At 61.6% G+C, this 57671-nt stretch carries 46 protein-coding genes (2 of these 46 only partly in view); 11 read left to right on the top strand and 35 right to left on the bottom strand.

Translation table 11 applies throughout. The features are described 5' to 3' along the window. The 3 genes from ileS to MON38_RS12815 all read right to left on the bottom strand — a co-directional run. On the bottom strand, positions 1-2324 hold the 5' portion of the coding sequence (ileS, locus tag MON38_RS12805; RefSeq protein WP_241936565.1) for an isoleucine--tRNA ligase. The gene continues 1258 nt to the left of window position 1, outside the view; 2324 of the gene's 3582 nt are visible here — the first part of the coding sequence; the start codon lies at positions 2322-2324; the stop codon falls past the left edge of the window. Positions 2325-2491: 167 nt separating this feature from the next. Next, positions 2492-4936, bottom strand: coding sequence for an efflux RND transporter permease subunit (locus tag MON38_RS12810; protein ID WP_241936566.1), 2445 nt, complete (start codon positions 4934-4936; stop codon positions 2492-2494). A gap of 241 nt (positions 4937-5177) precedes the next feature. After that, complete coding sequence (locus MON38_RS12815; protein WP_241936567.1) at positions 5178-6680, bottom strand: glycine--tRNA ligase; 1503 nt, start codon at positions 6678-6680, stop codon at positions 5178-5180. 167 nt (positions 6681-6847) lie between these two features. Between MON38_RS12815 and MON38_RS12820 the strand changes: the two genes are divergently transcribed. Next, complete coding sequence (locus tag MON38_RS12820; RefSeq protein ID WP_241936568.1) at positions 6848-8248, top strand: inorganic phosphate transporter; 1401 nt, start codon at positions 6848-6850, stop codon at positions 8246-8248. 186 nt (positions 8249-8434) lie between these two features. Here the strand turns inward: MON38_RS12820 and MON38_RS12825 are convergent, their stop codons facing one another. The 16 genes from MON38_RS12825 to MON38_RS12900 form a co-directional block, all read right to left on the bottom strand. Continuing rightward, on the bottom strand, positions 8435-8920 hold the full coding sequence (locus tag MON38_RS12825) for a hypothetical protein (protein ID WP_241936569.1): 486 nt from the start codon (positions 8918-8920) through the stop codon (positions 8435-8437). A 121-nt stretch (positions 8921-9041) separates the two neighbouring features. Continuing rightward, positions 9042-9536, bottom strand: a complete 495-nt coding sequence (locus MON38_RS12830; protein ID WP_241936570.1) for a DUF4385 domain-containing protein — start codon at positions 9534-9536, stop codon at positions 9042-9044. Between the two features lie 882 nt (positions 9537-10418). Beyond that, positions 10419-12053, bottom strand: coding sequence for an Ig-like domain-containing protein (locus tag MON38_RS12835; protein WP_241936571.1), 1635 nt, complete (start codon positions 12051-12053; stop codon positions 10419-10421). After that, a complete protein-coding gene (locus tag MON38_RS12840; RefSeq protein WP_241936572.1) occupies positions 12037-12303 on the bottom strand; it encodes a hypothetical protein in 267 nt (88 codons plus the stop codon). The genes MON38_RS12835 and MON38_RS12840 overlap by 17 nt, the downstream gene beginning before the upstream one ends. Continuing rightward, complete coding sequence (locus MON38_RS12845) at positions 12303-13211, bottom strand: class I SAM-dependent methyltransferase (protein ID WP_241936573.1); 909 nt, start codon at positions 13209-13211, stop codon at positions 12303-12305. The genes MON38_RS12840 and MON38_RS12845 overlap by 1 nt, the downstream gene beginning before the upstream one ends. A gap of 91 nt (positions 13212-13302) precedes the next feature. Beyond that, complete coding sequence (mnmG, locus tag MON38_RS12850; RefSeq protein WP_241936574.1) at positions 13303-15171, bottom strand: tRNA uridine-5-carboxymethylaminomethyl(34) synthesis enzyme MnmG; 1869 nt, start codon at positions 15169-15171, stop codon at positions 13303-13305. A 261-nt stretch (positions 15172-15432) separates the two neighbouring features. Next, complete coding sequence (locus tag MON38_RS12855) at positions 15433-16179, bottom strand: GNAT family N-acetyltransferase (protein WP_241936575.1); 747 nt, start codon at positions 16177-16179, stop codon at positions 15433-15435. A 148-nt stretch (positions 16180-16327) separates the two neighbouring features. After that, on the bottom strand, positions 16328-16825 hold the full coding sequence (gene ybeY / locus MON38_RS12860; protein WP_241936576.1) for an rRNA maturation RNase YbeY: 498 nt from the start codon (positions 16823-16825) through the stop codon (positions 16328-16330). Positions 16826-16853: 28 nt separating this feature from the next. Continuing rightward, positions 16854-17300: an ATP-binding protein gene (locus MON38_RS12865; RefSeq protein WP_241936577.1), complete on the bottom strand. Its 447-nt coding sequence runs from the start codon at positions 17298-17300 to the stop codon at positions 16854-16856. Positions 17301-17462: 162 nt separating this feature from the next. After that, positions 17463-20999 (bottom strand): DUF4175 family protein, encoded by a 3537-nt coding sequence (locus MON38_RS12870; RefSeq protein WP_241936578.1) that lies wholly within the window; start codon positions 20997-20999, stop codon positions 17463-17465. Positions 21000-21122: 123 nt separating this feature from the next. Next, positions 21123-21893: an exodeoxyribonuclease III gene (locus MON38_RS12875; protein WP_241936579.1), complete on the bottom strand. Its 771-nt coding sequence runs from the start codon at positions 21891-21893 to the stop codon at positions 21123-21125. Between the two features lie 115 nt (positions 21894-22008). Then, on the bottom strand, positions 22009-23556 hold the full coding sequence (locus tag MON38_RS12880; protein ID WP_241936580.1) for a TolC family protein: 1548 nt from the start codon (positions 23554-23556) through the stop codon (positions 22009-22011). 156 nt (positions 23557-23712) lie between these two features. After that, complete coding sequence (locus MON38_RS12885; RefSeq protein ID WP_241936581.1) at positions 23713-25074, bottom strand: HlyD family secretion protein; 1362 nt, start codon at positions 25072-25074, stop codon at positions 23713-23715. Then, positions 25067-26080 (bottom strand): ABC transporter transmembrane domain-containing protein, encoded by a 1014-nt coding sequence (locus MON38_RS12890; protein WP_241936582.1) that lies wholly within the window; start codon positions 26078-26080, stop codon positions 25067-25069. The genes MON38_RS12885 and MON38_RS12890 overlap by 8 nt, the downstream gene beginning before the upstream one ends. 269 nt (positions 26081-26349) lie before the next feature. Next, a complete protein-coding gene (locus tag MON38_RS12895) occupies positions 26350-26736 on the bottom strand; it encodes a hypothetical protein (protein WP_241936583.1) in 387 nt (128 codons plus the stop codon). Next, a complete protein-coding gene (locus MON38_RS12900; RefSeq protein ID WP_241936584.1) occupies positions 26733-27152 on the bottom strand; it encodes a carboxymuconolactone decarboxylase family protein in 420 nt (139 codons plus the stop codon). The genes MON38_RS12895 and MON38_RS12900 overlap by 4 nt, the downstream gene beginning before the upstream one ends. A gap of 198 nt (positions 27153-27350) precedes the next feature. Between MON38_RS12900 and MON38_RS12905 the strand changes: the two genes are divergently transcribed. Further along, positions 27351-28046 (top strand): ComF family protein, encoded by a 696-nt coding sequence (locus MON38_RS12905; protein WP_241936585.1) that lies wholly within the window; start codon positions 27351-27353, stop codon positions 28044-28046. A gap of 67 nt (positions 28047-28113) precedes the next feature. Here the strand turns inward: MON38_RS12905 and MON38_RS12910 are convergent, their stop codons facing one another. From MON38_RS12910 to MON38_RS12920, 3 genes are all read right to left on the bottom strand, one after another. Beyond that, the gene (locus MON38_RS12910) at positions 28114-29382 is read right to left on the bottom strand and encodes an SUMF1/EgtB/PvdO family nonheme iron enzyme (protein ID WP_241936586.1); all 1269 of its coding nucleotides are present in this window, start codon (positions 29380-29382) and stop codon (positions 28114-28116) included. Between the two features lie 69 nt (positions 29383-29451). Beyond that, on the bottom strand, positions 29452-30513 hold the full coding sequence (locus MON38_RS12915; protein WP_241936587.1) for a PorP/SprF family type IX secretion system membrane protein: 1062 nt from the start codon (positions 30511-30513) through the stop codon (positions 29452-29454). A gap of 87 nt (positions 30514-30600) precedes the next feature. Then, on the bottom strand, positions 30601-31818 hold the full coding sequence (locus MON38_RS12920; protein ID WP_241936588.1) for an OmpA family protein: 1218 nt from the start codon (positions 31816-31818) through the stop codon (positions 30601-30603). Positions 31819-32191: 373 nt separating this feature from the next. Between MON38_RS12920 and MON38_RS12925 the strand changes: the two genes are divergently transcribed. Together MON38_RS12925 and MON38_RS12930 are read left to right on the top strand one after the other, a co-directional pair. Further along, on the top strand, positions 32192-35230 hold the full coding sequence (locus MON38_RS12925) for an AsmA family protein (protein WP_241936589.1): 3039 nt from the start codon (positions 32192-32194) through the stop codon (positions 35228-35230). Positions 35231-35331: 101 nt separating this feature from the next. Then, complete coding sequence (locus MON38_RS12930) at positions 35332-36171, top strand: DUF4382 domain-containing protein (RefSeq protein WP_241936590.1); 840 nt, start codon at positions 35332-35334, stop codon at positions 36169-36171. A 106-nt stretch (positions 36172-36277) separates the two neighbouring features. Here the strand turns inward: MON38_RS12930 and MON38_RS12935 are convergent, their stop codons facing one another. The 6 genes from MON38_RS12935 to fumC all read right to left on the bottom strand — a co-directional run bounded on the left by MON38_RS12935 (position 36278) and on the right by fumC (position 40507). Further along, on the bottom strand, positions 36278-36802 hold the full coding sequence (locus tag MON38_RS12935) for a gluconokinase (RefSeq protein WP_241936591.1): 525 nt from the start codon (positions 36800-36802) through the stop codon (positions 36278-36280). Positions 36803-36838: 36 nt separating this feature from the next. Beyond that, positions 36839-37330, bottom strand: coding sequence for a DinB family protein (locus tag MON38_RS12940; RefSeq protein ID WP_241936592.1), 492 nt, complete (start codon positions 37328-37330; stop codon positions 36839-36841). Between the two features lie 93 nt (positions 37331-37423). Next, positions 37424-37882 (bottom strand): DUF6970 domain-containing protein, encoded by a 459-nt coding sequence (locus MON38_RS12945; protein ID WP_241936593.1) that lies wholly within the window; start codon positions 37880-37882, stop codon positions 37424-37426. Positions 37883-37966: 84 nt separating this feature from the next. Beyond that, the gene (locus MON38_RS12950; protein ID WP_241936594.1) at positions 37967-38368 is read right to left on the bottom strand and encodes a diacylglycerol kinase family protein; all 402 of its coding nucleotides are present in this window, start codon (positions 38366-38368) and stop codon (positions 37967-37969) included. Beyond that, complete coding sequence (locus MON38_RS12955; protein WP_241936595.1) at positions 38361-38954, bottom strand: GNAT family N-acetyltransferase; 594 nt, start codon at positions 38952-38954, stop codon at positions 38361-38363. The genes MON38_RS12950 and MON38_RS12955 overlap by 8 nt, the downstream gene beginning before the upstream one ends. A 152-nt stretch (positions 38955-39106) precedes the next feature. Then, positions 39107-40507, bottom strand: coding sequence for a class II fumarate hydratase (fumC, locus tag MON38_RS12960; RefSeq protein ID WP_241936596.1), 1401 nt, complete (start codon positions 40505-40507; stop codon positions 39107-39109). A 197-nt stretch (positions 40508-40704) separates the two neighbouring features. Between fumC and MON38_RS12965 the strand changes: the two genes are divergently transcribed. Together MON38_RS12965 and MON38_RS12970 are read left to right on the top strand one after the other, a co-directional pair. Then, positions 40705-41079 carry a dodecin family protein gene (locus MON38_RS12965; RefSeq protein ID WP_241936597.1) on the top strand — a complete coding sequence of 125 codons (375 nt, stop codon included), beginning with the start codon at positions 40705-40707 and terminating at the stop codon, positions 41077-41079. 139 nt (positions 41080-41218) lie between these two features. Next, positions 41219-42301: a proline iminopeptidase-family hydrolase gene (locus MON38_RS12970; protein ID WP_241936598.1), complete on the top strand. Its 1083-nt coding sequence runs from the start codon at positions 41219-41221 to the stop codon at positions 42299-42301. A gap of 60 nt (positions 42302-42361) precedes the next feature. Here the strand turns inward: MON38_RS12970 and MON38_RS12975 are convergent, their stop codons facing one another. From MON38_RS12975 to treF, 7 genes are all read right to left on the bottom strand, one after another. Beyond that, positions 42362-43588: an energy transducer TonB gene (locus MON38_RS12975; RefSeq protein WP_241936599.1), complete on the bottom strand. Its 1227-nt coding sequence runs from the start codon at positions 43586-43588 to the stop codon at positions 42362-42364. Further along, the gene (locus tag MON38_RS12980; RefSeq protein ID WP_241936600.1) at positions 43575-44273 is read right to left on the bottom strand and encodes an RNA polymerase sigma factor; all 699 of its coding nucleotides are present in this window, start codon (positions 44271-44273) and stop codon (positions 43575-43577) included. Before MON38_RS12980 ends, MON38_RS12975 begins: the two co-directional genes overlap by 14 nt. 234 nt (positions 44274-44507) lie before the next feature. Continuing rightward, the gene (locus MON38_RS12985; RefSeq protein WP_241936601.1) at positions 44508-45335 is read right to left on the bottom strand and encodes a porin family protein; all 828 of its coding nucleotides are present in this window, start codon (positions 45333-45335) and stop codon (positions 44508-44510) included. Between the two features lie 287 nt (positions 45336-45622). Continuing rightward, positions 45623-48409: a T9SS type A sorting domain-containing protein gene (locus MON38_RS12990; RefSeq protein ID WP_241936602.1), complete on the bottom strand. Its 2787-nt coding sequence runs from the start codon at positions 48407-48409 to the stop codon at positions 45623-45625. A gap of 148 nt (positions 48410-48557) precedes the next feature. Beyond that, positions 48558-49778 (bottom strand): hypothetical protein, encoded by a 1221-nt coding sequence (locus MON38_RS12995; protein ID WP_241936603.1) that lies wholly within the window; start codon positions 49776-49778, stop codon positions 48558-48560. A gap of 575 nt (positions 49779-50353) precedes the next feature. Further along, a complete protein-coding gene (locus tag MON38_RS13000) occupies positions 50354-50908 on the bottom strand; it encodes an RNA polymerase sigma factor (protein WP_241936604.1) in 555 nt (184 codons plus the stop codon). Between the two features lie 246 nt (positions 50909-51154). Continuing rightward, positions 51155-52801, bottom strand: a complete 1647-nt coding sequence (treF, locus tag MON38_RS13005) for an alpha,alpha-trehalase TreF (protein WP_241936605.1) — start codon at positions 52799-52801, stop codon at positions 51155-51157. A 198-nt stretch (positions 52802-52999) separates the two neighbouring features. Here treF and MON38_RS13010 point away from each other — a divergent pair, with 198 nt between their 5' ends. The 5 genes from MON38_RS13010 to MON38_RS13030 all read left to right on the top strand — a co-directional run. Next, on the top strand, positions 53000-53407 hold the full coding sequence (locus MON38_RS13010) for a BlaI/MecI/CopY family transcriptional regulator (RefSeq protein WP_241936606.1): 408 nt from the start codon (positions 53000-53002) through the stop codon (positions 53405-53407). After that, a complete protein-coding gene (locus tag MON38_RS13015) occupies positions 53385-54758 on the top strand; it encodes a M56 family metallopeptidase (RefSeq protein ID WP_241936607.1) in 1374 nt (457 codons plus the stop codon). Before MON38_RS13010 ends, MON38_RS13015 begins: the two co-directional genes overlap by 23 nt. 201 nt (positions 54759-54959) lie before the next feature. Continuing rightward, entirely contained in the window at positions 54960-55778 is an 819-nt protein-coding gene (locus MON38_RS13020) for a class I SAM-dependent methyltransferase (RefSeq protein WP_241936608.1), read from the top strand. Between the two features lie 211 nt (positions 55779-55989). Next, positions 55990-57015, top strand: coding sequence for a hypothetical protein (locus MON38_RS13025; RefSeq protein ID WP_241936609.1), 1026 nt, complete (start codon positions 55990-55992; stop codon positions 57013-57015). A gap of 211 nt (positions 57016-57226) precedes the next feature. Further along, positions 57227-57671 carry the beginning of an acyl-CoA dehydrogenase gene (locus MON38_RS13030; protein ID WP_241936610.1) on the top strand. The gene runs 716 nt beyond the window's last position, so only the first 445 of its 1161 coding nucleotides appear in the window; it begins with the start codon at positions 57227-57229; its stop codon lies off the right edge, out of view.

The following is a 57671-nucleotide window of genomic DNA, read 5'->3' on the forward strand; positions in this document are numbered from 1 at the left end:
AGATTCGCGTAAAGCGCATAGAACGAGTACGTATTGAAGAGCGTGCCGAAGAAACGGCGCTGCACTTCGGTCACGCCGGCGGGGTCGAACTTGAGGTTGTCCCACGGTGGCGCGTTGGCAATCATGTACCAGCGGGTGGCATCGGGGCCGAACTGCTTGATGGTGGCAAACGGGTCGACGGCGTTGCCGAGGCGCTTGCTCATCTTGTTGCCGTTCTTGTCGAGCACCAAGCCGTTGGCAATCACGTTTTTGAAGGCCACCGAGTCTTCCAGCATCACGGCCAGGGCGTGCAGCGTAAAGAACCAGCCGCGGGTTTGGTCCACGCCTTCGGCGATGAAATCGGCGGGGAAATTCTTCTGGAATTGGCCCTCATTTTCGAGCGGATAGTGCCACTGCGCGTAGGGCATAGCGCCGCTGTCGAACCACACGTCGATGAGGTCGGGCTCGCGGTACATGGGCTGGCCAGTGGGCGAGACAAGGAAAATATCGTCGACGTAGGGCCGGTGCAGGTCCACTTTTTCGCCGTTGGCGTAGGGGTTGTGGGTCATGACTTCGGCCGCCACGGCCTTGTCAATCTCCGCCTTGAGCTCGGCGATGCTCCCGATGCAGATTTCCTCCGTCCGGTCCTGGGTGCGCCAGATGGGCAGCGGCGTGCCCCAGTAGCGCGAGCGGCTTAAGTTCCAGTCTACCAGGTTTTCCAGCCAGTTGCCGAAGCGGCCGGTGCCGGTGCTTTCGGGCTTCCAGTTGATGGTTTTGTTGAGCTCGATGAGCCGGTCCTTCACCGCCGTGGTCTTGATGAACCAGGAATCGAGCGGGTAGTAGAGCACGGGCTTGTCGGTGCGCCAGCAGTGCGGGTAGGTGTGCTCGTACTTCTCCACTTTGAAGGCTCGGCTGCGCTCCTTCAGGCGTACGCTGATGTCCACGTCGAGAGTACGATAGTCGGCAGCGGTATCGTCGTGGCCATCGTAGTTTTTCACCCAACGGCTGCCAAATTCACCCATTTGGGTCACGTAGCGGCCGGTGCGGTCTACAATGGGGCTCAGCTTGCCTTGGTCATCCATGACCATGAGCGCTGGGATGTTGTTTTGCTGCGCTACGCGGAAGTCATCGGCGCCAAACGTAGGAGAGATGTGTACGATGCCAGTACCGTCCTCCGTGGTCACGAAGTCGCCGGGGATAACTCGGAAGGCGCGCTCCTCCCCTTCAAAAGCCGGGAAACCAGCTTCTTGACCGAATAGACGCTCGTAGTGAAGACCAACTAGGTCAGCCCCAGTAAATTCTTCAACAACTTCCCAGACAGTAAGCTTATTCTTAGCAAGAACCTCATTCTTCTGGTCCTCATTCAATTCATTACCCAAGAGGAAGTGTCTTGGAGTGTTGCCGACAGCTACTTCCGCTGGGTCAATTCCTCTTGCCCAAGCATGACTGCCTACCCCAACCGTTTCCTCCATACCCATCAAATCAAAGAATGAGGTAAACCTATCCTTTGCTAAGACGACAATTTGCCGTTTCAGAGTGTATGGGTTATACGTGTTGACTGCCACGTATTTAATTTTAGAACCAACTGCTAAAGCTGTGTTAGCTGGTAATGTCCAAGGAGTGGTCGTCCAAGCCATGATGAATATCTCATCAGACTCATCACCACCAGCAAACAGTTGCTTAGCTTTTTCATCCCAAACCACCTTGAACTCAGCCACGATTGTCGTGTCCTTCACGTCCTTGTAGGTGCCGGGCTGGTTCAGCTCGTGCGACGACAGGCCGGTGCCGGCGGCCGGCGAGTACGGCTGGATGGTGTAGCCCTTGTAGAGCAAGCCTTTGTCGTAGAGCTTCTTGAGCAGCGCCCAGCAGCTCTCGATGTACTCCGGCTCGAAGGTCACGTAGGGGTCGTTGAGGTCGACCCAGTAGCCCATTTTTTCGGTCAGGTCGTCCCACTGCGCCTTGAAGCGCATAACGGTTTCCTTGCAGCGCTGGTTGTAGTCCTCCACGCTGATTTTCTTGCCGATATCCTCCTTCGTGATGCCCAGCTCCTTCTCCACCTGCAGCTCGATGGGCAGGCCGTGGGTATCCCAGCCGCCCTTGCGGGGCACTTGCTTGCCCAGCAGCGTCTGGTAGCGGCCGAAGATGTCCTTCACCGTGCGCGCCATCACGTGGTGGATGCCGGGCGCGCCGTTGGCCGACGGGGGGCCTTCGTAAAACACGAACGTGGGCTGGCCTTCGCGGCTGCTCACGCTCTTTTCAAAGATGCCGTGCTCCTTCCACCAGGCGAGGATGTCCTCGCCGAGCTGGCCGTAGTTGAGAGGCTGCTTGTATTCGGGGTATTTCATGAATTGGGTTATTATCAATTCTTTAGAACGTCATGCTGAGCGGAGTCGAAGCATCTCTACCGTAACAGTAAACCCAATCGTCGGGATTAGTTGCGCGGTAGAGATGCTTCGACTCCGCTCAGCATGACGTTCCTTGTTTGACGTTCTTTAGGAGTCCGCTAGTTCAGTTAAATCGAGTAATCGCCTTCGTAATCAGAGGCTTTGTGCATTTCTTTCAGGTTCAGGTCGGCATCATCGTCCTCCTCGTGGTACGACTCATCGTAGTGGCGAATGAGGGCGTTGGTGTCCGTGTCGCCCTTGCCGTGCTCAAACGTCACGAGCAGCGAAGGGAGCAGTATTAGGTTGGAGAAGTTGGTTATCAACAGCGACGCCGACATTAGCATTCCCAGCGCCTTGGTGCCGCCAAATTCGCTGAAGGCGAAGATGCTGAAGCCCACGAACAACACGATGCTCGTGTATATCATGCTGGTGCCCGCCTCGCTCAGCGTCACCGATACGGCCTCGCGCACCCGGCCGCCGTTCAAGGCCATTTCCTGGCGGAATTTGGCCAGCAAATGGATGGAATTATCCCCATCAATCCCCAGCGCAATCACGAAAATCAGGGCCGTACTGGGTTTGAGCGCAATGTTGAAATAACCCATAATGCCAGCCGTGAGGATAAGCGTGACGGCATTGGGGATAAGCGCAAAAAGTACAGTTTTGAACGAGCGGAAGAGGATGAGCACCACCAAACCCACGAGCCCGAAGGCCATGAACAGGCTGTCGCGCAGGGTGTGAATGACGTATTCGTTACCCTTGGTGAAGATGATGGTCGTGCCCGTGGGCCTGATGTCCATCCCTGTGCCTTTGAAGATGCGATTCATCTCCGGGATGATTTTCGTGTTCATCAGCGTGTCCAGATTCTGGGAGCCGATATCCGCGATTTTCAGACTGATACGCGCCTTCTGGCTGGTACTATCGATGAAGGAACGGAGCAGCTTGCTGTTCATTCCCGCGCCGCCGGCCGAGCCACCCGAGTTAGCCAAGGCACTCAGGATGAAGTTCTTTTCCGAGTTGTCGGGCAGGCGGTAGAATGACGGATTGCCGTTATAGAACGCCTGGGTGCTGGCCTTGAGAAAGGTAACCAAGCTCACAGGCGGCGACAGCTCCGGCTGCGTCCGCAAGTACTTCTCGAACTGGTCGATTTTCTCCAGGTTTTTCAGCTTGAACAGGCCCTTTTTCTTGTGGGTATCTACCTCGAATTCCAGCGGCATCACGCCGTTGAAGTGGCTTTCGAAGAAGGCCAAATCGGAGTTCACGGAGCTTTTCTTGGGCAAATCATCCACCATGTACGACACAGCTTCGATGCGTGAAATGCCGATGGCGGCGCCCGCTACCAGCACCAGCGCGGCGATGTAGACGGTGGGCCGGCGGTCGAGCACGAGGTAGTCGAAGAACTCCAGCAGCTTGGTGAGGGGCGCGGCGTCGAGGTGTTCCAGCTGCTTGGGCGTGGGCGGCGGCAGGTAGGTGAAAGCGGCCGGAATCAGGATGAAGCTGATGATGAAGGCCGCGAAAATGTTGATGGTGGCGACCAGGCCGAACTGGTAAAGAATGGCGATATCAGTGAAGGCAAACACGATGAAGCCCACGGCCGTGGTCGTGTTATTCATCAGCGTGACGAGGCCGATTTTGCGGATTACCCGCGTCATGGCCAGCATCTGGTTGCCCGATTTTCGGTAGTCGTAATGGTAGCGCGAGAGCAGGTAGGTGCAGTTCGGAATGCCGATTACGATGATGATACTCGGAATCAGACCAGTCAACAGATTGATTTTAAAGCCCAGCAGCACAATCGAGCCAATGCACCAGATAACGGTGACGCCCACCACAATGAGCGGAAACACCACCGCCGACCACGTCCGGAAGAACACCAGCAGCGTGATGCCGGTCACAATCATGGCCAGAATGGTGAAGAATTTCATCTCCCCGGCCACTTTGCTCGTCATCGTCGAGCGCACGTAGGGCAGGCCCGCGTAGTGCAGTTTGATGCTGGTTTTCTTCTCAAACTGCGCCGCAAAGCCCAGTATGTTGTTCATCACCGCCTGCCGCTTCGAGGAGTTCAGGTACTTCGGGTCCATCGTGAGGGCCAGCAGCGTGGCCCCGGTGTTCGGACTGATAAGCTGGCCCTTGTAAAACTCCACGCTGTTCACCACGCGCATCAGGCTGTCGAGTTCCTTCTGGCTGCGCGGTGGGGCTTTGAAGATGGGCGCGGCCTTGAAACTGTTGCTGGCGGTGTCCTTGCTGATATTGAGCAGCTTGCTTACACTAAGCACACCGTTCACACCCTGCACTTTGGCAAGCGTATCGGTTAGCTGGCGGAATTCGTTGAAGTTACCCAGCTTATAAATGGAGCTGTCCTGCAGGCCGATAACCAGCACGTTGCCATCTTCCCCAAATGTCCGCTTGAACTGCTTGAAATAGAGCATGTCCGGGTCCTTCTCGCTCACCACCTGGGCGAAGTCGTAGGTCATTTCCACGTCCTTGGCCTTGTAGGCCATGAAGACGGTGATAACGGCTAGTATTGCGACCAGCGAGAGACGGAAACGGATGATGAAGACGGCGAGCTTTTCCCACATAAAATCCTGCTTAAGAGGCAAAGTTACGTACGCCCGGCGCGGACAGTCTGTCATTGCGAGCGGAACGCAGTAGAGCGTGGCAATCCGTCCTCGCGATGCGGCCACACCTGAAGTGTGATGAAGCCAACGAAAAGCCCCGGCTCTGAACGAGGCCGGGGCTTTTTGTAGCGTGGACTCTGCGAGTCCGCGCATATCAGAACGTGCTGCCGGGCGCGGACTCGCAGAGTCCACGCTACAGCTGCTACAGCTGCTCGAAGATGCGGCGGAAGCTCACCGCCTCGCCGATGTAGCTGCGCAGCTCCGCAATGGGCATGCGGGTTTGCTCGCGGGAGTCGCGGTGGCGCACGGTCACGGTTTCGTCTTCCAGCGTCTGGCCATCGACCACGATGCAGAAGGGCGTACCGATGAGGTCCTGACGGGTGTAGCGTTTGCCAATGGCGTCACGCTCTTCCAGCACGAGGCGGAAATCGAACTTCAGGGCGTCGAAGATTTCCTGGGCTTTCTCTGGCATGCCGTCTTTGCGGACGAGCGGGAAGATGGCGGCTTTTACCGGGGCCACGGCCGGGTGCAGCTTCAGCACGGTGCGGGTTTTGGTGGTTTGGGCGTCGCCCTCCCCTTCCGTGATGGTTTCCTCTTGGTAGGCGTTGCAGAGCGTGGCCAGGAAGAGGCGGTCGGCACCCACCGAGGTTTCGACCACGAAGGGCACGTAGTTGCCGTAGGCTTTGCCGGTGGCGGGGTCGATGTCAGCGTCGAAATATTGCTGCTTTTTGCGGCTCAGGTTCTGGTGCTGGGTCAGGTCGAAGTCGGAGCGCGAGTGAATGCCCTCGATTTCCTTGAAGCCGAAGGGAAATTCAAATTCGATATCGACGGCGGCCTTGGCGTAGTGGGCTAGCTTGTCGTGGTCGTGGAAGCGCAGCTTGGCGGCGGGCAGGCCCAGCGCCTCGTGGAACTTGCGGCGGGCGGCTTTCCAAGTGTCGTACCACTCGCCTTCGGTGCCGGGGCGCACGAAGAATTGCATCTCCATTTGCTCAAACTCCCGCATGCGGAAGATGAACTGGCGGGCCACAATCTCATTCCGGAAAGCCTTGCCGATTTGGGCGATGCCGAATGGAATCTTCATGCGGGCCGATTTCTGCACGTTCAGGAAGTTCACGAAAATGCCCTGGGCGGTTTCGGGGCGCAGGTACACGGGCGGCGCGTCCGAATCCACGGCCGAGCCCTGGGTCGAGAACATCAGGTTGAACTGGCGCACCTCGGTCCAGTTGCCGGTTTTCGAGATGGGGCAGAGAATTTGCTCGTCGATGATGAGCTGGCGCACGCCGGCCAGGTCGTTGGCCGTGAGCAGACGGCCCATTTCGGCCAGCAGGGTTTCGGCGCGGGCCAGCTCGTTGTTCTTCTCGTATTCGGCGGCTTTTTCTTCGAGCAGCACGTCGGCGCGGTAGCGCTTCTTGCTATCGAGGTTGTCAATCAGCGGGTCGTTGAAACCGGCGATGTGGCCACTGGCTTCCCAGGTGCGTGGGTCCATGAAAATGGCCGCGTCGATGCCCACCACGTTGCCGTGCAGCTGGGTCATGGCGTCCCACCACAGGCGCTTGAGGTTGTTTTTCAGCTCCACGCCGTTGGGGCCGTAGTCGTACACGGCGGCCAGGCCGTCGTAGATTTCCGATGACTGAAATACGAAGCCGTATTCCTTGGCGTGGGCCACAATGTCCTTGAGTTGCGCGGGTTCAGATGCTGGGTTCATACCCACAAAAGTAGGCCGGTCCGGCGGAAGCCGAAACTTGCCCGTACAAGGCGCGAATTCCAGCACGGCTTTCGCAATCCCATCACAATTCGGTAACATATCCACTGCGGACCATATTCCTACCTTTGACCTATGATTACATCCAATTTCCCACAAAACCGCCTTTTATGTTTGGTTTAGAACCTCACGTACTTCTGCTTCTCGGCCTGTGCCTGCTGGCGGCCTGCGCGTTCGAGTTCGTGAATGGCTTTCACGACACGGCTAATGCCGTGGCCACCGTCATCTACACCAACGCCCTGCGGCCTTGGGTCGCGGTGGTGTGGTCGGCGTTCTGGAACTTCATCGGCGTGTTCTCCGGCGGTATCGGCGTGGCCATGGGCATCGTCTACCTATTGCCCGTCGAAAGTCTGGTCGATGCCAACGTGTACCACGGCATTGCCATGGTGGGCGCACTCATTCTGGCCGCCATTATCTGGAACATCGGCACGTGGTACTACGGCATTCCGGCGTCGAGCTCGCACGCGCTCATCGGCTCTATTCTGGGCGTGGGCATTGCGTTTTCGCTGCTGCCCGAGTCGCGCGGCGCGGCCGTGAACTGGAGCAAGGCCAGCGAGACCGGCGTGGCGCTGCTAGTCGGTCCGCTGCTGGGCTTTGCGCTTACCATCGGCATGATGTTCCTGTTCAAGCGCTTTTCGCCCAGCAAGGCCATTTTCAAGGAGCCGCACAAGCGAAAGCCCCCACCCCTCTGGATTCGCCTGCTGCTCATCACAACCTGTACGCTGGTGAGCTTTTTCCACGGCTCGAACGACGGCCAGAAAGGTGTGGGCCTCGTGATGCTGATTCTGATTGGCATCGTGCCTTTCCGTTTTGCGCTCGACGAAAGTAAAAACCCGCTCGACCTGCGCGAGTCGCTGAGCAAGGTCGAGTACGTCATCAACCGCGTGAACCGGGCCGACCTCAGCCCCAACGACCAGAAGGACTTGGCCGACATCCAGGCCAAAACCGCCGACCTCGACCGCATTTTCGCCGGCAAAACCCAGGTGAAAGACCTGCCCCAGCAAACCCGCTTCGAGATTCGTCGCGACGTGCTGCTGCTCTCCAACCGCGCCAAAAAGCTGCTGGCCTCGCCCAACGTGAGCCTGAGCACGCAGGACCGCAGCATCTACGACAAGGCCGTGGAAAACATGAAAACCTTCACCGACTACGCCCCCTGGTGGGTGCTGCTAATGGTGAGCCTCTCGCTGGCCTGCGGCACCATGATTGGCTGGCAGCGCATCGTGAAAACCATCGGCGAGCGCATCGGCAAAGAGCACCTGAGCTACGCCCAGGGCGCCAGCTCGGAGCTGGTAGCCGCCGCCATGATTGGCGCCAGCACCTGGCTGAAACTGCCGTCGTCGACCACGCACGTGCTCACCTCCAGCATCGCTGGCAGCATGGTGGCCAGCCGCGGCGTGAAGAACATCAACCCCGGTATGGTGCGCAACATTGCCCTCGCTTGGGTGCTCACGCTGCCCGTCACGATGGTACTGTCGGGCCTGTTGTTCCTGCTGTTCCGCGCAGTGCTCTAAGCAAGGCCGACTGGCTAAAACACAAAAAAGGCTGTTCCACAACGGAACAGCCTTTTTTTATGCAATTGATTGCGCCAGGAATTTCAGGTTGGGAATTGCGTCCCGAAACGGGGATAAAGTGCCCGTTTTCATATCCTTATCCACTTATCCACAGCTAAAAACAGTCAAAATGTGGATAAACTCAAATTACTTAGGCCACTGCACTTCCATGTCGTCGTTGATAAACACGCCGAAATTGACGAACTGTAGCTCGCCTTCTTCGAAGTATAAGTCAATCATCGACTTTTCGTAGGACAGGCGCACGGCGCCTTCTTCCATGGTTTCCGTCTCGGGCTCAGTTTGATTATGACGGGCCATCAGGGCCTTCACCTGGTCGATGCTCAGGCCGTGGATGGCCTCGCCGTAGAGGCGCATGCCGGGGTTATCGGTTTCGATGCAGCTCAGGCGGAAATCGTCTTCGCGGTCGAAGTAGAGCGAGAGCAGGTAGTCTTCTTCGTGGTAGTTCCAAGCCTGGTGCTCAAAGTCGTCGTCCTCGTCCGACTCTTCAATTTCCTCGGGCTCGCCCACGAGGGTGCGCACCTCGTCCATGGTCGCGCCGAAGCGCAGTGGGCCCATGCCGGTGCCCAGAATGATTTCGTTTTCCTCGATGCTGGAGGGTTGGGGAGTGCTCATGCGGTTGGGGTGAAGGATAGGTAACAAAGGTAGGCAGCGGGCTAGTTGTTCGTTGCTAGTTGTCAGTTGTTAGGCTGGTACGAATGCTGACAACTAGCAACGAACAACTGACAACTAAATCCTATTTGCCATACTTTTCCACAAACGCTTCCTTCTGGCGGATGTATTCGGGGTTGGCTTTGGCCTCGTCCCACTTGCGTTTGAAAATAGCGGCGGCTTCCACTTTATCCACATCGGGGTGTGCAGTACGGGGCAGTTCGGCCCGGCCGTGCGCGCCGCTCTGGCCTTTTTTGTCGTCGGGCACGGGGCCGGCGTACTTCTTGCCGCCTTTGTGGTTGGCGTAGCGCCGGGCCCGGGTGAAACCCATCTGGATGAATTTGCGGGCCATGTCGGCCCCCACAAAGTCGTGGGCCTTCAAATACGCCTCAAACAGGCCGTAAATCGTCTCGGACGACTCCCGGGCCGCAGCGGCATCTTTGAAGCGCCAGTGGGGCAGGATTTCGCCCTTGTAGGGCTGCACCAGCAGCACGCCCTGTTCGCCCCGGCCCACGCGGTACAGTTCGGGATGCTGGCGGAAATCGACGGAATGAAAATCGAGGGTGTAATCGAACGGCATGGGGAAACCTGAATCAACGGTTTGGAAGGTGCGGGAGATTGTTCATAACCCATACGGATTCGCGCAAAAACCGAAAGCCCACTTTTCAAAAATCCGAAAACGTGTTGGCTAAAAATTCCGGCAGCCGGCTTTTCTGAAGCTCGATTCTGATTTTCTTTTCCCGTCCAGGTTTTCCCCAGTCTTACTTTTTGATTAAATTTTTTTCTTAAAAAGATTTTTTATTTCCACTCATTAGGTCGGTTGATAAGTGGAAAAGCCGGCCGGGTTATCCCCAGCGTGGATAACGTGGGGGTAAGCGCCGCCTTTTCCACCGGCTATACACCGGCAATGTGGAAAATATTTAGCTGTTTATCAGTTGGTTGATGCGATTTTCAACATCTCCACCACCTTTCCCCAAAAGTATTTCCCCACTGAAAACGGAGGTGTGGGAAGGCGTTTTGGCTGGGGGAAGTTATCCCCGGTTATCCCCGGCCGATTTGCCCTGCCACGGCAGCCTTCCAGCCAAAAAAACTTCTGCCCCACTTATCCCCGGGAGTAGTCGGTGTTTCCCCCAGGTTATCCCCGAGTTTATCCGCATTCAATAATCGATGTGGAAAACCTCGTGGAAAAGCGGTGGATTAAGCCAAAAAACGCGCGTCATTAACTGGAAATAAGGGTTAGTTATCCACTAATGTGGACAGTCTAAGGGTTTTTAACTGATTCTGCGGGCAGAGTCAAGCGCATCGAAAGGAGCGAAACCGAGGGAGAAAAAAGCGCAGGCCGCTGCTAACCGGTGCGTCCCGCGGGCGAAATGCCAATCTGAATAGCAAGGCCGGAAGGCCAAAAAAGCCACCAGTGGCCAAACCTGACAGATTGGCGCGCCACCATAAACGTGGGGTGGCGCTAGAATTTCAAGGCTTCGACCACATCGAAGCCCGCGCGGATTTGCACGGACTTGGGCACGAGGAATACGGGCTCGGGAGCCAGCAGCAGGTTAGGGTCGCCGCCACGCCAGCGGCCGTCGCCGTCGGCATCGATGAGCACGCGCAGGCGGTAGGTACCGGGCGGCATGTCGGAGAAAGAATAAGTGCCCTTGGGCGATTTGAGGCTGGCAATCACCTGGAATTTCTCGTCGAGCAGCTGCAGCTCGAAGCTTTTTTCGGCGGTGCTGATGGTGCCCGACAGGCTGGTGGATACGTCCTGTTCGCTCAAACCGAGGCGTAGTGGTTTCAGGCGGAGGCTTTGGCCGGTGATGGTGGTGACGGCGGTGCTGTCGAGGATGATGTCGAAACGGTTTTTAGCCTTGGTGTTGAAGCGCACGGCCAGCTGGGTGCGGTCGGGGTTGAGGGTGCCATCGGCGGGCAGGCGCAACGGGCGGCGGCGCAGCGAGTCTTCCACCAGCGTGCCGAAGGGCTTATCGGTGGCCACCCGCACTGGGACGGCAAACTGATATTTTACCTGCCCCTCAGGAAACACTGTGCGCGGGCTGCCTTCTACGGTATAGAGCGGCGGAACGGCCGCCTTCTTGGCCGCCGTGGGCGGGGCGGGAAACTTCAATTGCAGCGTGTCGCGGCTGCTGTTGCCGGTGCTGTCGGTGGCCGTGAGCAGGTAGCGGCCATCGCCTACGGTGGGCGTTTTATACACTACCACAGTACGGCCGCGCTCCACCAGCTGCGTGGCTTCGGCCACGGCCGCGGCGTTGGGAGCGGCCGGCAGCGGCGCCAGGCTGGCGGTGCGAAGGCCCTCGCTGTAGCTTAAGCGCACCTGGGTGGGGCTGGGCGTGCGAGTAGTGAGCAACGGCGGGCGCTGGTCGGGCTGCGTGAGCACGAGGGGCACAGTCGCGCCGGTGCTGCCAGCAATGGTGATGGGCGCCGGCAAGTAGGCAATTTTCTCGCCCTCGTCATAGCGGCCGTTGTTGTTCTTGTCGGCTACCGCATACAGCTTGTAGTCGCCGGCCTTGAGGAAATTCAGGCTGAATTTGCCCTCTTTGTCCGTAAGTACCGTGTAGTAGGGCCGGCCCTTACGCACGCCGGCGGTATCGGCCACGCGGTAGAGGCCAATGCTGGCTCCTTCCACGGCCCGGGCCGTGAGCACGTCGGTGAGCGAACCGCTCACACGGCCCGAATCGAGCTCGGGGCCGGTACTGAAAGTGAGGGCCGCATTTTTGGCCGGCAGGCCTTCGGTGATGTCGACGATGCCTTCGCGGAAATTGAAGCTGTAGGTAGTGTTGGCATCCAGCGGCTTGTCGAACAGCAGGGTGATGGCGCTGCGGTCTTCGCGCAGCTTGTAGGGGTTGTCTTCGGGCAGCTGGGGCGTGATGAGCAGGTTTTTGTTCAGGTCCTTGGTGACGACGGGCTCCGAGAAGTTGAGGCGCACGAACTGCTGCTTCACGTTGCGCGCGGCGCTGTCGGGCGAGCTGCTGATGCGGCGCGGTGGGGTGCGGTCGCGCGGGCCTCCTAGGGGCGGGGCCACGGCAGCGCAGCTTTCAAGCAAGGCAACCAGCGCCAGCAAAGCCAGCAATTCAGCGCGAACGGACATTATACAACAGCAGCGTGGTGAGCGTAAGAACAACAATGGCCGCTCCGATGCGCAGCCCCGTGCGGCGCGTCACTTCGTTGGTCGGCTCGGCAGGGCTAACGACCACAACGCGCCGGGCGGTATCGGCCACAAAGGTCGGCGCTGGTTTTTTGACGGAATCGGGCGGCGGCGCGGGCACGGTTTGGGCGCGGGCCACGGTGGCCAGCACGCCCACCGCCAGCATCAGCCGCCACCGGGCCGCCGGCCGCATCAGGCCCCTGCCGGCGTGCGCCGCCCGGCCACATAGAGCAGGCTCGAATATTGCCCCTCGTGCTGCTCAGCGTACTGGTTCGACTTGTAGCCGGCCTTCAGCACCGTGAGCAGGCCGCCGGCCCGCTCGGCCTTGTGCTTTTCGCTGAGCATGCTCACATAGTAGGCATCGAGCGGCATGGGCAAGGTCTGGCGGATGACCAGCTTGTGCTTTTTGAGCAGCTGGGCCATGGTTTTGGGCGCGAAGTGGTAGAGGTGGCGCGGTACATCGTAGGCCGCCCATAGCTCGCGGTAGTGCTGGGCGTCGAGGCTCTCCACGTTGGGCACGGCGATGAGCAGCACGCCGTCGGGTTTCAGCAAAGCCACCAGCTGGGCCAGCGTTTCGTTCAGGGTGTGAATATGCTCCAGCACGTGCCAAAGCGTAATTGCATCGAAGGTGCCGGGCTGAAACTGGGCCAGGCTCTCCTGCCCTATCGGCTGGCCGAGGCGCTGGCTGGCTTCCTCGCGGGCGCGGGCGTTGGGCTCGAGGCCGGCTACCTGCCAGCGCGCGGCTTTGGCGGCGGCCAGGAAATGGCCCGTGCCGCAGCCGTAATCCAATAATTTTCCCCGGCGCGGGGCCAGCTTGTTCAGCAAGCTCACCTTGCGGCGCATGGTGAAAAACCGGGCGACTTTGTAGGCCTGGTTCACGAATCCCTGCGCGGCGCTGTTGTGCGAAACGTAGGCGTCGGACTCGTAATACTTGCCGATTTCGGCCTCATTCGGCCGCGGGTTGGTGAACTGGAAGCTGCAGCCCGCGCACTGCACAATGGCAAAGCTTTCGTGGCTCACCGTGCGGTCTTCCACCACCAGCTTATTGCGGAATTCGGTTTTGCCGCAAACCGGGCAATTATCTAAACGTTCGTAGGACACGCAGGAATTATAAGTTTTGAGGGTTGAATGTTGAGTTGACCTTTGGAGCTTCCAAGAGAATCACTCAACATTCAACCCTCAAAATTCAACATTATCGGCCAAGGTACACCATCAGCACCGACACATCGGCGGGCGAAATGCCGCTGATGCGCGAGGCCTGCCCAATGGTTTCGGGCTGAATCTTGAGGAGCTTTTCGCGGGCCTCGTGCGAGAGGGCGGGCATGGCGCGGTAGTCGAGCCGGCCCTGAATCACGAAGTTTTCCAGCTCCTGCATGCGCTCGGCCTGCTGCTGCTCTTTCTGCAGGTAGGTTTCGTACTTGATGTTGATGATGGCCTGCTCCAGCGCCTCGGCGTCGTAAGCAGCCAGGGCTTCATCCAGCATGGGCAGGGCGCGGCGCAGGTCAGCCAACTCCACATTGGGGCGGCGCAGCAGGTTCACGGCGCGGGTTTTTTCGTGGATTTCGGCCGAGCCCAACTCCACCATGAGCGGGTTGATTTCGGCGGTTTCGATGGCGAATTTCTGAAACAGCGTGCCGATTTCGGCCGTTTGCGCTTCCTTCATTCGCACGCGCTCCAGGCGCTCATCCGAAGCCAGGCCCAGCTCGTGGCCCAGCGGCGTGAGGCGCAAATCCGCGTTGTCCTGGCGCAGCAGAATGCGGTGCTCGGCGCGGCTCGTGAACATGCGGTAGGGCTCGTCGGTGCCTTTGTTCACCAGGTCATCGATGAGCACGCCGATGTAAGCCTCGCTCCTTTTCAAAACGAACGGCTGCTTGCCGTGCACTTTGTTGTGCGCGTTGATGCCGGCCATCAGGCCCTGGCAGGCGGCTTCCTCGTAGCCAGTGGTGCCATTAATCTGGCCCGCGAAGTACAGCCCCGCAATAAGCTTGGTTTCGAGCGTGAGTGCCAGCTGCGTGGGCGGGAAAAAGTCGTACTCGATGGCGTAGCCGGGACGGAACATCTTGGCGTTCTCGAAGCCCGCGATTTCGCGCAGGGCGCGGTACTGCACGTCCTCGGGCAGCGAGCTGCTGAAGCCGTTGATGTAGCATTCCACGGTGCTCCAGCCTTCGGGCTCCACGAAAATCTGGTGGCGGTCCTTGTCGGCGAAGCGGTTGATTTTGTCCTCCACGCTGGGGCAGTAGCGCGGCCCCAGGCCCTTGATGCGGCCCTGAAACATGGGCGACTTCTCGAAGCCCTCGCGCAGGATGTCGTGCACCCGCTCGTTGGTATAGGTGATGTAGCAGGGGCGCTGCCGCGTCAGGCGCGGCGTATCGAGATAGGAGAATTTGCTGGGCACCTCGTCGCCGCCCTGCGCTTCCATTTTGGAGTAGTCGAGGCTGCGGCCGTCCACGCGGGGTGGGGTGCCGGTTTTCATGCGCCCGGCTTCAAAGCCCAACTCCACCAGTTGCTCGGTGATGCCGCGGCTGCCCTTCTCGGCCGCCCGGCCACCGCCGAAATTCTTCTCGCCGATGTGGATGAGGCCGTTCAGGAAGGTGCCGTTGGTCAGCACTACTGACTTACCCCGAAACTCAATGCCGAGGGCGGTTTTCACGCCCACCGCCGTGTCGTTTTCCACCACGATGCCGGTCACGGCTTCCTGCCAGAAATCCACGTTGGCGATGCCTTCCAGGGTCAGGCGCCAGGCTTCGGCGAAGCGCATGCGGTCGCTCTGTGCGCGCGGGCTCCACATAGCGGGGCCTTTCGAACGGTTCAGCATGCGGAACTGAATCATGGTCTGGTCGGTGATGATGCCCGACTGGCCGCCCAACGCGTCGATTTCGCGCACAATCTGGCCCTTGGCCACGCCGCCCATGGCCGGGTTGCACGACATCTGGGCGATGGTGTTCATATTCATCGTCACCAGCAGCACTTTCGAGCCCAGGTTGGCGGCGGCGGCGGCGGCTTCGCAGCCGGCGTGGCCCGCACCTACTACAATGACGTCGTATTCAGTGGTTTGAAACATAATCGTAGGAACACGCCAGGGGGCGCGGGAGGGGCCGCGCTGGCAAAACGGATAATAATAAATCGGGTAACGACGAACGCACCGTGGTGCGTTCCTACAAAATTACGCAATTCGGCCCCGGCGGCCATTGCCTGTGAAACGGTTAGCAGCCAGGGTTGCGGGACTGCTGTGGAGACGCGACACTTCGCGTCTCATCGTCCGCGCCGAGACAGCACCATTTAACCTAGCCCGTTCAACGACGAGACGCGAAGTGTCGCGTCTCTACAATTGTTCTGGCTCGCCAGTCGTCATGCCCTGCAAATCCTCCGGCAGCCACTCGGCAAAAAGCTCGGCCGAATTGGCCCGCACGGCTTCCCACGAAAACGGCAGCCACTGTCCGCTGATGCTGTCGAACACTTCCGTCGCGGCGGCGCAGGCGAAGAGCTTGTAGTCGAATTTGGGGTAGTCATTCACCAGGTAGCCGGGGTAGTAATAGTCGAGGTGCAGCCGGCGGGCGTAGTCGGTTTTCAGCAACAGTAAGTACTTGCCGAGGCTGTGCTTATGGTAAGCTGGGTCGTAGAAGTTGAGAATGCCGGCCAGCGTGCGTTCGCCATAATCGAGGATGCCAGCGGCAATGAGGCGGCCTTCGTCGCGCAACTCGATGATTTGGGTGTTGAACACGTTGTGCGTGGCGCCGCCCAATAGCACTGCCTCAATGGTCGGCGCGGCATCGAAGGTGATGGCAGCGCGGTAGCGGGCATACAACTCCTCGTATTCCTCGGTGAGGCGAAAAGTCCGGATAGTGGCTTTGAAGCGCGCATTGCGGCGCAGCAGGCGGCGCTGCTCCGGCCCCCACTCCACGTGTGGCAGGTCGATACGCAGCCAGTGGGCGGTGTAGAGCCGGCCGTCGAAGGGCACGAACTGGCAGGTGAACAGGTCCTGCTGCATCCGATAGTAGCCCTGGGCGAGGTAGAAATCCAGCGCATCGCCCCGGATAATGGGGAACTCGGCAGAAGAAGAGGCGGCCATAGATGGAAGCAGCAGCGAATAAACAGAACGTCATGCTGAGCTTGTCGAAGCATCTCTACCGCAGTAGTAAATAATTACTTACACGGTAGAGATGCTTCGACAAGCTCAGCATGACGTTTGTTGGTTATTTGTCTCGGACAAAGCCGGACTAGAACTTGCGCAGCGCCAGGCAGTAGTCTTCCTTGGCGCGCATGGCCGTCTGGCTCAGCAAGTCCTTATCGTGGTAGCCGAGCAGGTGCAGCACGCCGTGAATCATGACGCGGTGCAGCTCGTCGCGGAACGGGATGCCGAGGTCGTGGGCATTGTCGCGCACGCGCTCCACGCTGATGAAAATATCGCCTTCCAGAATGTCGGCGTCGTCGGAGTTATCGAAGGTGATGACGTCCGTCAGCGTGTCGTGGTCGAGGTACTGGATGTTGAGCCGGTGCAGGTAGTCGTCGGAGCAGAAGATGTACGTGAGCTGCACGATGCGGTGCTCGTGCACCTTGGCCACGCGCTCAATCCATTCCAACAGGCTTTCGGCGTCGGAAAGCTCAAAATCAGGCGCATCCTCCACCATGAACTCGATGCCGGGGGCCTCGTGGTGCAGCTCGCCGGGCGGAAAATTTTCGTGGTGGGGCGGGCCCATCGGCGGGGTGCTGTTCATGCGGAATCAGGCAGCCTATGGGGCTGAATTAGGCGGCAATGTGGTCGGCGGTCGAAGCTTCGTCGGCGGGCGCGGGCGCGAGCTGGAAGGTGAGCAGCAGGCAGCGGCCCTCCTTGCTGAACTCTACTTCATCGGCCAGGTGGCGGATGAGGAAGATGCCGCGGCCCCCCGGGTTCTCCAGGTTTTCGGGCGCCGTGGGGTCGTCGAGGTTGTCGTAGTTGAAGCCGGTGCCTTCGTCCTCAATCTCGAATTTAAGCTGTTGGGGCTCCACGTACAGCGACAGGTAGACGTTTTTGTCTTTGTCGAACTTGTTGCCGTGCCGGATGGCGTTGTTCACCGCTTCGGTCACGGCCACCATGATGTTGCCGTAGATATCGTCCTCAATCTGAAAGGTATCCTTCGAATTGTCGATGAAGCTTTCAACGACGCGGATGTTCTCAACGAGCGACGGAATCTGAATTTTTACCTGCTTCATAAGGTGATTTGATGGGAAGAGCGGCAGCGGTTTGGGGCGGCAAAAATAGTCTTTTAGCGCCAAAGCGCCACAACTATTTCTGCAGCATTCAAATGCCTGGTTCTAGCAGTACACTAATTGGTTAACGAAACTGCCGCCCGCTTGGATGGAAAGCCGTTCGGATTATTTGATTTTCTGGAAATATTCGCCCACTTCGCGTTGGTAGTACGGAGTCAGGTTCGGGGGTGTACTACGTAGCAATTCGGTCTGGCGTTCCTTGCTGGCCTTGTATTTATCGAACGCCGGCGGGAAAACCGGAGGCTTGTTCTGGGCGGCCTGGGCCTCGCGCTTGGTGTCCTGGTCGCGCTCGCGGGCCGACTTTTCCACCTCCAACAGGCGGGTGAGGATTTGCTGCTGGCGCATCATCGTTTCCTCGGTCAGGCGCTTGTTCACGAGGTCGGTTTCGGTTTGCTCCATCATTTTCTTGATGTCGCCGGTGCCGCCGCCGCCCTGGTCGCCTTTGCCATCCTTGCCGTTCTGGCCGCCTTCTTTGCCGTCTTTCCCATCCTTGCTCTGGCCCTGACCGGGCTGGCCGCCGCCCTGGCCCTGCGAGCCGCCGGGCTTGCCCCCCTGCTGCAGCTTATCGAGCTGCTGCATGGCCTGGCGCAGCATCTGCTGCTGGCCAGCCAGCTTGGCCAGCTCCTGCGACATTTCGCGGCCCGACTTGCCCGACTTCGACAGCTGCTGAATCTGCTCGTTGAGCTGCTGCTGCATCTTGCCCATGTTGCCGGGGCCGGGCTTACTGCCCTGGCCCTGCCCTTTGCCCTTGCCTTTTTTCTTGCCGGGCTTGCCCTGGCCGTCCTGCGGCTGGCCTTTGCCCGACTGGGCTTCCTGCTGCATCTGGTCGAGGGAGCTTTGCAGCATCAGGGCCAGGTTATTCATGCTGGTCATGGCCTGCTGCTCGGTAGCGGTGGCGCGGCCCAGGTCGCGCTGCTGAATATGGGTGAGCGACTCGTCCATGCGGCCGTTCATCTCGCCCACCTCGCGGGTCACGAAGCTCTGAATTTTGGGCTCTTTCTTGGCCAGGGCATAGAGCGAATCCTGAATGATTTTGGCATCGTCGCGCAGCTTGCGCTGCGTCTGGCCCAGCTGCACGAAGCGCGGGTCGGACTGGTCGACTTTGCGGAAATCCTTCATCAGCTGCTCCTGGTCGAAGCTTAACGTGAGGAGGTTATCAAGAATGTCGCGCAGGTCGTCGATGTTCTGCTGGGCCTGGTCGCTCTCCTCCTCGCTCATCTGGTCGCGCATTTTCTGCGCCATTTTCTTCATGCGGGAGGCGGCGCTTTTCTGCTGACCGGCGGCCTTTTTGTTCTGGTTTTTGCTCAGGCTCTGCTGGCTTTCCTGCATGTCCTGGTCGGTCTGTTCCTGGTCGGGCTTCTGCTCGTCCATGCCGTTCTGGTCGCCCAGCTCCTTGTCCATCTGCTTCAGGTCCTGCAGCTCCTTTTTCAGGTCTTCGAATTCCTTCTGGTTTTCGGCCTGCTCCTGCTTCAGCTGCTCCTGCTTGGCTTTCTGGTCTTGGTTAGAGAGCTTATTATCCGGGTTTTCCTTGTCGTTCTGCGCGGTTTTTTCGGCCAGCTTATCTTCCTGCTTGGCCAGCTCCTCCAGTTTGTTGGCGGTTTCCTCGGCCTTCTGTTCCAGCTGCATCTGCTTAAACATTTCAAGGGCACGGTCGAGCTCCTTTTGCAGGGTATCTTCCTTGTTCTCGAGCTGCTGCAGCAGCTTCTGCATCTCGGCGTCGGGCATCTTCTGCTCTTCCAGCAGCTTGCGCAGCTTCTCGTAGAGCTTCTTGGTTTCGGGGTCAAGCAGGTCGGCCATCAGCTTTTTTAGCTCCTCAGCCTTCTTGGCCAGCTCCTCGCTTTTGGGGCTGAGTTGGTCCTGTTTCTGCTGCAGCTGCTCGAACATCTTCTGCATCTGCTCCATCTGCTGGTTCAGCTGGTTTTTCTCGTCCAGCATGTTTTCCAGCTGCTTGCGGTCCTGGAAGCTCAGGTCGCGCTTGGTCTTCAGCTTGTCCTGCGACTTCGCCAACTCGCGCTCCAGCTTCTCACTCTGCTTGGCGGCCTGGCTCATCTGGCTGGCCACCGACTGTGCCTGGGCCTGCATCTCCTGGCGCAACTCGCGACGGCTGGGCAGGCGGAACTCCACCGGGCGCGTGCGGGTGGCCTTGGGGCCGTGCACACCGTCGTTGTCCCAGGCCTCCACGAAGTATTCGAGGCGGTCACCAGGCTGCATATTCAGCGCGCCCAGGTTCCAGGTGTAGGCGTAGGTGCCGGCGCTTTCGCGGGGCAAGCCCAGCGGCGTAGCGCCCGCGCGGCTGGGAGCCGAATTCGGACCCTGCCCGGCGCGGCGCAGCGCGTAGTGCAGTTCCAGCCGTGTCAAGCCGTAGTCGTCGCGCACGGTGCCGCCCAGCGCCAGAAAGCGCCGCGTCACGGTATCCGAAAAAGCTTCCAGCGTGAGCGCAGGCGGCAAATCGGGCACCGCCGTGAGTTGGTAAGAAATGGGGTCGCGGTTGAGGCTGGCTGGGTTTTTCAGGCGCAACAAGTACGGTTGCGAGCGCATGATGCGCCGCTCGGCGGTGAAGGTGCCATCATCGCCGGTGGCCGCCAGCGTTTCATCGGGGTTCTGAAAAACCAAGGCCAGTTCATCTGTAGCAGCTGTAGCAAACTCCCAGCGCACCGTACTGCCCTCGGGCACCGTCATGTTGCCACCGTTCTCAATGGTTTCGGCCGGCTTACCGGTGTAGGGCGGGTAGGTGATGTTGACTTTGAAATCGCGCAGATTGGGCCGTTCCAGCACCGTGAGCTGGTATTCGGGCGAAGCAAACCCCGCCCCTTTCAGCTGAAACGTCACGTCGCCCTGCGGCTGCTCAAAGGTGTAGCGGAACTGGTCACCCCGGCCTGCCACCTTGCTTAGCTTCCGCTCACCTTCGTCGAAGGCAATGCTCACGTCGGCCGGCAGCGCGTTGCCCGCCACGCCTACGTCCAGCGTAAAATCCTCGCCTTTGAAAGCGGTTAGCTTCGGGTTTTTAATCAGAAACTGAAAAGGCGCCGGCGGCGAATACGCCCGCTTGTAATGCCAGATGCGCTCCGTGCCCTGCACGAGAAAGCTGGGATAAAAGGCCAATAGCAGCAGCAGCACGGCCGCCGGAATGGCCGCGTACTTCCACAGCGGCTTGCTCTGCTGCTGAATGTCGATGCCTTTGGCAAAGGAAATGTCGCCCATCTGGGCGGCGCGCTGCTCCAGGCTGGCGGCAATCAGGGCGTTGTCGCGGGCCTGGCCCTGTAGCTGCAGGGCGTTCAGCAGACGGTCCTGCACTTCGGGGAACAGCTCCCCTACCCGACGGGCGGCCTGCTCGTCGCTCAGCAGGCGGCGCAGGTTGGTGAGGGCCGCCAGCGGTGTCCAAATCCAGCGCGCAAAGCTGTAAATCGTGAGGCCGATAAAGCCGAACAGCAGCCCGGCCCGCACCACGGTGGGCAGGTACAGGAAGTATTCAAGCCCGTTGAACACCACGAAAAAGCTCAGCAGCAGGGCGCCAGCCACCAAGCCGCCCCGCACCAGCAGGTTGAGGTAAAATTTGCGCTTGAAGGCTTCCAGCTCCGTCCGTACCCGCGCCAATGCGGGGTACTCAGCGGCCGTCGCGCCTTGCTCTATCGTCACCGCCATAAATCAAGTCTTAGTCGGGAAAGATACATCAGGATGCGGCGCTTGGTTCGATGTAGCGTGGACTCTGCGGGTCCGCGCATCACTCGAACGACATCAAGCATGCGCGGACTCGCAGAGTCCGCGCTACATTACTTCCACCCAGGCCGGGCAGTGGTCGGAATGCACCACGTCGGGCAACAGACCGGCGCCGGTCAGACGGGGTTGCAGCGCTGCGTCGGCTAGCCAGTGGTCGAGGCGCCAGCCCACGTTGCGGCCGCGCGAGCCGGCCCGGTAGCTCCACCAGGAATAGTGGCCGGTGGCCTCGCCGTGGTGGTGGCGGAAAGTATCCACCAGTCCATCGCCCAGGAAATCGGCAAACCACTGCCGCTCCTCAGGCGTGTAGCCGGGGCTGTTCTGGTTGGCTTTGGGGTTGTGCAGGTCGATGGCCGTCTGGCAGCAGTTGAAGTCGCCGCCGATGAGCAGCGGCGGCGTGCTGCCGTCGGCCCGCAGCTTCGCCACATAGTCACGGAAAAAGTGCAGCCACTCAATCTTGAAGGCCTGCCGCTCTGGCCCGCTCGTGCCCGAAGGCATGTAGGTGTTCAGTACCGACACATCCTCAAAATCGAGCCGTAGCACGCGGCCTTCGTCGTCGTAGCAGCTCTGGCCGCAGCCATGGATAACGGCTTTGGGCGTCATCTTCGTGAAGGTAGCCACGCCGCTGTAGCCGGGCTTCTGGGCCGGGTGCAGATAGGCTTGATAGCCCAGCTTCTCAAAGCCCGATACGTCCATGGCCTCGCGGCTGGCCTTGATTTCCTGCAGGCACAGCACGTCGGGTGCAGCTTCGGCCACCCAATCCAGCAGGCCCTTGCTCAGGGCCGAGCGCAGGCCGTTCACGTTGTAGGAAACGATTTTCATTCTGCAAAACTAACCGGACGAACAACAGAACGTCATGCTTCGGCTGCGCTCAGCATGACGTTTTCGCTTACCCGTTTTCGTTGTTTAACTTCTGCCTCTTCTTCGACGTCTCCCCTTAGCGTGTGGCATCTACCGACCGCGTGCCGGCGTAGTAGTACAGCTCGGCGCGCGACTTCTCGTAGCTGGCCCGCAGGCTTTCCTGCTTGATGCGCAGGTCGATGAGCTTGGTTTCGCGGGCGTTGATGAGGAAGATAGTGCTTTCGCCCAGTTCGAATTTTTGCAGCTCGGCTTGCAGCAGGAGGCGCTGGTTGGCAATGGTTTGGGCCTGCAGGGCGAGCTGTTGCTCGTAAGCCCGCAGGGTGTTGTACACGGAGTTGACCCGCGTCACGATGGTGCGCTGGCTCTGCTGGCGCTCCAGCGTGGTTTCCTTCACCTGAATGCGGGTGTACTGGAGCTTGCCGCGCTCGGCCCGCAGAAACAGCGGGAAGGAAAAATCGACGCCTACTTTGTAGTTGTCCATCCCAAAATTGTAGTAGGCAGGCATTTCCGAGCGGTAAAAATCGCCCTGGCTGAGCAGCACGCCACTCACGTTGACCTTGGGCTTGAGCATCTCGCGGCGGTACCGCTCCTCGATGCCGAGCTGGCTAATTTTGGCTTCCAGCTTGCGGAGCGTGGGGTGCTGGGCGGCGGCAAAATCGGTGAGGCGCTGCAGCTCGGCGCGGCTGATGGTGTCGAGGGCAGGCGACTGGGGCACGGCGTAGGTGGGCAGCTCGGCGGGCTGGCCGTCCTTGGTCCAGAGGTGGTTGGAAAGCACGAGGCGGGCGTTGAGCAGGTCCACGTCGAGCTGGGCGGCCTGCACTTGGCGGTCCTGCACCGTGATTTGGGCCTCTACGGAGTCGATGGGGGCCTGGTCGCCAATCTGGGCGCGGCGGGCGGTGCCCTGGAAACGGCGGTCGGCCAGCGCCACGCCTTCCTGAATGAGCGCCGCTTGCTGCACCGAGTAATACCAGGTCCAGTAGTCCTTCACGGCCTGCAGCCACACTTCGTTGATTTGCTTCACGCGGTCGGCCTCGGCGGCGTTCTGCATGGCTTTGGCCTGGCGCAGGGTGCTGCGGCGGGCGTCAATCAGCAGCCCCGCCCCAATGGGCACGGAGAGGCCCACCCCGGCCAGGCCGTTGACGGGCGTGCGGCTTTCGGGGTTCACATAGGTGCCCACATTGCGGTCGTAGCTGGCTTTCAGGTCGATGCCGCCGGGCCAGAGGGGGATTTTTAGCTCGTTGCCCCAGTTGTTGTAGTAGTCGATGCCGCCGAACTGCTTGCGGTAAAAATCGGAGCCCAGCTTGGGGTCGAAGCCGCCGCGGGCCTGCAGCACTTGGCTGCGGGCCTCATCCGAAAGCAATGCGGCCTGCTTCACAATGGGGTGGTTGGCAAACACCAAATCGGCCAGGTTCTGCAGCGAGAACACCTTGGCTGTGTCGCCGGGCCGAATGATGCTGAGCTGTGTGGTTTGGAGCGGCGCCCGTTCGAGGCCGGAGCGGCGAGTGGGCAGGCTGGGGTCCTGGGCCAGGGCCGGGCGGGCCAAAGCCGCAAACAGCAGCCACAGCAACAGCCCACGACTACTGCATTTTAGGTGAAAAAACGTGTTGGATATGATGGATAACATTATGATGGATAGCAATTTTCGTTAGTCGGGCATTCGGCGCGAGGGTGGCGCCTTACCCCCCTGACGCCCTCCCCAATGATAGGGAGCACCGGTCTTGATTAGGCATCCGGTTCTCCTGCCTTCGGAGAGGGGGCAGCAGAGGCGTCAGTCACCACCCTACTTTCCTTTCACTGGCGCATCATCCGGTTCGGCTTGCAGGGTGGGCGGGAAGCCGTTGAGCTGCCGCCAGATTTCATACCATATCGGCACCGAATCCAGAATAACCCAGCCCTGCACGCCCGAGCCCAGGCGGAGCTGCTTGGGCCAGCGCTTGTCGCCGGGCTGGGGCTGGGCCGGGCGCACCAGCAGGCGGTACTTGCCGCTGCCGGTGCTCACCACATCAATCACCGACACGAAGCCGCCGAACGTGCCCACCGCCGCCGAGGGCCAGCCCGAAAACTGGATGGCCGGCCAGCCATCGAACTGCAGCCGCACCTGCCGCCCGCGCTGAATGAGCGGCACGTCCATGGCCCGCACGTAGATTTCGGCCGCCAACAGCGGCGCTTCCGGCTGCAGCGTGGCAATGGATTCGCCCTCCTTGATGGTTTCGCCGATGCCCGCTTTGAGGGCCCGCACCACGTAGCCCGTCTGGGGGGCGCGCACCACGTACAGGCCGCGGCGCACCTCTACGTTGCTGATTTTGTTGCGCGTGGTGGCCACTTCGCCCTGCGAACTGGCGCGACTCGACACGGCCGAGCTGCGGTCGGAATTGGCCTTGGCCAGGTCCTGGGCGTATTTGGCGCGCAGGTTGCTGAGCTCGATGCGGGCGTTGGCCAGGGCCTGCTGGCTGCTGGCCACCTTGTTGCGGGCCGAAGTCACCTTGGCCAAATCTTCCTGCAGCTTGAGGCGGCGGGTTTCAATGTCAGTCAGCGAGAACAGGCCGTTTTTGTAGCCTTCCTCGTAGCGGGCCAGCCGGGCGCGGGTGGTTTCGTAGAAGTTCTGGGCCGCCACCAGGTCGGCGCGGTCGATGTTGAGGTAGTTGGCGGCCTGCTCTACCTTGTTGCGGGCCGATTCGAGCTGCACTTCCAGGGTGGTGCGCAGGGCGACAATTTGCTGGTCGGTGGCGGCTATTTTGGCGCCGTAGGCGTCCACGTTGGCTACTTTGGCGGCCAGCTGCTCGCGCAGGCGCTCGGGCAGGTTGGGGTCGAAGTATTCGTCCTTGATTTCGGAGATAGTGAGCAGCGTGTCGCCCTTGCGCACCAGCTGGCCCTCGCGCACGTTCCAGTGCTCGATGCGGCCCGCAATCTGGTTCTGCACGGTCTGGGGGCGGTCCTGCGGGGTGAGGGCCGTGAGCGTGCCCGCGCCGGCAATGGTCTGCCGCCAGGGCAAAAACAGCGCAATCAGAAACAGAATACCAACCACCAGCAGGATGCGGCCCAGCCGCCGGCTGCCCTGGATGCGCAGGAGTTCGGGGCGCGATTTGCGGGGCACTTTCTCCCACACTTCCTCGGCAACGTGTTGGTTCGAGAGGTTAAGCATGGCTGATGGCGGCGTGGTGAGAATCGAGGGGCAGGTCGGTGACGGCAGCCATTTTTTCCACCCCGGTCAGAATATCGAAAATGGTGCTCACGCCCGTCATCAGCTTCTCAATCGAGCCGCTGATTTGCACGATGAGCACTTCGGCAGCCACAAACTGGCCCAGCGTCATCTGGCGCGACACCACGAACAGCGTGCCCGCAATGAGCAGGCTGGCCGTGAGCAGCGTGCGCAGGGCCGTGGCGTAGCTGTAATAGGTCTTCAGCACCCGGAAATGGGCGTTGCGGGCGCGCAGGTAGCCGGCGGTCAGCTCGTCGGTGCGGGTCAGGGCCTCGTCTTCCCGGGCGTGGTCGGCGCGCACGTCGGGCAGGCGACCGGCCACTTGTTCCAGCCAGTCCACCAGCTCGTACTTGTAGGCCGATTCGGCAATGCTGGTGCGTAGCGCCCGCTGGTAGTTCACCGCATAAATGAAGACGAGGGCAATGATGGTGAACAAACCCAGGGCGATGAAAATGGGGTGGTAGAACGCCAGCACCAGCGCGCCAAACAGAATTTGCATGCCCGCAAACATCAAGTCAATCAGCAGCTTGGTGAGGCCCTTCTGCACCGTGAGCACGTCGAAGAAGCGGTTCACCAGTTCCTGCGGATTCTGGCCTTCTAACGCCTCGGGCTTGATGCGCGGCAGGCGGTAAGCAAACTCGACAGCGGCCTTGGCAAACAGGCGCTGCTCGATGGCCTCTACCATGGTGAGCTGCCCGATGAGCAAGATGCTGGCCAGCAGCACGCCGCCCACTACCACGGCAATGAGCAGGTAGGTAGAGCCGAACACGGCCCCGGTCGAAACCAGGTTGAAAACCGCCTGCGTGCCCAGCGGCAACGACAAGCTGACGAGGCCCGCCACCACGGCGTACCAGATGATGTGACGAATCGTTTTGCGCTCGGTGTCGAGCATCCGCGTTAGGCGTTGCCAGGGCGTGGGCGGTGGCAAAGTACTAGCGTATGAAGCCATTGATAAACGGTAAAAAAGAAACTAAACAGGCCGCTGCATAGCAGTTGTAACGGCAAAATTCAGAATCTAAATGCCCGTTTTCCCAGCTTTGTTACATGCTTAAATACGAATTAACCCGCTTTTAATAAGGTATTAACATGGTTTTAATTTCCTGCTTATCCGCTCAAAGGCCACAAAAAAGCCGCCCCACAAAATCGGCGGGGCGGCTTTTTGTAGCCTGGCGTTTAGGGGCGTAGGCAGCGTTGCAGGCACTCGGCCTACCGCCGGTGCTAAGCCATGGAATCGGTAGCGAAATATTCCAGCACGTGCCATTTCAGCATGCGCTCCTGTTCCTTCAGGTTGGCGAAGGGCACGGGGCGCAATAGCTTGTAGTGCGGCCAGCCGTCGGCGTCCACGTGCGTCTGCTCGTAGTGCCCGCTCAGGCTGAAAAGGCGGCAGGTAGCAATGTGCATCAGGTCCTGCTTTTGCTCTTTGGTAAAGGTGGCAATGCCCTGGTTCAGCTCCTGAATGCCAATGAGTAGCAACAGTGCATTCAGGTCGGGGCGCTTGGCGAAACGCTCCTCCATTTCCACCATCAGGGTTTCCCAGCGGGCGTCGAAGTCGGCTTCGGCCTCGGGGTGTTCGGCCGGGGCGGCGTGGTTCAGGTCCTGGCTCATGCGTGGGGCTGGCCGTCGTGTTCGGCTTTGTGGGCAGCCAGGTCGGCTTGCTCGGCGGCCCGCTCCCCGCTTCCCGCTTCCGATTTCAGAATTTCCCAGTACTCCACCGCGCGGCGGAAGTGCGGAATCACGATGCTGCCGCCAATGATGTTGGCAATGGCAAACACCTCGTAAATCTCCTCGTCGGTGAGCTTTTCCTCGAAGCATTTGCCCACGTGGTACTTGATGCAGTCATCGCAGCGCAGCACCATGGAGCAGGCCAAGCCCAGCATCTCCTTGGTTTTCACGTCGAGCGCGCCGGCTGCGTACGTGTTGGTGTCGAGGTTGAAAAACCGCTTGATGACCTTGTTGTCGGCCGCCATGATGGTGGCATTCATCCGCTGGCGGTATTCGTTGAATTCGGTTACTTGAGACATGTTGATTGATAAGAAGATAGAACGTCCTGCTGAGCTTGTCGAAGCATCTCGCGTGCAGCAGTAATCAGTGCAGTAACAACGAAGCGGTAGAGATGCTTCGACAAGCTCAGCAGGACCATTCTGACTGAGCACGATAGCAAATAATCGGCTACATTGCTTTTCCAAAATTACTCCCAAACCCTTCCCCACTCTACCGCCATGCTCCGCACGCTCTGGCAGGATTTCCTCGGCCTTATCTATCCGCGCTTGTGCCTGGCTTGCCGCGAGCCGCTCGTGACCGGCGAAAACCACCTCTGTACCGGCTGCCGCGCCGAGCTGCCTTACACCGACTACCACCGCCTGCCGCCCGACCAGAACCCGCTGGGCCGCCGCTTCTGGGGCAAGCTGCCCGTCCGCCACGCCCTGAGCTACCTGCGCTTCATTCGGCACGGCCGCGTGCAGCACCTGCTCCACGAGCTTAAATACCAGGGCCAGCGCGACGTAGGTACCGCCCTCGGCCAGCTCTACGGCACCGAGCTGCACGCCGCTGGCTTGGCCGCCGATTTCGACCTCATCGTTCCGGTGCCGCTGCACCCACGCAAGCTGGCCAAGCGCGGCTACAACCAAGCCGCCGCCTTCGCCACCGGCCTGGCCGAAGGCATGAACGTGCCCGCCGCGGCCCACACCCTGCGCCGCACCACCAACACCAAAACCCAAACCAAGAAAAACCGCGCCCAGCGCTGGGAAAACGTGGCCACGGTATTTGAAGTGGAAGACCCCGCCGCCGTTATTGGCCGCCGTGTACTTGTAGTGGATGATGTGCTGACCACCGGCGCGACGCTCGAAGCCTGCGGCGCGGCCCTGCTGGCCGCCGGCGCGGCCGAGGTGAGCATCGCCACCATTGCCTGTGCGTAGCCAGGCTGAAAAAGAAGAAGGCCACTCCTGTGCTAGGAGTGGCCTTCTTCTTTTTCAAGCAAACAGCTTACTTGTTCGAGCCAGCGTTAATCATGGCGCAACGGAAGCCGATGGTTGCCGTCGACGAGTCTTCGGCCATGAAGCGGCGGGTGCCGGGCGAGAGCCAGTAGGCCACATCGCGCCACGAACCGCCTTTGTACACGCGCACGTGGTCGTCAATCAGCGACTGGTAGCCTTTCTTGTCGTACTTGTCGGCGGGGTCAGCCACGCCGTTGCGACGGAAGGGGTTCAGGTCTTCCACGTCCTGGAACGACAGCGGGCGGTACACGTCCTGCACCCACTCGTTCACGTTGCCGGCCATGTTGTAGAGGCCGTAGTCGTTGGGTGGGTACGAGTAGATATACTCGGTAATCATAGCGCCGTCGTTCAGGCTACCGGCAATACCGGCATAGTCGCCGCGGCCACGCTTGAAGTTAGCCAGGAACTGGCCCTGCTTCTTGCCGTAGGCATTGCGGGTCGATTTACCATCCCAGGGGTAAATGCGCTTCTCCTCCTGGTTCTCGTTGCCCACTTCCTGAGTGCCCACGAGGGCCTGCGCAGCATATTCCCACTCGGCCTCGGTGGGGAGGCGGTAGTTGGGCAGCGTGTTGCCGTTTTCGATGGAAGTTTTGCTCTTGCCGTCGCCGAGTGCGCCAGCGGTGCCGGTCGTGCCTTCAGCACCTTCAGCCGCCGCTTTGGGCTTCTTTTTGAACAGGCCGGCCAAGCCGCCCGATTTGTTGTTGTCGCCCGAAGCCAGCTTCTCGTTCACCTTAGCGGTACGCCAGGTGCAGTAGTCGTCGGCCTGCAACCAGCTCACGCCCACTACCGGGAAGTAGCGGAAGCCGGGGTAGCGCAGGTAATACGTCACGTAAGGGTCGTTGAACGACAGGTCGCGTGCCCACACCGTGGTGTCGGGCAGGGCCGACTTGTAAAACTCTTCGGCCGAGTCGGTGCGGATAAAGTGCAGGTATTCGAGCCAGTGAATGTTGGCTACTTCAGCTTCGTCCATATAGAATGAGGCGATGGTCACCGTGCGCTCAATGTTGTCGTGCGACATGGTCACGTCTTCCTCCTGCGAACCCAGCACCGTGCGGCCACCTTCGATAAACACCAAACCCGGGCCTTCAGGAATCTTTTTGAAGTTAGCTACCGCCATGCCCTTCTCAGTATTGTATTCAATACCCGTCGTCGAAGAATACTTGCCCGGCTTGGAAGCAGTGGGCTGCTTGTTCTTACTACAGCCGCCCAGGGCCGTCAGGCCCATAGCTGCCAAGCACAGATAATTAATTAATTTCATAACAAAGTTAAAATGAAGATGTGTTCGGAGGGGTTAGCAAGGGCAATCAGGACACAATAGTACAAAAAATTAGAATGCGGGGCAAGGGGCTACCGGGTAAACCCGTCTTTTTAAGCGGCGATGGGCATTTTCTAAACGGTCAAAGGCGCGCAGCGATAGGGTAATTTCGTGGGCACCACCTAAATCGGCGCTCAGGCGGCTCAAGCCCACATCGTAGCTGTAGCCGAGCCGCAGGCCCCCGGCCTGCAACCCCACCACGGCCGCGAGCACGTGCTGCCGGGCAACGCTGCCAGGCAAAGAAATATTGCGGTATACGGCGCCGGCCGTGATAGGTGACGCCGTGGCGTAAAGCCCGGCCTCGGTACGGGTGGAGCCGCCCTGCCGGCTGAGGGCCGCTACGGGTGTATAGCTTAATTCGCGGGTAGCCAGCCCGGTACCAGGTTCGATGATGAAAAATTTGTAGCCGCCCGCCACGCTCAGCAGCATGGGCAGCGTGGCTTGCTGCCGGAACCCCAGGCTGGGCTGGTTGAGATGCTGGCCGGCTACACTGAGCCAGCCCCGGGCCGAATACAGCACGGCCCCGGTGCCTACACTGAAGTAGTTGGCGGGCGGAAAATCGAGGGCTTCGGCGCTGGGGCCGCGCACGCTGCCGTCTTCCGCAATCTGGTCGCCGAACACGAAATTGTCATATCCCACGCGCTGGCGGCCGTAGCTGGCGCGCAGGCCGCCGCTCAGGGCCAGGCCCGGGCGCAGGCGGGTGTGGTAGGCGTAGAGGCCACCGATTTCGAGCCGGGTGTAGCCCACGGCCCCGGTGCGGTCCTGGTTCACGAGCAGGCCGTAGGCGTGGTGCTGGCCGATGCCGTTGGGGCGCAGGTCGGCCGCCAGCTGGGTGCTGACGAATGAGCCGGCCAGCGTGGGCAGCTGGTTGCGGAAGCTCAGCGTCACGCTGTAGTCATCAACCAAGCCGGTGAAGGCGGGGTTGGAATGCAGGCGGGTAGCGTAGGGCTGCGAGAAATAGACGTCCTGCGCCCGGGCGGCCGGAGCGGCGGCCCAGCCCAGCGCCAGCACGGCGGCCACGCGCCCCGACCGGCGCGCGCATCCTCGCAAAACAGAAAGCCAAAACTCAGCCATGGGAACCCGGATAACGCCACTGCCGCGCCGATTAGTGCGCGGCAGGGCGAAGGTAGCAGCGGCTGACGACGTAGGCCGATGCAGCAGCTACTTCACCAGCACTTTCACGCTGAGGCGGCGGTTCATGGCGCGGCCTACTTCGGTGGTGTTGGGGGCGATGCCGTAGCGCGGGCCATAGCCCCGGGCATCGATGCGGGCCGGGCTGATGCCCATTTCGACCAGGCTGGCCCAGGCGGTGCGGGCGCGGGCCTCGCTCAGCATCTTGTTCACTTTGTAGGTACCGGTGCTGTCGGTGTAGCCGCCGATTTTGACGCGGGCTGTGGGATAGGCGCGCATCAGCGTGACGACATTGCGCAGCTGGCTCATCGATTCGGGCGTGAGGGTGGCTTTGCCGGTTTCGAAAAACACGCGGTCGAAGTTGTACCAGCCGCGGCTCAGGTCGAGGGTGTCGACTTGTTTGCTGGGGTCGGACAGGAAGCGGTGCAGCAGGTTTTCGGTGGAGTTGACACCCACGTTGGCAATGCTGGCCCCGCCCGGCAGCTTCAGCGTGGTGGGCGCGCCGGTGTCGTAGAGGTAGTTGCCGCTTTTGGCATCGTAGTGGCCCGGCACAATAAAATCTTGTGCCGGCGGCGTGATGCGGCGGGGCTGGTTGCGGGGGCCGCCGGTGCGGTAGGGGCTGCGGGCCGCGGTGGGCGTAACAGCGGTGGCGGCTGGCGGGGCTGGTGCAGCAGCAACCAGCGCAGGAGCCACGGTAGCAGTGGCCGGGCCGGCCGCAGGTGCCGATGCGGGCGAGGAAATAATTTGCGGCACGGGCTGGTAGCGCCGGCTGCTGGTAATGGGGGCCTGCCCGCTGGGCGCCGTGTTGGCCGCAAACAGCACCGGGCCGCCCACTTCACTCTCGGGGGCGAGGCGCTCGGCCGGGGCGCTGGCAGTGGCAGTGGTGCGGCCGGCCCGGCCTTTTTCCGTCGAGCCCAGCCGCGACAGGGTCACGCTGAAGTTGGCGGTTTTGCCGTTTTCCAGGAAAATGCTTTCTACCGTCTGGGAACGATAGCCGCCCTCGCCAATCTGCATCAGGTAGGGGCCGCCGGCGGGCAGGTTGGTTACCACGAAGCGGCCGGTGCTGCCGGAAGCCGCCGAATAGCGCTTGCCCGACGGCACGTGAATCACCGTGACGGCGGCGCCGGATAGCGCTTGCTGGGCTTCGGTCTGGACGTTGCCGGTGAGGCTGAGCGGAGTTGTCTGGGCCTGGCCGGATTGGGCGGCCAGGGTGAGCAACGCAAGCAGCAGGAAGGAAATACGCTTCATGACAATAAGAGTGCAGAAAATAGGATAGCAACCAAGACGAAAAACCGGTTAGCGGGAATAAGTGGCAACCGGCGGTCAACGCAATGTGGCTCAAATATAACGCAAAATACTTGTTATGAAAATTCAATAAATTTTTGTGATTTATTGAATACGCGTAATTGGCTTTTGCCAAGTGAGCAGTACCCGCAACGGAGCCCGAAATGGCCCGGGAGCGACTTTAGCGGCTATAAATGTTGAGTGTGCTCGGGCAGTGAATGCAACGGAATGGGGTTTTGGGCAGTTCTACCCTTCGCATGTAGTATTGGCAGGGTAGTGAGGCGGGCCTTGGGCCGGGCCGGCTACTTTTACTTTGAAACTGATAAGAACCTGAATTATGCGGAAAATACTGTTGGGTGCGGCGACCGTGATTATCGTGCTGCTGCTGGCGGCCGTAGCGGCCCCGTTCCTGTTCAAAGACAAGCTGCGGGCGCTGGCCGACAAGCAGATTGCCCAGCGCGTGCGGGCCAAGGTGCTGTACAACCCGGCCGATATCGACGTGAGCATTCTGCACTCCTTTCCGGATTTGACCCTGGATATCAAGAACCTGCGGGTGATTGGGCTCGACTCGTTCAGCCGCGACACGCTGGCCTACCTGCCCAACCTGCGCGTGGGGCTCGATGTGATGACAGTCATCAAAGGCCAGGAAATCAAGATTAACACCGTGGAGCTGGAGCGGCCCGACCTGAGCCTGCGCCGCCTGAAAAGCGGCCGCGCCAACTGGGACGTGGTGATTTCGGACTCGGCGGCCGCCGCCAAGGGCCAGGATACCAGTCAGGTGAGCCTGGCTATCAAGGGCTGGAAGCTGAACGACGGCCATCTGCGCTACGAGGACCTGACGCTGCCCTTTCGGATGGAGGCGCGCGGGGTGAACCACAGCGGTAGCGGCGACTTCGCCCGCAACGTGTTCGATTTGACCTCGAAAACGACGGCCACCGACCTCGACATGAGCTACAACAACGTGGCCTACGTGACCGACAAGCAGCTCGACGCCGACGTGACCATGCAGATGGACCTGGGCAAAAACCTTTACACTTTCAAGGATAACAAATTTAAGCTGAACGATTTTCCGTTCAGCTTCGCGGGCGTTATCGGCCTGCCCAACGCTACGGACATTACTTACGACGTGACCTTCAAGGCGCTGGAAACGGATTTCAAAACCCTGCTGAGCCTAGTGCCGGGCGTGTTTACTGAGAAGTTCAAGAACATTGAAACCAGCGGCAAGGTGGCGTTTGATGGCTACGCCAAGGGCACGCAGACGGACACGCAGCTGCCCGGCTACGGCGTGAACCTGACCGTGACCAACGGCCAGTTCAAGTACCCCGAGCTGCCCCGCGCGGCCAAGAACATCAACCTGAAAATGCAGGTGAGCAACCCCACGGGCGTCACGAACGACGTGAAAGTCAACATTCCGCAGTTTCACCTCGACCTCGGCCCCGACCCGGTAGACGGCAACATCGCCATCGACGGCCTGAACCCGATGAAGGTGAACGGCCGCGTGAAAGCCAACGTGAACCTGGAAGAAGCCCTGAAAGTGTATCCGGTGAAGGACCTGGCCATGCGCGGGCAGTTTTTCGTGGACGGCACCGCCAAGGGCGTGTATTCGAAAACGCAGATGCCAGTGGTGAATGCGGCCATCCGACTGGCCAACGGCTACGTGAAATCGGCCAAATTCCCGGCCCCGATTGAGAACATCAACCTAAGCGGCACGGTGGTGAACACGACCGGGCAGGTGAACGACACGCAGATAAACCTGCCGCAGTTTAAGATGGTCCTGGAAGGCGAGCCGCTGGAAGGCCGCCTGAGCGCGCACAACATCGATAAGCCGGTGTTCGATACCAATGTGCGCGGCACGGTGGATTTAACCAAAATCACGAAGATTTTCCCGCTGCAGGGCATGACCGTGACGGGCCGCGTGGCCGGCGACATTGCCGCCAAAGGCAACATGGCCGACGTGGAAGCCGGCCGCTACCAGAATGTGGTGGCCAGCGGCACCGTGAAGGCCACCAACGTGACCTACAAGAGCAAGGACCTGCCGCAGGGCGTAAAAATCAGCAGCGGCACCGCTACTTTCAACAACAACCAGATTGCGCTGCAAAGCCTGAACGGCGTGGCCGGCAGCTCCGATTTCGCGGCCTCGGGCACCATTAGCAACTATTTGGGCTATTTGTTCACGCCGGGACAGTCGCTGAAAGGAAATTTGACGGTGAACTCGCGCAATTTCAACGTGAACGAGTGGATGGTGGACGAGGTATCGGCTAAGCCTACGGTGGCCACTACCGGCGGTAAGGCTCCGGCCAAAGCCGAGGGCGTGCTCCAGATTCCGAAGTTCTTTGACCTCGTGCTGAATAGCCACGTGGATAACGTGACCTACGATAACCTGAAGCTGAGCAACGCCCAGGGCGTGGTGACGGTGAACGACCAGACGGCCACGCTCAAAAACCTCACGTTCAATACACTGGGCGCTACTTTTGGCACTACGGGCAGCTACAGCAGCAAGAACCTGGCGCACCCGAAATTTAACTTCGGGCTGAATATCAAGGATTTGAATTTCCAGAAGGCGTTTGCGGCCTTCAATACCATTAAGACGCTGGTGCCGCTGGCCAGCCAGGTAGAGGGCGTGTTTGGCACCAACTTTAGCGTGAGCGGCGAGATGGGGCCCGACATGTTCCCGAACCTGGCCACGCTCTCAGGCAGGGGCCTGTTTGACGTGGTACGGGCGGCCGTGGGGCAGTCGGAGGCGCTGACCAAAATTGCCAGCCTGACCACACTGCCCGATTTGAAGAACTTCGTGGTGATTAACAAGAAGATTCAGGCCAACATCGTGAACGGCAACCTCGTGGTGCAGCCGTTCGATTTGCAGATTGGTGACATTAAAATGACGCTGGGCGGGCAGAACAGCCTGACCGGGGCGCTGGCTTACGTCACGGCCATCAACACGCCCACCGGCAAGCTGGGCAACGCCCTCAATAGCCAGCTCACCAAGCTCACGGGCGTGCAGAACATCCAGGGCACCGACCGGGTGACGCTGGGCCTCGACATTGGCGGCACGGTGAAGGCCCCGATTGTGAAGCTGACCAGCGGCAGCATGAAGGCCCAGGGCCAGACGCTGGTGAAGAACGTGGCCAAGCAAAAGGCGCTCGACCTGCTCGGGGTGAAGCCCCGCGCCATCAGCAAGGAAGACAGCATCCGCCGGGCGGGCCAGACGGCCGAGGAAGCCGCCGCCCAGGCCGAACTCGACAAAAAGCAGCAGAAGATTGATGCGGCCAACAAGGCGAAGGAGCAGTTGGCGAAGGGCTTCAACAGCCTTTTCAACAAGCCAAAACCCAAGCCGAAACCGGTTGACCCCGAGCCTGCCGACTCAACCAAAAAATAGGCAGCGGGCAACTTTGGCAGTGTTATTGAAGTAAGCCGCTCTGCTACCGCATTGGTAGCGAATAAGTTGCATTTATTCAATAACTGATTAACTCCCACCCTATGAAAATCACCCGTCTGCTGCCCCTGGCGGCTGTGGCCCTGCTGGGCCTGGCCGGCTGCTCGAAATCTGACGATGCCGCGAATACGTCCAAGCTCGAAGTGCGGCTGATGGATGCGCCCGGCGACTTTCAAAGTGTGGTGCTGGATGTGCGCCAGATTGAAGTGCACCTGAAGGACGAGGGCGACCCGGACGGCTGGAAAACGCTGAACTTCAGCCCGCAGGTCATCAACGTGCTCGAGTATGTGAACGGCCGCTCGGCCTTGCTGGTGAGCGATGATTTCGCCCCTGGCGACCTCAAGGAAATTCGCCTCATCCTCGGGCCCAACAGCTACGTGGTGGGCCGCGACGGCCAGCAGTACGACCTGAAAACGCCCAGCGGCCAGACCTCGGGCGTGAAGCTGAAGCTGGAAAAAGCTACCCTGAAGCAGCGCGAAACCTTCCAGCTGCTACTTGATTTCGACGTGGCCAAGTCCATTGTGGAGCGCGGCAACTGGAAGCCCGGCAACGACAAAAAGGAGCGGTATCTGCTCAAGCCCGTCATTCGGGTAGTGGCGCAGGACTTGCGTGGCGGCATCGTGGGTACGGTGAGCCCGGCGGCGGCCCGTCCTCAGATTCTGGCCATCCGCAGCAGCATTCTGGGCCCCGATACGGTGAGCACCTCGGCCGATGCCTCGGGCGCTTACCAGATTGGCGGCCTGCCAGCCGGTACCTACCGCGTCGAGTATTATCCCAGCGCCACGTCACCCGCAAATCAGCCAGCCTACCGCAACGTCATCCGCACCGGCATCACGGTGGTGAACGAGCAGATGACGCCGCTGGGCAATACCAGCCTCAACTAGACCCACGGATTGACGCGGATTTCGCGGATTTTGTAGTCGGATTCAACGAAAAAAGGCTGCCCATTCGGACAGCCTTTTTTCGTTGGCGAAAACGCCATTTGGTGGTCTAAGCAGCCTTTACGGCCGGCTTGGTACCGAATGCAGCGTTCTGCGCTTTTGCATCCACAATTTGCTGCACCAGCTCCTCCGGCGTGGCCGTGATGGACAGGGTGAGGGCATAGGCTGGGCGCTCCAGCGTGGCCAGCTGCGAAGCCAGCATGTCGGCGTGCATATAGTGGCCTTTGCGGCTGCCCATGCGCTCGAGCAGCAGCTCACGCGGGCCATCGAGGAATATCCAATGGATGGGGCTGTGCACACCGCTTTGCAGGGTGGTACGGTATGTTTCCTTCAGGGCCGAGCAAGCCAGAATGGCCCCACCGGCGGCTTCCCACTCGCCCAGCTTGGTGGCCAGGGTGGCCAGCCAGTCGCGCCGGTCGTCGTCGGTGAGGGGCGTGCCGTGGCTCATCTTGTCGATGTTGGCGGCCGAGTGGAAGGCATCACCGTCGTAGAACGGCAGGCCCAGGCGCGGGGCCAGCTGCTCGCCCACCGTGCTTTTGCCGCAGCCCGAAACACCCATCACAATGCAAACCATACGCGTAGCTGGAATTGAAAAAAAGGAGCCGGCGGCTTACAACTGTGGTTCGACCTGTCCGGTCATTTCGCGGCAGTAAGTAATGAAGTCGGAGTTGACGGGCTCCAGGCCGCCCTCGCGCATCTTGGTGGCTACTTGGCCGCGGTGGTAGGTAGCGTGCGTCACGGCGTGGGTGAGAATGTCGCTCACCTGCGAGTCGAAGGCATCGCCCTGCGAGTTGGTGTACTGAATGTGACGGGTGAGCTCGGCCTCGTCGGTGGTTTCGCAGAGCTCGCGCAGGCGCTCCGACGACTGCTCGTGCCAGTGGTGAATGCCGGCCAAATCGTGCTCCTGCCACACTTTCACCGGGCTTTGCGTGCCGGTGATGCGGGCAATCCATATGCACTGGGCATTGATGAGGTGGCTGAACAGGCGCAGAGCAGGCTGAGGAGCTTCTTTGCCCGCTGCCACCGACGAATCGAGGCGGCGTAGCAGGGTTTCGTTGGCCCAGACGTTGAACGCGCCGAGCTTGGCAATGGTGTTAATCATGTCTAATTATGAATTATGAGTTATGAATTATGAGTTCAAACCACAACTTGCCCACGTGGCAACTCATAATTCATAACTCATAATTCATAATTCTTATCGTGGGTCTTGCCAGACCACTTTTTCGTTGGATTTGCGTTTTTCGAAGTCAGCACATTGGCCGTCGCCTTTGCCCGTGATGCCACCGTCGGGGTGGCAGATGAGCTTGCCTCGGGTATCGAATACTTCGGAATACTGGTCGCAGCACGGGGCCGAAATGTAATACACCGTTTGGCCGTTGTACTGGTAGCGCATAATGCGCGTGATGGGGTTGCGCTTGCGCTCGGCCAGCACCGCCGCGATGCGCGCCTTTAGCCACTGCGGGCGGGCGGTGGTGTCGGATTCGGGCACGTAGCGGTTCACGGGGTCGACGGTGTTGGTGCTGGTGGGAGCGGGGGTGTCGGTGCCCGATACGCTGCCGCTGGGCGGCGGGGTGGTGGGCGTGGTCACGCTCACCTGCTGGTGGGCGCAGGCCGAGGTGATGAGCAAAGCTGCGGCAATGGAAAACAGGCGCATAGGTTCAAAGGAAAAAAGTCCCGGCAAGCGAGAGTCCGGCTTAGGGTACGCCCGGCGCGGGCAATGGTTGAGGTAAGGCCGGAATCAGACCGAAAACAGGTGCGGGCCAAACACCAGCGCCCCGACCGCCACGGCCCCAGCGGCGGCCAGCAGCACGGCCCCGGCCGCTACGTCCTTGGCCTTGCCCGCCAGCGGGTGAAAGTCGGGCGAGGCCAAATCGGTCAGCGCTTCGATGGCGGTGTTTAGCAATTCGGCCGTCCATACGCCGGCCACGGCCAGCGCCACCAGCGCCCATTCCAGCCGGCCGAGGCGGTAGTAAAAGCCCAGGCCCAGCACCAGCACCGTAGCCAGCGCGTGAAAGCGCAGGTGAATTTCCGAGCGCAGCGCGCTCCACACGCCACGGCCGGCGTGGCCGAAGCTGGCCACGCGCCGCCGCCACAGGCCGTCGGGCGGGCGCAGCTGGTTGGGTTCGTCGGGCTTAGCCACGAACTTCAAACTTCTGAAACACCGACTGCCGCAGCGCCGGCCACTCGGGCCGGATGATGCTGAAAATAACAGTGTCGCGCCGGATGCCGCCCTGCGTGGGGCGGTGGCTGCGCAGCAGGCCCTCCTCGGTGGCACCCATGCGGGCCATAGCCGTGCGCGACTTGTGGTTGCGCGAGTCGGTTTCGAGCTCTACCCGCTCGCAGTTCAACGCCCCGAAGGCGTGGCTGAGCAGCAGGTGCTTGCAGGCCCGGTTCAGCCCCGAGCGCTGAAACTTGGTGCCCACCCAGGTGTAGCCGATGCTCAGGCTTTGGTTGGACTCGCTCACGTTGTAGTAGCTGGTGCTGCCGGCCAACTCGCCGGTTTCGCGGTCGATGATGGCAAACGGGTAGCGCAGGCCCTGCTCGCGGCCCTCGATGGCTTGGCGCAGGTAGGCCGCCAGGCTCACCGCGTCGTCGCCCCGCGTGAGGGTGTATTTCCAGATATCAGCGTCCATCGCCACCGCTTTCAGGGCCTCGAAGTCGGTGAGCTCCAGCGGGCGCAGGCGAGCGCGGCGGTTTTCGAGAACAATGGGAGCGGAGAAGTCCATAGGCGTGCAAAGATGCTGGGGAAAAAGGAAAGCTATTATAAAACCTCATGCAGAGCGCAGCGAAGCATCTTTACCGCAATAGTAAATTCAATTACTGCTGCGGTAAAGATGCTTCGCTGCGCTCTGCATGACGGCCTGGAGCCGCTGACGGTCTATTTAATCTCGCCCACCATTTCCTCCGGCTTCATCCACTCGTCAAACTCGTCGGCGGTCACGTAGCCGAGCTTGATGGCGGTTTCCTTCAGGGTCGAGCCGTTTTTGTGGGCCGTCTGGGCAATTTCGGCGGCTTTGTAGTAGCCAATGTGCGGGTTGAGGGCCGTCACGAGCATCAGCGACGAGTCAACGTGCTTTTTGATGTTGGCTTTAATGGGCTCGATGCCCACGGCACACTTATCGGTGAAGCTCACGCACACGTCGCCGATGAGGCGGGCCGAGTGCAGGAAGTTGTAAATCATCACCGGCTTGAACACGTTCAGTTCGAAGTGGCCCATCGAGCCGCCCACCGTGATGGCCACGTCGTTGCCCATCACCTGGGCGGCCACCATCGTCATGGCCTCGCACTGCGTGGGGTTCACCTTGCCGGGCATGATGCTGGAGCCAGGCTCGTTGTCGGGAATATCAATCTCGCCGATGCCAGCGCGCGGGCCCGAGCTGAGCATGCGGATGTCGTTGGCAATTTTCATCAGGCTCACGGCCACGGTTTTGAGGGCGCCGTGGGCTTCCACGATGGCATCGTGGGCGGCCAGGGCTTCAAACTTATTTTCGGCCGTGACGAAAGGCAGGCCGGTGAGGTCGGCAATGTGCTTGGCCACGTTCACCGCGTACTTCGGCGGGGTGTTGATGCCCGTGCCCACGGCCGTGCCGCCCAGCGCCAGCTCGCTCAGGTGGGCCAGCGTGTTCTTGATGGCCTTCAGGCCGTGGTCGAGCTGGCTCACGTAGCCCGAAAACTCCTGGCCCAGCGTGAGCGGCGTGGCATCCATGAAATGGGTGCGGCCGATTTTCACGATGTGCATGAAGTCTTTCGACTTGGCTTTCAGCGCGTCGCGCAGCTTCTCGATGCCGGGGATGGTGGTTTCGACCAGGATTTTGTAGGCCGCGATGTGCATGGCCGTCGGGAACGTGTCGTTCGAGCTCTGGCTCTTGTTCACGTCGTCGTTGGGGGCCAGGGCCTTCTTCTCGTCGGTGAGTTGGCCGCCGCTCAGCACGTGGCCGCGGTAGGCAATCACCTCATTCACATTCATGTTGCTCTGGGTGCCCGAGCCGGTTTGCCACACCACCAGCGGGAACGAGTCGGCGAGCTTGCCGGCCAGAATCTCGTCGGCTACCTGGCCGATGAGGTCGGCTTTCTCGGCCGAGAGTACGCCCGCGTCGCGGTTGGTGAAAGCGGCGGCTTTCTTCAGGTAAGCGAAGGCGGCGATGATTTCCTTGGGCATCCGGTTGATGTCCTGCGCGATGGGGAAGTTCTCGATGCTGCGCTGGGTTTGGGCGCCCCAGTAGGCGGTGGCGGGCACCTGCACGGTGCCCATGGTGTCCTTTTCGGTGCGGAAAGCCATTTTTTCTTGCTGTGAAAATGGGAGAATGTAGAGAGAACAGAATTGGGTGGGAACAGGCCACAAAAGTACGTCGCGCCGGAAACCCGCCGGTCGTCGCGTCCGGAATGGCCGAAAAACGACTTCCCGCGTACACCGGCCCAGAAATCAGCGGGACATTCTCCCATTCTCACCTCTTCCCATTTTCACATCCAATAAAAATGTCCTCCCTCAAGCAAGTCATTGAAATCCTGGCCTCGTCGGATAAAAGCTTCGAAGACGCCCTGCAAAAAGCCCTGGCCGAAGTCAGCAAGTCCATTCCCAACATCACCTCGCTCTACGTGAAGGACCAGAGCTGCAAGGTGCGCAACAACCGCATCGTGGAGTACCGCGTCACGGCCAAAGTGAGCTTCGGCACGCCCACCGAGCCGCTCGATATGTCGGAAATCGACCGCACGTTCAACGAAGCCCCCGAGTTGGCCGGCAACGGTGCGCCCGACTACAGCGACGTGGATTTCCATGCCAAACCCGGCCTCGACGTGCAGCCCGGCGGCAGCGCGACCGAGCCCGAGAGCGGCGGCGGCTACAGCGGCTAGTTAAGTAGCTTAAGGTTTGGTTTCGGCCGCGCCAGCTGGTTCTTCGGGACCGGGTGGCGCGGCTTTTTTGCGCCACGTGGCTACCTTGCCCGGGTAAGGACTGGCGCATGCTGCGACGTTTCCTAAACTCGGGTTTGTTATGAAAATTTTCTCCGCTATTCGCCTGACCGCCACGCTGACCGTGGGTGCGCTGCTGGCTACCGCTTGCAACCAGCCCACCGCCACTTCCGAAGCTCCGGCTTCTACGGCTTCGGGCACGCTGGCTGGCTACTTCGACAACCCCGAAACCGGCGTGCAGGACGGCAACGTGCGGGTTATTCCCATCAGCACACCCAAGGGCAAGTTTAACGTCTGGACCAAACAGTACGGCAACAACCCCAAAATCAAGGTGCTGCTGCTCAATGGCGGACCGGGCGCCACGCACGAGTATTTCGAGTGCTTCGAGAACTTCCTGCCCAAGGAAGGTATCGAATTCATTTACTACGACCAGCTGGGCTGCGGCAATTCGGATAACCCGAAAGACACTTCCATGTGGAGCTTGCCGCGCTACGTGGAAGAAGTGGAGCAGGTACGCCAGGCGCTAAAGTTGGATAGCTCGAATTTCTATTTGCTGGGCCACAGCTGGGGCGGCATCCTGGCCGCCGAGTACGCCTTCAAATACCAAGAGCACCTCAAGGGCCTCATTATTTCGAACATGATGATGAGCTGCCCCGACTACGGCAAGTACGCCGACGAAGTGCTGGCCAAGCAGATGAAGCCCGAGGTGCTGGCCGAAATCCGGAAAATTGAAGCCGCTAAGGATTTCAGCAACCCGCGCTACATGGGTTTGCTCGAACCTAATTTCTACGCCGAGCACCTGTGCCGCATCGTGCCCAACCCCGAGCCCGTGACCCGCGCCATGAGCAAGATTAACCAGTCGTTGTACGTGACGATGCAGGGGCCCAGCGAGTTCGGCATTTCGGGCAAGCTGGTGAACTGGAACCGGGTGCCCGACCTGCCCCAGCTACGCGTGCCCGTGCTCAGCATCGGCGGCAAGTACGACACCATGGACCCCGCCCACATGCGCATGATTGCCACCAAGGTGCAGCGCGGCAACTCGCTCATCTGCCCCCAGGGCAGCCACATGAGCATGTACGACGACCAACAAACCTACTTCAAAGGCCTGCTCACCTTCCTGAAGTCGGTAGATGCCGGTACCGTGAAGCCTGGCGCTGAGCTGTAGCGCGGACTTTTAATCCGTGAGTCGTTCGGTTTGCTCGCGGACTAAAAGTCCGCCCTACACTCAAAACGATACCGTCACTTCCATGGGCAAAGCGGCGCGGCGGCCACCGGCAATGCCGGGCCGCCAGGCGGGCCCTTCGCAAATCATGCGCAAGGCTTCGTCGTCGTAGTCGGCGCGCATGCCGCGCACTACCCGCAGGTTGCTCAGCTTGCCATCGGCTTCTACCACGAAACGCAGCCGAACTATCCCATTCATTGGCTTAGCTCCGTCTTCGAGCTCAAATTCGGCCGCCTCGCGGCGCAGGTATTCGCGGAAAGCCGGCGTGCCTGCCATGGGGGCTGGAGCAATGGCAATGGCGGCGGGCATGGGCTTGTCGCGCACCAGGGCATTGCTTTCGAAAGCCATGTTCTTATTGAATGAGTTGCTGGCAGCTGTCCCGGCCGTCGCGGCAACGGAATCGGTGGCCGCCTTCCTGGGGTGGGCGGCCGGGCGAGGCGCCGCCGCTACTACTGCGCTGGGCGCGGCAGCCGGTTCTTCAGCGGCTATGCTGGTGGCCGGCTCGCCGGCTGATGCTGGGGAAACCGCACGATTAGCCAAGACGCTGGCTTCGGTAGCTACAGGAGCGGTTTGGATGGCGGAAGCATTGTCGGCAGCAGACTTGACATCGTATTCGGCGTCAGCCGCCGAAGCTGGCAGGGGAACAATGCGCCCCCGAGCAGTGCGCCTGCGGGCGCGCACCGCGGCATAATCCGCTGGCCGGGCAGAAGCTGCCGCAGGAGTCTCAGTAGCAGCCTGGGGCAGCGAAGCGGTGGCCGGGGCGGTGGCCGGCGGCTCCGTTGCAGGCGCAGCTGCGGTGGCTGGAGCGGGCGCTGCAGCAATGGGCGCTGCCGTTGGGCGGGGCGTGGTGGTGGCAACGCTGGTTGCCGGCTGCTGGTGCTCCCAGCCCCACAGGCCGGCCCCCACGGCGCCCAGCAGGGCCACGCCAGCGGCCAGGCGGGGCCACAGCGGGCGGCTGGCGGGCAGCAGTACCGGCTCGGCCAGGTCGTCGGCCACGCGGGTTTGCAGGCGGGCGCGCAGGCTGGCCAGGGCCTGGTCGGTGGTGGCGACGTCGCTCATCGAAAAGCCCTCCAGCAGCTCGGCGCAGCGCTCGCAGTCGAGGGCGTGGGCTTCGATGCGGTGCTCGTCGGCCGGGTTCAGGGTGCCGGCCGCGTAGGCGCGCAGCTCGGCCGTGGCCGGGTGGGGGCCAGGAGCGGGCAGCGAAGCAAAAGGCGAATCAGCGGGCAGCATGCAGGGGCGGGTTTTCGGAAGCGGGCAGCGGGTTTCGGACGGCGGCGGCGGGTTTGGGTTTGGGCGTTTCGGGCGGTTCGAGCTGGCGGCGGAGCATGCGCTTGCCGTTTTGCAGGTGGCTGCGCACCAGGTTCAGGTCGAGGCCGGTGGCGGTGGCGATTTCGCGGTAGCTTTTCTTTTCGAGGTAAAACAGTTCGAGGCAGCGGCGCTGGGCCGGGGGCAACTGGGCCAATGCGGCTTCTACGGTTTGCAGGCGCTGCTCGGCCTCTTCGGCTTCGTTGGCGGCGGCGCTGACATCGGGCAGATGCCGGGCGGCGGCCGATTCCACATCGGCCGCATCGGGAAAGCTGAGAATGAGCGGCCCGGCGCTGGGGCCGGCGCGCTTGCGGGCGCGCAGCTGCATCAGGCAGTGGTTGCGGGCGGTGGTGTGCAGCCAGGCCGGAAAATTGTCGGGCGCGTGGGTGCGCAACACTTTCACCAAGTGCTCAAACAGTTGCATGGCGGCATCCTGGGCGTCCTCATCGGGCGGGCCCAGGTAGCGGCGGCACACGGCAAAGGCCTCGGGCAGGTAGCGGTCGTAGAGGCGGCCGAGGTCGGCCACGTCGCCGTGCGCGCGGTAGCGGGCCAGCAGCTCCTGGTCGGAGAGCGGCGCGGCGGCGGCGGACGGCGAGCGGCGGAAGAACATGACGCTGGGAAGTTAGGGCCGACCGGCGGGATTGCGGGCGTCGGGCGCGGAAAATGCAGACCCGCCATCAGCCAAAAAGGCCCCACCGCGATAACGGTGAGGCCTTTTGCTAATTCGGAAGAGAATAACTGCCCACTCAATCAGGCCACGCGAATCGAAAAATAAACGGACCGATAACCGGCCATAATAGCCTGCCGGGGCGTTGCAGCGCCCCGGCGCTCACTGGGTGAGAAGTTAAAAAGCGTAGCTCAGGCCCACTTTAGCCACGCGGTTGTAGGCCTTAAAGCGGTTGTTGGCGTCGAGCGAGGTAAGGCCGTAATCGTAGCCGGCGCTCAGGCCCAAGCCGTTGTCGAACTGGTAGCCCAGGCCACCCACGGCGGCAAAGTCAACCTTGCGCAGCTGGTCGGCCACGTCGAAATCTTCCTTGTAAGCCGAGAAGCCGAGCACGCTGGCATCAACCCGCGCCTTGCCGCTCACCAGAAACGATGCCTGCGGGCCGGCATAGAGGTAGAGGCCCGGCGTGAGGTACACCTTGGCCAGCACCGGCACATCCACATAAGCCAGGCGGGCGGTGCCGGTTACGTTGGCGTTCAGGAAATCGAGGGCCGGGAAGGGCAGCGTGCCTTTCAGCACCGCGCCTTTTTCGGCGTAGGTAATGCCGGGCTCGATGGCGAAGCCGGGGCCCAGTGGCAGCGTGGCAAACACACCGGCATAGAAGCCCGGGCGCATCTGCTTGGTAATGGTACCATCGGGAGCGTAGCCGGCCAGGGTGGTGAAGCTCTGCACGGCATCGCCCTGCAAATCAGCCACGTTCAGGCCGGCCCGGAAGCCGAAGCGCACGCCGCTGGTGCCGGAGTTGCTGTTGGCAGACGAATAGGTAGCCTGCTGACGGGCCGGACTGGCGGCGCGACGAGTGCTTTGCGAGCCCATCGGGCGGGGCGAAGGCGCGGCTTTGGGGTTGCCGTAGGCATCGCGGGCACCTTGGGCCGAAGCCGTGGAGAAAGCAGCGGAAGCGAACAGGCAAGCCACGGCCAGGCCGCCCGAAAGGCGTGAAATTTTCATAACCAGAATTGGTTGGATGGAGTGAAAGAAGCTGGCCGGGGCGGCGCTTTGGTAGCACCAGGTGTTTGGCCGATGAAAGGATGTATTGCAAAACCGTGCCAAAATCGGCCCGGCCCGGCAGCTGTTCCCGCCGCTTTTTTCAGGCCGGCCGACCAACCCACTCCGTTTGTGGATAAACCTCCCACTTCCATCGACCAGCCGCTTTGCGCAACGGCCGTAAAAAAGCCGGGCCGCCCGGCTGGGCAACCCGGCTTAGTGCCGTGGAAAGTGGAAGGAAGGAAAAAAAGCTATTCGCGCACCACCTGCCGACTCAGGGCCGGGCCGGTGGGCGGGGTGAGGCGCAGCACGTAGAGGCCCGGCGCGAGGCCGCGCAGGTCGAGCTGCTGGCGCAGCAGGCCGGCGGGGGCGGCCAGCGTTTGCCGGCGCACGGCTCGGCCCAGGCCATCGAACAGCTCCACGCGCACGGGGCCGGCGGTGGGCAGGGCGGCCGCAATGTTCAGCACGTCGGTGGCCGGGTTGGGGTAGGCTTCCCAGGCCGGGGCGGTGTGGCTGGCCAGCGCAGCGGTGGCCACAAACACCGTAGTTGTGGCCGTATTGGTGCGGATGCCGGCATTGTAATCAAACACAATGCTGGCGCGGTTCGGAATAATTTCGCCCACCGCCAGCGTGGGCCGGGGCTGCACCCGGAAGCGCACGAAGCCCATTGAACGAATCACATCGGCGTTCTGCTCGGGCAGGTTGATGCCGAGGAATTGCACCGTGAGCAGTCCCGTATTGGGGCCGATGCTGGTGAGGCTCCAGCTGCAGTTGTGCGACTGCGCCACCAGCATCAGCGTGGTTGGGTTCAGCTTGCGAAAATCCAGCGTGTCGCTGAGGATGACGTTCTGGGCCGGGGCCGAGCCCAGGTTCTGGAAGTGGATGGTGTAGTCGAGCGGCTGCTTGGCCGCTACCTGGGCCGGGGTCAGGCGCTGGTAGTTCACCTCGATGCTGTTGGGGTCGTAAGGGCCCACCACGGTTTGAGCCAGGGTGGCGGCGTTGTCGGCCGGGGCCACATCGCCGGCCACGGGCGCGGCGGCCGTGGTGCTCAGCGCCGCGCCCAGCGGCGTGTTGGTGGGCAGGCTGAACAGTACGTCGTAGGTGGTGGAGCCAAACGGCGGCAGCGCCGCATAGTTCAGGCTGACGACCCGGCCGGCCACCGCACCGGCGGGCGTACTGCTCACATATTGCATCTGCGCATCGAGGGTGAGCGTGGCCGTGCCGGCCGGCAGGGGGCTGGTGCCCACATTTTCGAGCTTAAGGCGGTAGCGGGTGGTGAGGCCGGCCCGGGCCGCGCTGTAGGGGGTGAGGACGAGGCGCAGGTCGGTTTGGTTGACGGTGGGAGCTATGCCGAAATCCTGATTAAGCAGCAGCTGGTTGGTGCCGCTGAAGGTGCCCGAATAGATGCTGCTAAGCGGCTGCGACACGGCATAGTGCTGAGGCAGGTCCGTCAGGCCCAAGGTATAGGCGCCCGCGTCAGCGTAAGCCTGCAAGCTGCCGTTGATGCCCACGGCCGTATAGGTAGTGCTGCCGCCTTGCGTGAGGACGGTAGTGAGCTGGCGCGGAAACAAGCCTTCGCCGGCATCGCGCTGCCCATTGGCATTCTGGTCTACATAAACCTGCCCCCGCAGCGTATTGGCGTAAGCATTGATGCGTGCCACGATAGCCGCCTTGCCCACCACAGTTTGCGTGCCAAGCTGAATATTCGGGATACTGGCGGTTCCATAATAATCGTTCGTGGCGCCTACTAAGTAGAGGCTGCCCGCCGCGTCCTGGCCCAGCTCCAGCATTTGCAAATAAGCCGGAAACGGCCCGGGCGAAGCAGGCCAGGCATCGGCTACTGCCCATTGGGCTACGCCCAGGTCATTGAAGTGCACCACGCTGTAGGGCGTGCGCAGCTCCAGTGCTCCTATTTGTACAGTAGTGATGCCGCTGGATACCACCACGTTTGCCCCGTCATTGTTTACGGCTAGCTTCTGGCCCGCCGACACCGCCGCCGGGTTATACGTTTGCCCATCGCGGGCCCATTGCAATGCGCCCGCAGCGTCGTATTTGGCTAAGAAAAAGCCCTTCTTGAGCGCAGTGCCCCCCAGGCTGGCATTTTGCACGCTACCGGTGAGGTAGCAATTGCCATTGGCGTCGGCCGCCGCTGCCTGCGCGGTGATGTTGAGGGGGCTGGCAGTGCTGGGCGTGCCGACCTGCTGCGTCCACTGCGGAGTACCGCCCGCGTCGAAACTGGTCAGGAACTGGGCCCCGGGCACCGTGAGGGTAAGCAGGGGCGTGGCCGTGCCGGCTCCCAGGTAGAGCGTGGTGCCCCCCACCACGCCGCTTACCAGGCAGCCGCCGCTAGGCTTGGGGCCAAGCATCAGGTTGGGCAGCCTGCTGCCGGCATCGGAGTGCAGCACCTGCACCCACTGGGCCACGCCGGCACTGTTGGTTTTCAGCACGTAGCTCTGAAAGATATTCACCGGCGTGCCGGCCACGGTACTGGTGGCGCCCACGGTGCCACTGAGGTAGGCGTTGCCGGCATCATCCGCCACCAGCCCTTCGCTGATGGCATTTAAGTAGGAGGCCGGCAGCGGGTTGCTCCAGAGCAGCTGTCCGGCCCCCGAACACTTGGCGTAGAAACGCGGGGCCGAGCCGGCGGGTACTGCTACGCCATCCCAGGTAGCATTCCCGTTGTTGTTGCCCACCACAAATACACCGCCGGCCACGTTGTCGGGCGCGAGCCTCGTCACCTGCAGGTTGTTCAGGCGCTTGGCCCACAGCAGGGCCCCGGCGTTGTCGTATTTTAAGATTATGGCCGCGCCCGGCCCACGTGGAAATACCACCCCACCAATGCTGAGGTCGCTGGTGGGTTGTAAAATTGAATAGGTGTTGCCACTGGCATCGGTGGTGCTGGCTTGCGAGAGGGCCGCGGCCGTATCTGGCACCGACCGGATGCCCCGGGCCCACTCGACGAGTTGCGCCCGCGCCGAACCCAGGCCGGCCATTAGCAGAAAAACCACCAGTAAAAAGCAGATACGAAGTGTTTTCATCGGGGAAAGCAGAAAAGGTGGAAAGGACCGCTGCGCACCCGCGCGGCGGAGCAAACGGCCGGCACCGCCCCGGCCGGAGCGCGGCGCCGCGTTTCATTAGCCCAGACCAGCGCCGCCCCGAAAAGGCTGCCGGAGCGGGGCAAAATAGTTACAGCCCGAACCGCACCCCCAGCATCAGCCCCGTGGACGTGGCCTGCTGGCGCAGCCCCGTTTCGGGCTTATACAGCGACAGGGCCTGCCAGCGCAGGCTCGGGGCCACGCTCACGCTCAGGCGGGGCGTGAGGGCGTAGTTGATGGCCAGCGAGCCCGCCAAAGCCACGTTGAGCGCCCGGAAGGGACTGGAGGCCACGGTTATTCGCTCGGTGCGGAAATGCTCGCCGTCGTCGGTGGCCACCTGGGTGCCGCCCAGGAAAAACTGCAGCTGCGCGCCCACGGCCACGTCGGTCCACAGGCGGCTGGTGCCGGGCGCGGCCAGGCGGTAGCGCAGCAGCACCGGCACCGTGAAGAAGCGGTAATTGGGCTGAAAAACCTTCGTGGTGAGAATTTCTTTTCTGCTGATGTTGGGCGTGATGGTGGTGCGCGAGGTCCGCACCGTGTCGTGCTGCAGAGTGGTTGTGAACACGGTGTCGCGGCGCGGCACGTACACCGTATCGTAGCGAATTACCTGGCCGTTGGGGTTGAATACCGGCGAAAGCTGCGGTATCTGCACAATGCGGATAGAGTACGTTTGGTGCGTCGAACTAAACACGCCAATGGTGGTCGTCGTCACCGAATCGTAGCGCACGTGCAACTGAGTGGTTTTGTTGGTGATGCGCAGGTCGGCCCCCAGGGCGGTGTAGCCCACGCCGCCGCCCACGCTCAGGCGCGGCGTGAGCTTGTACTCGGCCAGCAGCCCGGCGCTGAAGCCGGCCCGGCCGGTTTCGTGGTTGCGGCGCAGGGCCGTGAGGCTGTCGCCCTCGCGGCCTTGCAGGGCCAGCGTGTTCTGCTCGGGCGTGGCCGTGAGGAGCAGGCTCCAGCGGTTGGCTTTCGGCAATTCAGGTTTGATTTTCGGCGCTTGAGTTGTGTCGGCCGCGGCCAGCCGGGGCGTGGCGGGCAGGTCGCCGAGGGCCAGCAGCAGGCTGTCGGCGCGGCGCTGCAGGCGAAACAGCTCGGCCCGCTCGGCGCGCAGCGTGCTGAGCAGGGCGGCACGAGCATCGGCCGGCAGCGGGCCCGGCGCGAGGGGGCCCACGCTTGGCAGCTGCACCAGCGTCTGGCGCTCCAGGGCCGCGAGGGTGCGCAGGGTGGCGGGCAGGGCTTCGGCGGAGGCCGGCGCGCCCGCTTCATTTAGGGCAACGCCCGGCACCAGCTGGGCAACTGTTGTTGCAGCCAAAGAGTTGGCAGCCGCGCTATCGCCTAGTGATTTCGGGCCTTGAACGGTGTGAGCCGATTCGGCCATCGCGGAACGCCGCAACGGGCTCCGCCAGGCAGAAATGGCCACTCCGGAGTTCCGGAGCAGGCTCCGCCGTGCGGAAATGGCTGTTGCGGAGCTCCGCAATGAGCTTCGCGGCTCGGCAGTGGCCGCTTCGGAGCTCCGCAACGGGCTCCGCCGTGCGGAAATAACTGTTGCGGAACTCCGCAACAGGCTTCGCGGCTCGGAAATGGGTGTTGCGGAGCTCTGGTACCCCGACTGGCGATTATCCGAAGTGATAACGCGCGTTTGTGCTGCCCCCGCCAAAGCCCCCGGCCGGGGTCCGTGCGGCAGCAGCCAGCCGCCCAGCCCCGCCACAAAAGCCGTGAGCACCAGCAGCAGCGGCACCAGCCACGGCCGGCGGCGCGGGCGCAGCCGGGGCGGTGGTCCCAGGCGTGCCTCAATGCCGGCCCACACCGGCGCGCCCGGCACGAGGTCAAAATCATCGAATTTGCTGCGCAGCGATTGGTCGAGGCGGTTGTCGTCGGGTTCGGATATCATAATCGTAAATAGCTGGCCTGCTGCTGGTGCAGCCGGATGAGTTGTTTGCGGGCCTTGCTGAGCTGGGCCTTCGAAGAGCTTTCCTGAATGCCGAGCAGCTCGGCGATTTCGCCGTGGGTGTAGCCGTCCACGGCGTAGAGGTTGAGGACGAGGCGGCAGCCATCGGGCAGCTGCTCCATCAGGGCCAGCACCTCGGCCACGGCCAGCCGGTCGAAGGCATCGGCATCGGGAGCGAAAGGCTCGGGCACGTCTTCCAGCAACAGTTGCTGGCGGCGGTGCTGCCCGCTCTGCCAGTGGTTGAGGGCCGTCGTAACCACAATGCGCCGCAGCCAGCCCTCGAAAGCGCCCTCGGCCCGAAACTCGCCCAGCCGGGCAAACATCTTTACGAAGGCATCCTGCAGAATGTCTTCGGCCTCGGCCACCGAGCGCGCGTAGCGGCGGGCCACGCCCAGCATGCGGCCGGCGTAGCGGGCATACAGGGCTCGCTGCGCCGCCGGCTCGCGGCGACGGCAGGCGGCAAGCAGCACGTCCAGCTCGGTAGAAAGCGACATTTACTCGGGAAAGCAGCGGCCGCCCGGCCGGGTGCCACCCGGCAGACAAGTTACCATCCGAAAAGGCTGCTGCGTGGGGCGAAAGTTTTTTGCTAACTGCCCGCCCGACTGTCATCCTGAGCTTGCGAAGGACCTTATCACGTCTGCGCCGCTTGATAGCATTGCAAACCGTTCTTCGGTGATAAGGTCCTTCGCAAGCTCAGGATGACAGTCGGGCGGGCTATTACCTAATTACAGGTAAGCGCGCTACTTGTCCTCCCGGTTCAGCAGGCGCAGCAGCACGCCGTTGGTCCACCCGAAGCCGTCCTGCAGCGGGTACTCGCCGCCGCCGGCGGGGCGGTTCACGTTCAGCACATCGTACTTCTCCAGCAGCTTGCCAGATTGGGCGAACACGCGGCTGTTCAGGCGCGTCCAGCGGCGAGCTACGGTGTCGGCCAGCGGCTTTTGCTGATATTGCATCAGGCCCTCAATGACCAGATACTGCAGCGGTGCCCAGCCATTGGGGGCGTCCCACTGCTGGCCGGTGCGGCTGAGCGTGGTCACCAAGCCGCCGGGTTTTAGGAAGTTGATTTTCAGCTCCGCACCCACCCGGGCCGCCTGCGCCGGCGTGGCCAGCCCAAACGCCAGCGGAAACACGCCCGCCAGGCTGCGCACCGCCGAGCGGCGGCGCGTGCGCCAGTTGTAATCCTGAAACCAGCCGGCTTTGGCGTCCCAGCTCAGGGCCAGCAGGGCGGCTTTGCGCTGGGCGGCTTTGGCAGTGTAGCTGCGGGCCTGCGCCGCCTGGCCGGCCACGCGGGCGGCTTCGGCCAGGGTCATTTCGAGGTTATAGAGCAGGCAATTGAGGTCGACGGGAACCAAATCGGTGGTCTGAATGCTGCCTAGCCCACCCGTGGGCCCAAACCAGCGGCTGCTGAAATCCCAGCCCGAAGCGGCCGCCGCCCGCACGTTGCGGTAGAATTGCGCGGCCGGCTGCCGGCTCTTTTTGGCGGCGGCCACGTCTTCGGCAAACGACTCTTCGCGGGGCTGGCTGCTCTCGTCCCAGTAGCGGTTCAGCACCGCGCCGGTGGGCAGGCGCACGGCGCGGTGGGCGGCGGTGCCGGGCTTTATGGTGGCGCTGCCCAGCATCCAGTAGCGGTATTCGGCTTCGAGGGCGGGGCGGTAGCGCAGCAGCTCGGCGTTGCCGCGGTCGCGGGCCAGCAGTTGCACCATGCTGGCGAAAAACGGTGGCTGCGAGCGGGTGAGGTAGTACGTGCGGTTGCCGTTGGGCACGAAGCCGAACCGGCCAATCAGGTAAGCAAAGTTGTCGGTGATGTCGCGCAGCAACTGCGTTTTGTTGGCTTCGGCCAGCCCCAGCATCGTGAAGTACGAATCCCAGTAATACACCTCCCGAAACCGCCCGCCCGGCACCAGGTACGGGTGCGGCAGCGGCACCAGCGACCGAAACGGCGCCAGTTTATCGGCTGAGTCGGTGGCCGGCGCGGCGGGCCGGGCCAGCACCGTCCACAGCGTATCAAGGTGGTGGCGCAGCCCCGCCGCCTGGTTGGTCTGGAAGGTGGTGGCGGTATTCGTAGGCACGTCGAAATGGCTTTCCACGAAGGCCTTTAGCCGGAAGCCGGGCCGCGCCTTCTCGCGCCGCCAAGCGGCCAGAATAGCGGCCGGCGCCTGCCGGGGCGCGGCATCCACAAACGTCTTGTTGTCGGAAAAAACCCGGCCCAGCTGCACCGCCTCGAACAAGCCCGGGAACAGCTGTCGGGGCGAGCGGGGCAAGAGAGTGGCCGCCGCCTTTGGAGACGCCGCCGCTTTTGAGGCGGCCGGGGCGGCGTTTTCGGTTTGCGCCGCGGCGGGGCTGACGGTCAATGAAATCAATGTGCAATAGAGTAGCAGCTTCAGCATGAGCACAGCAGTGGAGTGAAAAGGCACGTAGCGGCCCGTCTGCCCGCGGTTGCCGGCCGGCACTGCTTACGTGTGCCCGGCACTTTTCGCTTCGCTCATCCGCAGAAGCAAACCATTTTGCCATGAATAACTAAATAAATAGTTTGTAAACTAAAATATTAGTTATACGTTTGCGTTACCCTGAAACACCCGCAACCTATGGACCCCTCCGCTTTCCCCGAACTCACCCGCGCCGAAGAACAGGTGATGCAGGTGCTCTGGCGCCTCGGCCCGGCCTTCGTGAAGGACGTGCTGGCCGAGCTGCCTGCCCCGCAACCGGCCTACAACACGGTTTCCACCATCATCCGCATCCTCGAAACCAAGGGCTTCGTGGGCCACGATGCCTTCGGACGCACCCACCGCTACTACGTGCTGGTGGCCCAGGACGACTACCGCCGCTTCTCGCTGCGCAAGCTGCTGGGAGGGCACTTCGGCAACTCGTTTGGCCGCCTCGTTTCGTTTTTTGCCAAGGAAGAAAACCTCGACGCCGCCCAGCTCGACGAGCTGCTGCGCCACGCTGCCCACCCCCAAACCCCCAACCCCGATGAACCAGCTCAGCCTGCTTAACTGGATGCTGCTCAGCACCGCCCTGCTGGGCTTGTGGTGGGCCTGCTACCGCCTGGCCCTGCGCGCCGAGCGCAGCTTTGGCTACAACCGCGCCTTTCTGGTGCTGGGGCCGCTGCTGGCCGCCGGCCTGCCGCTGCTGCCGCTGGCCTGGCCCGCCGGCTGGTGGGGACCCGGCCCAGCGGGCCTGCCGGGCATGGTGGCCGTGCTGCTGCCGACGGCGCAGGTTGCGGCGCCTGGCGCTGCTGCCGGCACTGCCAGTTTCAATTGGTTTTTCTGGCTAGTGGTCGTTTATTTGGCTGGCGCGGCCCTGATGCTGCTACGGCTGGGCATCGGGCTGGGCCGCCTATGGTGGCAAACGCGGGACCTGAAACGCACGGCGGCCGCGGACTACACCTTGGTCGAAACCCATGGCCGAGTGCCTACCAGTTCCTTCGGCCGGGTCATTTTCTGGGATGAAACGCTGGCGTTGAGCCCGGCCGAAGCCCGCCAGGTGCTGGCCCACGAGCTGGCCCACGTGCGCCAGCACCACACCACCGACCGCCTGCTGCTGGAGCTGCTGCGCGCCGCGCTCTGGTGCAACCCCTTCGTGCACTTGTGCGCGCGGGCGCTGGCCCTCACCCACGAGTACCTGGCCGATGAAGCGGCTCTGCATCTGCACGAGTTATCCCCGCCAACTCCTTCTTTTTCCACTTCCTACTCTCAGCTGCTGGCCCGGCAAGTGGCCCGCCGCCTCGGTTTCTCGGTTCCGCTTGCGCACTCCTTCTCCCACTCCCAAACCCTCAGTCGTATTGCCATGATTCAGAAAACCAATCCCATTCGCCGCTGGAAGCAGTGGCTCGCGCTGCCCCTGCTGGGCGTGCTGCTCGTGGCCGTCGCCTGCGAGAAAGCCGCCCCGCCGGCCGAGCCCGCCGTATCGTCCGCATCTCAGAACTCGGTGCCCCCGCCTCCACCCCCGCCGCCCACCGTGGTGCTGCACGATGGACGCCAGGCCCCGCCGCCCCCGCCCGCCGTCTACACCTACGTTGAGGAGATGCCCCACCTGGAGGGCACCCGCAGCGGCGACAGCCGCGCCATTGTAGAAGCCATTCAGACCCGGCTGGCGTACCCTAACGTAACTGCCGCCGACCAGCGCACGGGGAGAATATTTGCCTCCTTCATCGTAACCGAACACGGCGACGTTACCGCCCCCAACATTGTAAAAGGATTGGGCGCGGCTTACGACGAGGCCGTGCTGGCCGCTATTCAGAAATTGCCGAAAATGGTGCCGGGCAAGCAGGATGGCAAAGCTGTTGCGGTTTCCTTCACCGTGCCAGTACAGTTTGCCACGGCTACAACTCCCGGCGGCGAATAGGCTTTAGTATAGCAGTCGATACCACCAACAAAAAACGAGAAACCGCTCGAAAAGCTCCGGCTCGCGCCGGGGCCTTTCTGCGTTGCGGGCGTTGCCACCGGCCACCGGGCCTAACTTTCGGCAGCAAAAGCGCCCGAAGCGGCTTTTGCAGTTGTCAGCTAGTGGCTCACTTGCCGCCGCACTTTACCCGCCTGCCGCCTCATGTCCCGCCTATCCGTTGCTCTGCGCGCCCTACGCAGCCTGGCCCGCACGCCTTCCCTCCTCAACCACGTCATCGCCGGCGATGTGGCGGCCTGGCAGCGCCGCGCCCTAGCCCACGCCGGCCGTAGTGTTTCCGAGAAAGGACTGCCGCTGGTACCGCTGGCGCATTTCCTAAGCCCGGCCGATACCACCGTGCGCCCATTCGCCTTCCGCGAGGGCGGGTCCTTGCCCACCGATTTGCTGTTGCTGCGCTCCCTGGCCCGCCGCGCGCCTGGCTGCCGCTACCTCGAAATCGGCACCTGGCGCGGCGAAAGCGCCGCCAACGTGGCCGAAATCGCCGCTGAGGTCTTCACCCTGAACCTGTCGGATGCCGAAATCCGCGCCCTCGGCCTGCCCGAGCGCTACATCGCGCTGCACGGCTTTTTCTCGAAGCCGCTACCCAACGTGCGCCACCTGCACGGCAACTCTGCTACCTATGATTTCGCCGGTTTGGACGGGCAGTTCGATGTCATTTTCATCGACGGCGACCATCGCTACGACGCCGTGCGCACCGACACCGCCCGCGTGTTTGAGCACCTTGTGGGCCCGCGTACCGTGGTGGTTTGGCACGACGCCAGCCGCCAGCCCGGCGAGCCCCGCTGGGAAGTGCTGGCCGGCTTGCTCGACGGCATGCCCGCCACGGCTACGGGCCAGCTGGTGCAGGTCGAAAACACGCTGTGTGCGCTGTACTCGCCCACACCATTGCCCACGCAGGCTCCCGACCCGCTGGCTGACCCGGCTTCCTGGTTTGAAGTGACGTTGACGCCCGTCAGGAATTAGGCAGCGGCTGTCATTCCGACATTCCACGAATCAAGTGGAGAGAGGAATCTGGGTCAATCTTTCAGCCGAAAATCATCAGATTCCTCCTGCGTCGGAATGACAAATGCTATTCCACAGGATTTAACTGATTTTTAATTGGTCGCCTACCGCCACCCGCGCGGAAAGGCTTACCTTTGAGGCTACTATTGCCCGTTTTGTTCCCCCTTCATCCGTGTTGTTAAAAGCTACTTCCGGCGCGTTTGCCGCCACCCTGGGTTTGCTGGCCGTGCTGGCCTTCCCCGCTTGCAAAACCAGCCCCAACGAGGGCGAAAAAGGCGGCAGCGCCACCACCGACAGCGTAGCCGCCGCCCCGGCCCCCGTCGATACCATCAAAATCAAGATGGCCGCCATGCGCCGCGACTCGCTCAAGGCCGACAGCATTGCCAAGAAAACCGGCCAGCTGCCGGGTGCCATTCTGCCCGGCCACCGCATCGTGGCGTTCTACGGCAACATCCGTTCGAAAGGCATGGGTATCCTGGGCCGCGAGCCCAAGGAGCAGATGTTCCGCAAGTTCGAGGGCGTATTGAAGGAGTGGCAGGCCGCCGACCCCAGCATCCCGGTGCAGCCCGCCCTGCACAACGTCACCATCACGGCCCAGGGCTCGGCCGGCAAAGACGGCAAGTGGCGCCTGATGAATTCCAGCGCCACCATCGAAGAAGTGATTTCGTGGGCCAAGGAGCACAAGTGCATCCTGTTTCTGGACGTGCAGCCCGGCCACAGCACGTTGCAGGCCGAGTTGCCCAAGCTGGAGAAGTACCTCAAAGACCCGATTATTCACCTCGGCATCGACCCCGAATTCTCGCTGGCCACCATGCCCGGCGTGCGCCCCAACCAGAAAATCGGCACCCTCGACGCCAAGGACGTGAACTTCACCATCAACTTCCTGGCCCGCATCGTGAGCGAAAACCACCTGCCGCCCAAAGTGCTGACGGTGCACCGCTTCACCCGCAAAATGCTGAGCAACTACAAAAACATCAAGCTCGACCCCCGCGTGCAGGTGGTGATGCACATGGACGGCCACGGCGACCCGACCCTGAAAAAGGATTCGTACGACGCCTACATCAAGGCCGAGCCCGTGCAGTACACCGGCTTCAAGCTGTTCTACGAGTACGATGCCCGCCCCAAGCCCCACCACATCATGACGCCCAGCGAGGTTATCGCCCTCACGCCTTCGCCGCTGTACATTCAGTACCAATAGCATCGCTGGCTCCGGCCACTGAATCCACCGGGCGCCCCGAATCTGAGCAGATTCGGGGCGTTTCGCATTAAACCGAACCTGGGCCGTGTGCAACCCTTTGCCTGCGCCGTTGTTAAGAGCCTTGCCTGAACGCCCGCGCTACGGCTCACCTTGCCTGTCGCCCGCAGGAACCGTACTTTTGCACCCCACCCACCTATCTCGTCCCCATCCCATGCAAACCGCCACTTCCTCGAACATTTATCAACTCTCCGAAGAGCAGCTCGCCGTGCGCGATGCCGCCCGCGACTTTGCCCAGAGCGAGCTGTGGGCCGGCGTGATTGAGCGCGACGAACACCAGAAATTCCCTGCCGAGCAGGTGAAGAAAATGGGCGAGCTCGGCTTCATGGGCATGATGGTGAGCCCCGAGTACGGCGGCTCCGGCCTCGATACCGTGAGCTACGTGCTGGCCATGGAGGAAATCTCGAAGGTTGATGCCTCCTGCTCGGTGATTATGAGCGTGAACAACTCGCTCGTGTGCTGGGGCCTCGAGAAGTACGGCACCGAAGAGCAGAAGCAGAAATACCTGCCCCGCCTGTGCTCGGGCGAAATCATCGGTGCCTTCGCCCTGAGCGAGCCCGAAGCCGGCTCCGACGCCACCAGCCAGCGCACCACCGCCG

It is taken from the genome of Hymenobacter cyanobacteriorum, from assembly GCF_022631375.1.
GTDB classification, from domain to species: domain Bacteria; phylum Bacteroidota; class Bacteroidia; order Cytophagales; family Hymenobacteraceae; genus Hymenobacter; species Hymenobacter cyanobacteriorum.

Coding starts and splice junctions, on each gene's coding strand:
- MON38_RS13020 (WP_241936608.1), top strand. CDS start 54,960: ATGTCCCGCCTATCCGTTGCTCTGCGCGCCCTACGCAGCCTGGCCCGC.
- MON38_RS12975 (WP_241936599.1), bottom strand. CDS start 43,588: ATGCTGCCCGCTGATTCGCCTTTTGCTTCGCTGCCCGCTCCTGGCCCC.
- MON38_RS13010 (WP_241936606.1), top strand. CDS start 53,000: ATGGACCCCTCCGCTTTCCCCGAACTCACCCGCGCCGAAGAACAGGTG.
- MON38_RS12965 (WP_241936597.1), top strand. CDS start 40,705: ATGTCCTCCCTCAAGCAAGTCATTGAAATCCTGGCCTCGTCGGATAAA.
- ybeY (WP_241936576.1), bottom strand. CDS start 16,825: ATGAACAGCACCCCGCCGATGGGCCCGCCCCACCACGAAAATTTTCCG.
- fumC (WP_241936596.1), bottom strand. CDS start 40,507: ATGGCTTTCCGCACCGAAAAGGACACCATGGGCACCGTGCAGGTGCCC.
- MON38_RS12930 (WP_241936590.1), top strand. CDS start 35,332: ATGAAAATCACCCGTCTGCTGCCCCTGGCGGCTGTGGCCCTGCTGGGC.
- treF (WP_241936605.1), bottom strand. CDS start 52,801: ATGCTGAAGCTGCTACTCTATTGCACATTGATTTCATTGACCGTCAGC.
- MON38_RS12865 (WP_241936577.1), bottom strand. CDS start 17,300: ATGAAGCAGGTAAAAATTCAGATTCCGTCGCTCGTTGAGAACATCCGC.
- MON38_RS12915 (WP_241936587.1), bottom strand. CDS start 30,513: ATGGCTGAGTTTTGGCTTTCTGTTTTGCGAGGATGCGCGCGCCGGTCG.
- MON38_RS12990 (WP_241936602.1), bottom strand. CDS start 48,409: ATGAAAACACTTCGTATCTGCTTTTTACTGGTGGTTTTTCTGCTAATG.
- MON38_RS12925 (WP_241936589.1), top strand. CDS start 32,192: ATGCGGAAAATACTGTTGGGTGCGGCGACCGTGATTATCGTGCTGCTG.
- MON38_RS12890 (WP_241936582.1), bottom strand. CDS start 26,080: ATGGCTTCATACGCTAGTACTTTGCCACCGCCCACGCCCTGGCAACGC.
- mnmG (WP_241936574.1), bottom strand. CDS start 15,171: ATGTTTCAAACCACTGAATACGACGTCATTGTAGTAGGTGCGGGCCAC.
- MON38_RS12985 (WP_241936601.1), bottom strand. CDS start 45,335: ATGAAAATTTCACGCCTTTCGGGCGGCCTGGCCGTGGCTTGCCTGTTC.
- MON38_RS12955 (WP_241936595.1), bottom strand. CDS start 38,954: ATGGACTTCTCCGCTCCCATTGTTCTCGAAAACCGCCGCGCTCGCCTG.
- MON38_RS12970 (WP_241936598.1), top strand. CDS start 41,219: ATGAAAATTTTCTCCGCTATTCGCCTGACCGCCACGCTGACCGTGGGT.
- MON38_RS12885 (WP_241936581.1), bottom strand. CDS start 25,074: ATGCTTAACCTCTCGAACCAACACGTTGCCGAGGAAGTGTGGGAGAAA.
- MON38_RS12905 (WP_241936585.1), top strand. CDS start 27,351: ATGCTCCGCACGCTCTGGCAGGATTTCCTCGGCCTTATCTATCCGCGC.
- MON38_RS13000 (WP_241936604.1), bottom strand. CDS start 50,908: ATGTCGCTTTCTACCGAGCTGGACGTGCTGCTTGCCGCCTGCCGTCGC.
- MON38_RS12920 (WP_241936588.1), bottom strand. CDS start 31,818: ATGAAGCGTATTTCCTTCCTGCTGCTTGCGTTGCTCACCCTGGCCGCC.
- MON38_RS13015 (WP_241936607.1), top strand. CDS start 53,385: ATGAACCAGCTCAGCCTGCTTAACTGGATGCTGCTCAGCACCGCCCTG.
- MON38_RS12825 (WP_241936569.1), bottom strand. CDS start 8,920: ATGAGCACTCCCCAACCCTCCAGCATCGAGGAAAACGAAATCATTCTG.
- MON38_RS12830 (WP_241936570.1), bottom strand. CDS start 9,536: ATGCCGTTCGATTACACCCTCGATTTTCATTCCGTCGATTTCCGCCAG.
- MON38_RS12900 (WP_241936584.1), bottom strand. CDS start 27,152: ATGTCTCAAGTAACCGAATTCAACGAATACCGCCAGCGGATGAATGCC.
- MON38_RS12810 (WP_241936566.1), bottom strand. CDS start 4,936: ATGTGGGAAAAGCTCGCCGTCTTCATCATCCGTTTCCGTCTCTCGCTG.
- MON38_RS12870 (WP_241936578.1), bottom strand. CDS start 20,999: ATGGCGGTGACGATAGAGCAAGGCGCGACGGCCGCTGAGTACCCCGCA.
- MON38_RS12820 (WP_241936568.1), top strand. CDS start 6,848: ATGTTTGGTTTAGAACCTCACGTACTTCTGCTTCTCGGCCTGTGCCTG.
- MON38_RS12835 (WP_241936571.1), bottom strand. CDS start 12,053: ATGTCCGTTCGCGCTGAATTGCTGGCTTTGCTGGCGCTGGTTGCCTTG.
- MON38_RS12840 (WP_241936572.1), bottom strand. CDS start 12,303: ATGCGGCCGGCGGCCCGGTGGCGGCTGATGCTGGCGGTGGGCGTGCTG.
- MON38_RS12815 (WP_241936567.1), bottom strand. CDS start 6,680: ATGAACCCAGCATCTGAACCCGCGCAACTCAAGGACATTGTGGCCCAC.
- MON38_RS12980 (WP_241936600.1), bottom strand. CDS start 44,273: ATGTTCTTCCGCCGCTCGCCGTCCGCCGCCGCCGCGCCGCTCTCCGAC.
- MON38_RS12940 (WP_241936592.1), bottom strand. CDS start 37,330: ATGATTAACACCATTGCCAAGCTCGGCGCGTTCAACGTCTGGGCCAAC.
- MON38_RS12875 (WP_241936579.1), bottom strand. CDS start 21,893: ATGAAAATCGTTTCCTACAACGTGAACGGCCTGCGCTCGGCCCTGAGC.
- MON38_RS12895 (WP_241936583.1), bottom strand. CDS start 26,736: ATGAGCCAGGACCTGAACCACGCCGCCCCGGCCGAACACCCCGAGGCC.
- MON38_RS12880 (WP_241936580.1), bottom strand. CDS start 23,556: ATGTTATCCATCATATCCAACACGTTTTTTCACCTAAAATGCAGTAGT.
- MON38_RS12935 (WP_241936591.1), bottom strand. CDS start 36,802: ATGGTTTGCATTGTGATGGGTGTTTCGGGCTGCGGCAAAAGCACGGTG.
- MON38_RS12855 (WP_241936575.1), bottom strand. CDS start 16,179: ATGGCCGCCTCTTCTTCTGCCGAGTTCCCCATTATCCGGGGCGATGCG.
- MON38_RS12910 (WP_241936586.1), bottom strand. CDS start 29,382: ATGAAATTAATTAATTATCTGTGCTTGGCAGCTATGGGCCTGACGGCC.
- MON38_RS12945 (WP_241936593.1), bottom strand. CDS start 37,882: ATGCGCCTGTTTTCCATTGCCGCAGCTTTGCTCATCACCTCGGCCTGC.